The sequence below is a fragment of the Pseudomonas sp. NFPP28 genome (genome assembly GCF_900115535.1).
In the GTDB taxonomy this organism is placed as follows: domain Bacteria; phylum Pseudomonadota; class Gammaproteobacteria; order Pseudomonadales; family Pseudomonadaceae; genus Aquipseudomonas; species Aquipseudomonas extremorientalis.
Genome location: NZ_FOWT01000007.1, coordinates 229,330 through 286,653 on the forward strand (window position 1 = coordinate 229,330; position 57,324 = coordinate 286,653).

Genomic DNA, 57,324 nt, shown 5'->3' on the forward strand with positions numbered 1-57,324 from the left:
CCCGGGCATTCTGGCTCTGGCGTTCCTGCTTCCACAGGCTGTCGATCACGCGCAGGGTGGCCAGCAACGTGGTCGGGCTGACGATCACGATATGGCGGTCGAAGGCTTCCTGGAACAGGTTCGGCTCGGCCTGCAACGCAGCGGAAAACGCTGCTTCAATAGGTACGAACAGCAACACGAAATCCAGGCTGTGCAGGCCCTCCAGGCGCTTGTAATCCTTGCTCGCCAGCCCCTTGACGTGATTACGCAGCGACAGTACGTGCTGTTTCAGGGCCGCCTGGCCGATGACCTCATCATCCGCCGCCACGTATTGTTGATACGCGGTGAGGCTGACCTTGGAATCCACCACCACCTGCTTGTCACCAGGCAACATGATCAGCACGTCCGGCTGGAAGCGCTCGCCATCCGGGCCCTTGAGGCTGACTTGGGTCTGGTACTCACGGCCTTTTTCCAGGCCCGCGTGCTCCAATACCCGTTCGAGGATCAGCTCCCCCCAGTTGCCTTGGGTTTTCTGGCCCTTCAACGCACGAGTCAGGTTGGTGGCTTCATCCGACAGACGCAGGTTCAGTTGCTGTAGGCGCTCCAGCTCTTTAGCCAGGGAAAAACGCTCGCGCGCCTCGTTCTGATAGCTTTCTTCCACGCGCTTTTCGAAAGATTGAATGCGCTCCTTCAGCGGGTCGAGCAATTGGCCCAGGCGCTCCTGGCTGGTTTCGGCAAAGCGCTGTTCGCGCTCATCGAAGATCTTGCCGGCCAGCTCGGCGAACTGCGCGCGCAGCTCATCCCGCGAGCCTTGCAGGTCGGTTAGGCGTTGTTGATGGCTGTCCTGTTGTTCGCGCAGTTCGGCGCGCAAGGCAGCTGAAAGAGCGTCGAGGCGGCGCAGCTCAGTCTCCTTGGCGCTGCGGTCGAGGTTCCAGGCGTGGGCGGCGTCGCGGGCATTGTCACGGTCGATCTGCAGCAGCTCGACTTCGCGGCGTAAGGCAGCCAGGTCGGCCTGCTTGGCGGCGTTGGCCTGGCTCAGATCGCTGATCTCGTCGCGGCTGGCATCCAACTGCGCGGCGAGGCCCTCCTGGGCCAGTTGTGCGGTGGCCAGGCGCTCTTCGAGCAGTTCCCAGCCGGTCATGCGTGCGGTCAGTCGCCGCTGAAGCTGCCAGCACACCGCCAATAAAGGCACGGCAGCGCCTGCGAGGCCCAGGGCGATACTGGTCCAGTCAAAAACCATAGACATGTCTGCCATCACCGAAAAAAAGCAAGGTTAGCGGAGCCCAGGGCCTGAGGACAGCTCAGTCTTCGACCTGGCCCAGTTCACGCTGGGCGCGACGGTCGCCGGCACGGGCCGCCAGGCGCAACAGGTCGTGGCCGATGCGGCGGTCGCGGGCATTCCCACATTCACGGCACATCAGTTGGCCCAGGCGACTTTGGGCAGCGACCACGCCTTCACGGGCGGGCTGCTTGAGCAAGCGCCCGGCGAAGTGTTTGACGTTGGTGTTATGACCCAGGCGCGGACTGTCGAGCAGCCACAAGGCAACTTTCAAGGAGAAGCGCTTGGGGGCGGTAACAGTTTGAGGGGCATCGGTAACAGAAGGTGATACTGAGCGAAACTTCATAAAGCACTGTGGGACAGATCGGAAGGCGCGCCACTCTACTCTTTTTTTCGTACAGGTAAAGCTGAAAAAACTCTGCACGCCCGTTCTAGAGCAAGCGCTTGGGACAATCCACAGAAGCTGTGGATAACTCAGTGGACAACCCCCCTTTAACTCGCGCAAAGCCCCATGGAATGGGGGCCGCAGTCAAACTGACGATTTTTTCACCAATAAAAAAAAGCCAGATTTTTCATTGACTTAAATTTCCATTGCAGGCAAATGGGAGCCCCTCAGAGCAGTTGACAGCGTGGTTACACCCCCCGCAACTAATGTGCACAACTACCCATCCGACGGTTATATCACCGGCGTTTTTTGAAGCAACTTGCTGCAAAGATGTTACCGCCAAGGCCAACCAGGGACTTTTCAAATCTTGCCGGGCTCGCCACACTCCCCGACCTACAGCGCAACGGTGGAGGGGTCGATGAAGGGAATTCTGTTGTTCGCGGTGCTGCTCCTGGCCATCTGTGCCATTTCCTTGGGAATCAATGCGGCGCTGCCCTCTCCGGACGGGGCACTGTTCGCCATCGCCATTCTGCTGTCGGCGGCGTTCACGGCCGTGAGCTTGTGCATCGAGCTCGGCGAAGGCCGGATCAACGATATGAGGGATGTTATGAAAGTGGTCGAGACCGGCCAATCCCTGCGCTTGACCCTTGCCGCTTACGGGCTGGGTTGTTCGCTGGCAGCGGCAGCCACGGTACTGGTTTATCGGGGCCTGCTGGGCGGCTGATTGAAGTTTTTTGGCTAACACACTTCCCTTACCCGTTTCAATCCGTTACTATCCGCGGCGTTAGTACCAAGCTGAAAGTCAATTCTGGTCGAACAACTCCCTTGTACAACACGGGATCGACCACCTCGATGGTTTCCAGGTATCACTTGCGACGACACTGCCTTTGAACAAGCAAAGGGTGCCGCGAAGTTTCCATACTCTGACCGAACCAACCTGCAAATTGATCAGGATCTTCACCCTGGGCCCAGAACCTTTGCCCCTGTTGTGTCGCCTGCCCTCCTAAGTACCTACCTGCCAGCCCAAGCGCGCCTAACTTAATAGCGCTTCAAACTGGCTGCTTTGTTCCAGTCGGGTTCTTCGTTCGATCAATGGTGATCAACGTCACTGGAACGTTTTAATACGGCACGGTTCTTATCTGTGTCATTTGTAGGAACACCAATAATTATGAACGCTCAAATCCACACTCAGGATGCCATTCGCACCCTCACCAACGCTTTTGCTCCAATGAACTGCCTGATCATGGCCGCTCGCAAAGGCTGCTTCAGCTTCACCCTGGTCAACGAACACGGCATCGCTCGTCACAGCGAACGCCTGTACCCCGATCAATACTCCAGCGCAGAACCGCTGCAGGCCGTGATCGAGCGTACCCGTCAGGCACTGACTGCCTGATCGACCCGAGTCGCTGAAACACAAAAACCCTGTTTAAAAAGCAGGGTTTTTTATTGCCCGGAATTTGCCCACCGAGCTTTTGCACTAAGTTCAAATAGATATAAACGTTATAACTAAATGAAGAAGATGTTTTAAAAACAGTCCTTTACATCGCAAATATGACACTACACTTCAACTCAAGCGGCATGATCCGCTTCCGGCGAGCCTGAGATCCGATCCACTGCTGCCAAGCCCCCACCTTCTCAGGCCTCGTCGACCACTTTCACGGATTGAGGCTTGTATGGGTATCGCTGCCAGCGAATTGTGTCGTTATGTGATCAGGCCGACGTTGATGTACCTTGGCCGACATAACCCGACGGCCGAGTCACTGCTGCTGGGCATTGCCGCCAGCCAGTCGGAACTCGGTTCCGCCTTGCACGACCGGCGTGGACACGGCCTGTACAGCATCACCGAACCGCGCCACCGCGCGTTGTGGGACAGCTACCTGGCACTGGACCCCGAGCGCGCCAGCCTGGTACGCGGCCTCGCCAGCCAGCACGCGTTCCTCAGCGCACCGCAACTTGAGCTGACGGTCAACCTGCGTTATGCCACGGCCATCGCCTGGCTTTTGGTGGAACAACACACCCCTGCACTGCCCCCGCCCGGTGATGTGCTGGGCATGGCACGTATCTGGAAAGAAATTTTTCATCCACAAGGAAGGCTGCGCGATTTCACTCAAGCCTGGCAAACCTGTGTTTCACCCATGAATCAGGTGGTTTGCTGACCGGGCAATTTGCAAGATTCGCCAAAAAATCAGAATTTTGGTCGGATTGTCCTACAAAACCGCTCTATCTCCTGCATTACAGCCTATAGCGCGATGTTAAATTTATTGTTACTTTCCGCAGCGGTGATCACCACGGAGTTCTAATAATGAAAAAAGTAATGCTCAAGACCACACTTAGCCTCGCCGTTGCCATGGCCTCTTCCCACGTGTTCGCAAGCGGTTTCGCACTGAACGAACAGAGCGTCAGCGGAATGGGTACGGGTTTCGCAGGTCGCTCTTCTTCTGCCGATGATGCAAGCACGGTTTACGGTAACCCTGCCGGTATGTCCCGCTTGAATGGCCAGCAAATCACGGGCGGTGTTGCTGCCATTGATGCGTCGACCGATATCAGCAACACAGGTGGTAATTCTCGCGGCTCCAACAAAGGTGACATGGTTCCGTTCACCGCAGTGCCATTTGGTTTCTATACCAACAAACTCAATGATCAGTGGGCCGTTGGCTTCGGTGTATACGCACCGTTCGGCCTGGTGACTGACTACGAAAGCGGCTTTCAGGGCCGTGGTTTCGGCAGCAAGAGCGAAGTGAAGGTCATCACCTTCCAGCCAACTGTCAGCTATGCATTCAACGACCGCGTATCGGTCGGCTTTGGCCCGACCATCAACCGGATCTCCGGTGTGCTGGAATCGGACAAGACCCTTAACCCTGCCGTCAGCGATACCAACGTCAAAATCAAGGGCGATGATACGGCACTGGGCTTCAATGTCGGTGTATTGGTTCAAGCGACTGATACCACACGTGTTGGCCTGACCTACCACTCCAAGGTCAAGTACAAGCTGGACGGCCACACCACCGTGAGTGGTCCCGCCGCGACTCAACCGTTCCTGCGTAACAACCGTTATGACGCGTCGCTGAAAATCGATACTCCAGAGTCCTACGACCTGTCGGTTACACAAGACCTGACTGACGCCTGGAAACTGTATGGCGGTGCTACCTGGACGCGCTGGAGTCGCCTGAAAGAGATCACCGTCAACAACAAAGGTGTAACGGGGGCAGGTGGTTTATTGGCACCGAGCCAACTCAGCGCGATCACCGAAGAACAGAACTGGCACGATACCTGGGCCTACGCAGTGGGTACTTCTTACCAGTTGACCAACCAAGTGGTGTTGCGCACCGGTTTGACCTTCGACCAGTCACCCACCAACAACACCAATCGTTCTCCGCGGATTCCTACAGGCGACCGCACGATCTTCAGTGTGGGCCTTGGTTACAAAGTCATGGATAACATGACGATCGACCTGGCTTACTCGTACCTGAAGGAAGAGGACGTCAAGGTCAACCAGACCGCTGCCGCTCCTTCAACCGCCAGCTACCGCGCCAAGTATGAAAACAGCGCCAACGGTTTCGGCCTGGGCATGACCTACACCTTCTGATCCAGACGGGTGTATAAAAGCCCCGCTCTCCTGCAAAGGAAGCGGGGCTTTTTAATGGCTGGCCCTCAAGGTTTGGAGGCGATCGCCTGTTCCACCGCCTTGATCAGATCCGGATTGTCCGGCTTGGTGAGGCTGGAAAAATTGGCAATCACCTTGCCCTGCCGATCCACCACGTACTTGTAGAAATTCCACTTCGGCGGCGCGTCGGTCTGCTGCGCCAACACCTTGAATAGATGCACCGCATCCGGTCCCTTGACCTTCTGTGGCTCGGTCATGGTGAAGGTCACGCCGTAATTCACGTAGCAGACCTTGGCAGTCTCTTCGCCAGTCTTGGCTTCCTGCTTGAAGTCATCGGACGGCACGCCGATCACTTCCAGCCCTTGGCCCTTGTAGCGTTGGTACAACGCCTCAAGGCCTTTGAACTGCGGGGCGAACCCGCAGAAGCTGGCAGTGTTGACGATAACCAGCGGCTTGCCGGCAAAACGCTGGCACAGGTCGATGGATTCCTTGGCGCGCAGCTTGGGCAACTGGCCCTCCAGCAGCGGCGGACAACTGGCGGCCAGGGCGACACTGCCAATGGCCATCAGGACGGGTACAGCGAGCCAACGCATCTGCATGTCGTGTGTCCTTAAAAGTATTCAGACCACGAACTTAACAGATCGCCATACCCAGTTGCATCAACGCCAGCCCGCCATGCTGCCAGCCCCACCAGGCCAGCAGCACCAGGAGCAGCCCCGCGACGAGGATCAGACCGCGTAACGCTACACTCATGCCGCCTCCATCTGCGCCTGCAAGCGCGCCACCGGCCGCTCACGCACCGGCCAGTTCAGGGCGGCGGCGAGCAGGCTCAACAGAATCGCCACCTGCCAGATCAAATCGTAGTTGCCGGTTCGATCATAGACCACCCCGCCCAACCAGCCACCCAGGAACGAACCCAACTGGTGGAACAGGAATACGATCCCACCCAGCATGGAAAGGTTTCGCACACCAAACAGCGTCGCCACGGTGCCGTTGGTCAACGGTACCGTGGATAGCCACAGGAAGCCCATCGCCATGCCAAACAGGTAGGCCGTGATCTCGGTGACCGGCGCCCACAGAAACAGCACGATCACCACCGCACGGAGCAGGTACAAGCCCGTCAGCAAGCGCGGTTTGGACATGCGCCCGCCGAGCCAGCCGGCGGTGTAGGTCCCGAAGATATTGAACAGGCCAATCAGGGCCAGCACCGTGGTGCCAACCGTGGCCGGCAAGTGCTGGTCTACGAGGTAAGCCGGCAGGTGCACGCCGATAAACACTACTTGAAAACCGCAGACAAAAAAGCCGAACGCCAGCAGCCAGAAGCCGGAATGGGAACAGGCTTCCTTCAAGGCTTCACGCAGGGTCTGCTGGCCGGCCAGCGCCGGTAGCGGCCGGTCCTTGAGCATGGCGACCAGCGGCAGGATCAGCGCCACCATCAAGCCCAGTGCGAGCAATGCCACCGACCAGCCCAGCCAACTGATCAAACCCAGCGTGCCCGGTACCATCGCAAACTGGCCGAACGAACCGGCAGCACTGGCGATCCCCATCGCCATGCTGCGTTTTTCCGGCGCCACCGCGCGGCCGACCACACCCAGAATCACTGAGAACGAGGTGCCGGACAGGCCGATACCAATCAACAAGCCCGCACTGAGGGACAATGACCACGCCGAATCGGACATGCCCATCAACACCAGGCCAACGGCGTACAGAACACCGCCGACAAATACCGCTTTGGTGGCACCAAAACGGTCGGCCAGGGCGCCGGTGAACGGCTGCGCCAGACCCCAGATCAGGTTCTGCAGGGCGATGGCGAAGGCGAAGGTCTCGCGGCCCCAGCCAAACTCGCTGCTCATCGGCGCCAGGAACAGGCCGAAACCGTGGCGCACGCCCAACGACAACGCCAGGATCAGCGCACTCCCCACAAGAATCCAGCCACTGGTGCGCCACATCGAGGTCATTTCTTATTCTCCGCTCGCGGGTATATACCCGCTTGTATTCGAACAAACTCCCTTTCAGGCGAGTTCGTCCAGCAAGGCCAACAAGGTTTCGCGTTTTTCCGCGCCGAGTTGATCGATCAATTTCTGCTGCGCCGCCTCCCAGGCGGGTAATGCGGCGGCGAGTCGCGCCTCACCCTCCCGGGTCAACATCACCAGGCGATTGCGCAGGTCGTCGCCTTCCACCAGTTGCACCAGGCCCTCGCCTTCCAGCACCCGCAGGTTGCGGCCCAAGGTGCTGCGATCCAGGCCCATGGCTTCCGCCAGGCTGGAAATGCTCGGCTGGTCGAGTCGTTGCAGGTTGCACAGCAAAGAATACTGGGCGACGTTGATCCCGAAGCCGTCGAGAGCGCCGTCGTAATGCCTGCTGACGCCACGGGCGGCACGTCGCAGGTTGGTACATAAACATTGGGAGGCAAGCATGGAACGTGTATATACCCGCGATTAAGGAAATGCAAGAAAGTGTTACAGCGCCAGGCCGACCAGAACCGCGACTTCCAGCAGCTCCAGCAAGGCGCCTGCGGTATCGCCCGTGGTGCCACCCAGCCGATTGACCATAAGTTGGCGCAGCCCCAGAAAGCAGACCGCCGCGAGCAATACCGCAACCCCGCCGCTGAAGCCGCCAATCAGGATGCAGGCAAGACCACTGAGGATCAGTACCTGTTGACCGACAATCCTCGGTAAATGATCCGACAGTGCCTGGCCCAGTCCCCCTGCACGCACATAGCGCGTGGTGAGAAACAGCGCCAGCATCGAGGCGCGGCCGATCAGCGGCGCCAGGATCAGCGCGACGCCATTGTGTTGCTCGATCAAAGCTACCAGCGCAGTGAACTTGAGCAACAGCACCAACCCCAGCGTCACCACGGCAATCGGCCCGCTGCGCGGGTCCTTCATGATCGTGAGCGTGCGCTCGCGGTCACCGAAGCCGCCCAGCCAGGCATCGGCGCTGTCCGCCAGGCCATCCAGGTGCAAGCCGCCACTGAGCAATACCCAGGCAGTCAGTAACAGTGCGGCATGCAGCAGCAATGGCGCGCCCATCAATACGCTGTTCAGCGCCCACAACAGCACGCCGAACAACAGGCCTACCACCGGATAAAACAGCAGCGAACGCCCCAGTTCCTGAGGCTGTGGCATGCCCGGCAGGCGAATCGGCAGGCTGCTGAGAAATTGCAGGGCGATCCAGAATGGCAGCACGTCTACTCCCCTTCCTTCAGAGTTCCGTCAGCCGCAACCTGCAGGCTGAACAGCCCACCATGACCGACCTCGACGTTCAACAACTGCTCCCGGGGCAAGCCACGCGCCTGCGCCAGTAACAGGCGCATCACACCGCCGTGACTGATCAACAACACCCGTTCACCGGCATATGCCTGATGCAAACGTGAGACAGCACCCAGAACCCGTTCGGAAAAGGCGCTGACCGGCTCCCCGTCCGGCGGTGTAAAGCTATAAGGGTCGGCCCAGAACAGCCCCAGCCCTCCGGCGTCGGTCTCCATCAAGGTCGCCGCACTCTGCCCTTCCCACGCACCGAAGTGCAGCTCTTGCAGGTCCTTCTCCAGCGTCACCGGCAGCTTGAGCCGGGCGCCCAATTCTTCGGCAAATCGCGCACAGCGTTGCAACGGCGAACTGATCAGGCGGTCCCACGGCCCCCGCGCCACCACGGCCTCGCGCATCTGCACCCAGCCATTGGCGGTGAGTGCATCGTCCAGGCTGCCGCGCAGGCCGCCACCCAGCTCGGTTTCGCCGTGGCGCAGCAGGTCGAGGTGCAAGATCATGCCGGGCGGTCCGCCACGGCGGCTTCGGCGAAGGTCGCCATCTGCGCGTGCAATGCACAGGCAAGGCGCAACAACGGCACTGCCAGCGCCGCACCACTGCCTTCGCCCAGGCGCAGGCCCAGTTCCAGCAACGGCTGCGCGTCGAGGTGTTGCAGCACATGACGATGGCCAGGCTCGGCGCCGCGATGGCCGAACACCAGCCACTCGCGGCATGCCGGGTTCAGGCGCGTGGCGACCAGTGCCGCGACGGTGCAGATGAACCCATCCACCAACACCACGATGCCTTCCTGGGCACACGCCAGGTATGCACCGACCAGCGCGGCGATCTCGAAGCCGCCGAGATTGAACAGGGTCTGCAAGACATCGCCGCGTTGGGCGGCATGCACCGCCAGTGCGCGCTCGATCACGGCCACCTTGTGGCTCACGCCCTGGGCATTCAAGCCGGTGCCCGGCCCCGTCAGGTCACTGACACGGCAGTCGAGCAAGGCACACGCCAGGGCACTGGCGGCGGTGGTGTTGCCGATACCCATCTCGCCGCCGATAAACAGCTGTGCACCGCTAGCCAACGCACGCCGCGCACTGTCGCGACCGGCTTGCAGGGCACGCTGCCCCTGGGCCTCGGTCATGGCCGGGCCGTTGACAAAATTGGCGGTGCCCGCGCCGATGTTCAGGTGACGCACACCGGGCAGGTCCAGGGACGGGGTCACCGTGCCCAGGTCGACCACTTCCAACTGTGCTTCCAGCTGCCGCGCCAAGACGCTGATAGCCGCACCACCGCTGACGAAGTTGTGCAGCATCTGCCCGGTGACCTCCTGGGGAAACGCCGACACACCTTCCGCGACCACGCCATGGTCACCGGCGAAGATGGCGATCCACAGCGCGTCCACCGACGGTTTGACCTGGCCCTGCAAGCCGGCCAATTGCACCGCCAACGCTTCCAACTGGCCAAGGGAGCCGGCCGGTTTGGTCAGTTGCTGTTGGCGTGCCAGGGCATGTTCGTAGGCTTGAGTGTCAATCGCCTTACACGGGTTGAGCCACCAGGTGTCAGTCATAACGCAGTACCTTTCAAAGTCAGGGGCAGGCCGGCGACGGTCAGGACAACACGCTGACATCGCTCGGCCAAGGCTTGATGCAGCCAACCGGCTTCATCCACATAGCGGCGAGTCAATTCGCCCAGCGGCACGACACCCAGACCGGTCTCGTTGCTGACAAAAATGATTTCACCCGGCAGCGCGACCAGGGTTGCCAGCAGTTGATCGCGCTCGGCGGCCAGACGATGCGAATCCTCAAGCATCAGCAGATTGGTGAGCCACAGGGTCAGGCAATCCACCAGCAGGCAGCGCTCGGTTGCCGCGTTGTCACGCAGTACCCGCGCCAGTTCAACGGGTTCTTCGATCAGCCCCCAATGGTCGGGGCGACGCTGGCGATGCAGCGCGACACGCGCGCTCATCTCGCCATCCAGCGGTTGGCTGGTGGCGATGTACGTGACGGGCAAGCCACTGTCGCTGGCAAGCTTTTCGGCGAGGCGGCTTTTGCCGGACCGGGCACCACCGAGGATCAGCTGGAGCATGGGGTGACTCCACACAAACTGCGCAACAAATCGGTATCCAGGTGGTTCTCTACCAAGTCTGCCAGGCGCTCGATATCGCGCTCGCGCAGGGCGTGGTAATCCACTTCCTGCACGTCCTGCAAACCGGCCCAGCGCAACAAGGCGCTGCACGCGGCCGGGCTTTCGAACAAGCCATGCAAGTAGGTGCCAAGGATCTGCCCATCGGCACTTTGTGCGCCATCGCTGCGGCCATCCTCCAGCAGCACGGCGGCATTCGACAAAGCATCACCGCAGGTCACGCCCGCATGGATCTCATAACCGCTGACCTCGGCATTCTCCAACAACAAACGCCCACGCACGTTGCGCAACTGCTTCTCTTCTTCTAGCGTGGTACTGAACGCCAGCAGCCCCAGGCCATCGCTGGAACCGGCAGGCCCTTCCAGGCCCAACGGGTCGTGCACTTGCTCGCCGAGCATCTGCAAGCCGCCGCAAATGCCGAGCACCTTGCCGCCATAACGCAAGTGACGCGCCACGGCGGCGTCCCAACCGTTGGCACGCAGATAGGCCAGGTCGCTGCGCACACTTTTCGAGCCGGGCAGGATGATCAGGTCGGCGGCCGGGATCGGCTGGCCTGGCCCGATGAATTGCAAATCCACCTGGGGGTGCAGGCGCAGCGGGTCGAAATCCGTATGGTTGCTGATGCGCGGCAACACCGGGACCACCACCTTGAGCACCTGGGCCGCCTTGTCGATCTGGCGTTGGTCGATGCCGTCCTCGGCTTCCAGGTGCAGGTCCATCACGTAAGGCAGAACGCCCACCACCGGTTTGCCGGTGCGTGTTTCCAGCCAGTCCAGGCCGGGTTGCAACAGCGCGATGTCACCGCGAAAACGGTTGATGATGAAGCCTTTGACCCGCGCCTGTTCCGTGGGTGACAGCAGCTCCAGGGTGCCGACCAGGTGGGCGAATACCCCGCCGCGATTGATATCGGCAATCAGCAACACCGGGCAATCCACCGCCTCGGCGAAGCCCATGTTGGCGATGTCGTTGGCGCGCAGGTTGATTTCCGCCGGGGAGCCAGCGCCTTCCACCATGACCACGGGATAGGCCTGGCTCAACCGGGCGTGGGAGGCCAGCACCGCCTGCATCGCAATGGCTTTGTAGTCGTGATAGGCCACGGCGTTCATGGTGGTCACGGCACGGCCGTGGATGATCACTTGGGAGCCGGTGTCGCTGTTGGGTTTGAGCAGCACCGGGTTCATGTCGGTATGAGGCGCCAGGTTGGCGGCCTGGGCCTGCACCGCCTGGGCGCGGCCGATTTCACCACCTTCGGCGGTCACGGCGCTGTTGAGTGCCATGTTCTGCGGCTTGAACGGCGCCACGGCCACACCCTGGCGCACCAGCCAGCGGCACAACGCGGTCACTAACGTACTTTTGCCGGCATCGGAGGTGGTGCCCTGCACCATCAGCGTACTCATGCTGCGTCCTTATAGGCGGCCAGGGCGTCGTCGAGGCGCTGCCAGTCGGCCTCAGTGTCGGGCAGGCCGAAACGCAGGCTGCTGTCGTGGACGAACAGGCGCAGCAGAATGCCGCGCTGGGCCATGAATTCGTGCACACGCTCGGCATGGGGCGTGATCAGCCATTGGAACAAGGCACAGCCGCCCTGGGGTGGAAAGCCGTGGCGCTCCAGCAACGCGAACAAGCGCTGGCCCGCCTCGATGCAACGCGTGCGTTGCCGCACATGCCCGGCGGTGTCGCGCAGGCACACCTCGCCCAGCACCCGCGTCGGCCCGCTGACCGCCCAGGGGCCGACCTGCTCGGCGAGCAACTTGAGCAACTTGCGCTCGGCCAACACAAAGCCCAGTCGCACGCCGGCCAGGCCGAAGAACTTGCCGAACGAACGCAGCACGATCAAACCGACCTGATGCGCCTGGCCGGCCAGGCTCACTTGCGGGGTGACGTCCATGAAGGCCTCATCCACCACCAGCCAGCCGCCGCGCTGGGCCAGCCGCGAGTGCCAATCCAGCAGGCGTTGCGGGCTCAGGCTCAGGCCGGTGGGGTTATTGGGGTTGACCACCACCAGCACGTCGAGGCCATCAAGAAAGAAGTCAACTTCCTGTTCCTGCACTTCGCGCACCACGTAACCGGCGCGGCGCCACGCTTCGGCGTGTTCGGCATAGCACGGCGACAACACGCCGACCTTGCCGGCGCGACGCAGGCGCGGCAACAACTGGATCGCCGCCTGGGAACCCGGTACCGGCAATAGATGCGCAGCGCCGTAGTATTCGCTGGCGGCCTGCTCCAGGCCGTCGTCGGTTTCCGGCAGGCGCGCCCAGGCACGCAGGGGAATTTCGGGGATCGGCCAGGGCCAGGGCGCGAGCCCGCTGGACAGGTCGAGCCAGTCGGCTTCGGCTATCCCGTACTGAATCGCTGCCTTGCGCAGCCGGCCACCATGCTCAAGCATAGAATTGCGCCCCCGCGCACAGGATCAGCAGCCACAACCATACGCCGCGCTGCACCAGTTGCCAGCCCCGATCGATGGAATCGGCATCCGCCGCCGGGCCTTCGCCCAGTTGTGGACGATGGTGCACTTCGCCGTGATAGATCGCGGCACCGCCCAGCTCCACGCCCAGGGCGCCCGCACCAGCGGCCATGACCGGGCCGGCGTTGGGGCTGTCCCAGGTCGGGCCCTGGGTGCGCCAGCATTTGAGCGCCAGCCGGGTCTTGCCCAGCAACGCGTAGGTCAACGCCACCAGGCGCGCGGGAATGTAGTTCAGCACATCGTCGATTTTTGCTGCTGCCCAACCGAAGCGCTCAAAACGCTCGTTGCGATAACCCCACATGGCATCGAGGGTGTTGCTCAGGCGGTAAAGCACCACGCCCGGCACACCGGCCACCACAAACCAGAAAATCGCAGCGAACACCGCATCGCTGCCGTTCTCCAGCACCGATTCGGTGGCGGCACGGGCGACTTCGGTGCGGTCCAGCTCGCTGGTCTGGCGGCTGACCAGGTAGCTCACGCGTTTGCGCGCCGCCTCCAAGTCATCACTGCGCAGGGCCTGGGCCACCGGGATCACATGCTCGCCAAGGCTGCGCATGCCAAGGGCGCAGTACAACGCCAGGATCTCCAGTACCCAGCCTATGTAAGGCGCCCACGACAAGGCCGTGGCCAGCAGCGTCAGCGGCACCACGGCGATAAACCACGCGGTCACGCCATGGCTGCGCCAGCCACGGCCACCGGTATTGAAACGTTGCTCGATGCGCCCGGCAAAATTGCCGAACGCCACCAGCGGATGCCAGCGCCTGGGTTCGCCCAGCAGCGCATCCAGCGCGACTGCAGCGACACACAGCAAGGCCACACTCATTGACTCACTCCCCACGCATTTTCATACAACATGTCACTCAACGGTCGAGGCTCGGTCCAGCCTTCGAGCTGCAACATCGGTGCCGGGTAGAACTCGGCCACCGGCCCCAGGCACAACACGGCCAGGGGTTTCGCACCGGGCGGCAAACCCAGCAGATCGGCCAGCGCCTGGGGTTCGAACAACGAGACCCAGCCCATGCCCAGGCCTTCGACCCGCGCCGCCAGCCACAAATTCTGGATAGCACAGGACAACGACGCCATGTCCATTTCCGGCAGGGTGCGACGCCCGAAGATGTGCCGCTCGCGATCATCCATCAACGCCGCTACCAGCACTTCGGCACAGTCGTGAATGCCTTCGACCTTGAGCTTCATGAACTCATCGGAACGCTCGCCCAGGGCTTCGGCGGTGCGTACGCGTTCTTCTTCCACCACCTGTTGAATCTGCCCACGCAACTGGCGATCGCTGATGCGAATAAAGCGCCAGGGCTGCATCAGGCCGACGCTGGGCGCCTGGTGTGCGGCCTGGAGCAAGCGGTGGAGCAGCTGGGGGGCGACAGTGCCGCCGCTGAAGTGGCGCATGTCGCGGCGTTCGGCGATGGCGCGGTAGACGGCGTCGCGGTCGGCCTGGGGAAAAGCGTTGTCGCTCATAGTGCTGGATCGGGCGCGAACAATGCGGCCACCGCCTGGGGATTGGATGGGAAATAGAAGTGTACGTAGGACGCCGTCATCCGCCCCTGCCGATACACCGCCTCGGCACCGCGCCCGCCATTGGGGCTCAGGCCACGGGCAATCGGTTGCCATTCAGTGGTGGTCAGGGAGTGGTGATAGGTATGGCCACGCAGCGTGCCTTCCGGCAATTCGACGCTTTGCAGGGCCAGGGCCGCCAGTTTCTTTTGCATCACCGCGTCGCCCTGCAACAGGCCGAGCAGTTCAGCGCGGATGCCGTCGACATCGGTCAGCGAGTCCAGCAGGTAGAGCATGCCGCCGCATTCGGCAAGCAAGGGTTTGCCGACCGCGTGGTGAGCGCGAATGGCGTCGAGCATCGGGATGTTTTCCGACAGCGCCTGGTGGTGCAATTCAGGATAACCGCCGGGCAGGTAGAGGCTGTCGGCATCAGGCAATTGGCGATCGTGAATCGGCGAGAAAAACGTCAGCTCAGCGCCCATTGCGCGCAGCAGGTCGAGACTCGCGCCGTAGGTAAAGGCGAAGGCCTCATCGCGGGCCACGGCAATGCGCACGCCCTTGAGCAACGGCTCAGCCTCGATCACTTGGGGCGCAGCGAACGTCACCGGCGGCGGCAAGGCGACTTCGCAACTGCTGCCCAACGCTTGGGCGGCGGCGTCCAGGCGTACATCGAGGTCATTCAGTTCGCTCGCTTGCACCAGGCCGAGGTGGCGACTGGGCAGTTCGATACCGGTCTCGCGTGACAATGCGCCATACCAGCGCAGGCCCTCGGTGAGGCTGCCTTCGAGCAGTTGCGCATGACGCAGGGTGCCGACACGGTTGGCCAATACACCGGCGAATGGCAGATCCGGCTGATAGCGCGCCAGGCCCAATGCCAACGCGCCGAAGGTCTGCGCCATGGCCGTGCCGTCGATCACCCCCAGCACCGGCACGCCGAAGTGCCGCGCCAGGTCGGCGCTGGAGGGTGTGCCGTCGAACAGGCCCATCACGCCTTCGATCAGGATCAGGTCTGCCTCCCCCGCCGCTTCCCACAGCAAACGACGAGTTTCTTGCTCGCCCACCATCCACATATCCAACTGATACACCGGCGCACCGCTGGCGCGTTCGTGGATCATCGGGTCGAGAAAGTCCGGGCCGCATTTGAACACGCGCACCTTGCGCCCCAGGTTGCGGTGCAAACGGGCGAGCGCGGCGGTGACGGTGGTTTTGCCCTGGCCGGACGCCGGAGCGGCGATCAAAACGGCAGGGCAATGACGGGGCTGATTCAAAGTTCGACGCCCTTCTGTGCCTTGATACCGGCCTGGAACGCGTGCTTGAGCATGCCCATTTCGGTGACGGTGTCGCCCATTTCGATCAACTCGGGCTTGGCGCCACGGCCGGTGACCACCACGTGTTGCATCGGTGGACGGGCTTGCAGGTCGCTGAGGACCTGGTCCAGGTCGAGGTAGCCGTGCTTGAGCGCGATGTTCAGTTCGTCCAGCACCACCAGGCCGATGGAGGGGTCTTGCAGCAATTCGCGGGAGACCGCCCAGGCGGCCTCGGCGGCGGCGATGTCGCGCTGGCGGTCCTGGGTTTCCCAGGTGAAGCCTTCGCCCATTACATGGAAGCGCACTTGCTCGGGGAAGCGACGGAAGAACAATTCTTCTCCAGTGCTGTTGCGCCCCTTGATGAACTGCACCACGCCGCACTGCATGCCGTGGCCCATGGCACGGGCCAACATGCCGAACGCGGAGCTGCTTTTACCTTTGCCGTTACCGGTCAGCACCAGCAGCAGACCGCATTCGTTGGGGGAGTTGGCGATGCGCTCGTCGATCACGGCTTTTTTGCGCAGCATGCGCGCCAGGTGGCGTTCGTCGCGGTCGGGGGAATCGGTCATGGCAGCTCTCCGTTGGGGCTGGACAAAAACGGCGGGCAGGAAAAAAGAAAAGCAGACAGCCAAGCATCGCCCACCGTGATGCTGTTGGATGTTGCAGGCCGGTCTCCGGGCTCATGAGTGGCGTGCTGGCTGAAGGCAGGCCAACGCTGCGCCTTCCCATATCGCAGGCGATACAGTGGCAAAAGGCAGCGTCTTGACTCATTTACCGTTGCGGGGGCAGCGCCGGAATCGCGGCGGCACTGTGTAGAAGTGCGCTCACTCACCGGCTTCCCTGTTTCACTCTGTCGACCCGTGGGTCACAGAGCACCTGGAACAAGCGGCGAAGGGTAGTAGGTTGGGGGTGGAGCGTCAATTAAAGCAACTTGAAGTCGACACAAAACAACTGTGGGAGGGGGCTTGCCCCGATGGCGGTGGATCAGCCCAGTTATCTTTAGCTGACACACCGCTATCGGGGGCAAGCCCCCTCCCACATTTCGATTCGAGTCTGGCGCTAAGGATTGCGTGCCAGGTTGCCCGGCAACACGCGCTTGGCGCTCAAATAGGCATTCTGCCAATAGGCTTTGGACAATGTGTCCAGCTTCACCGTACCGCCGGTTTGTGGCGCATGCACAAAGCGCCCTTCACCCACGTAGATCCCGGCGTGGCTGACCTGGGAACCGCCACCGGTGGCGAAGAACAGCAGGTCACCGGTCTGCAGGTTCTGCTCGCTGACGTCCTGCGCGCGCATTACGATCAGCTCGCGGGTGGTACGCGGCAGGGAAATCCCGGCGGCATCGCGGAAGACAAACCCGATCAGGCCGCTGCAATCAAACCCGGAGTCCGGCGTGTTGCCGCCCCAACGGTAAGGCGTGCCGACCAGGCCCAGCGCGCGGAAGAGTACGTCTTCGGCTGCGGGCGAGAAATTCTGGGTGGAATAGTTGAACACCGGCTTGGGCTTCACCGCTACAGGAGCGGGCGGCGGTGTGCGGCTTGCGCAGGCGCTGAGGAGCGCGGCGCAAACAATGAGAATCAGGCGGGCCGAGGTCGACATGTGCAGAACAATCCTGGTCTGGATGCGGCTTTCGCTGCCGAACGCTGAAAACCAGAACGCGCAAGCAAAGCTCGCGCGAACGGATTACAACAATGTCCAGGGATTCTAGCGCTTACACGTCAAACTTCAAGTATCACTTTAAGTTTACTTGCTAGCGGTAACCGTCGTCGGGGCCATGGCGAGTGCGCGCTTGGCTTCGATGAAGGTTTTGCTCCAGTAGCTGTCACCCAGGTTATCGACCCGGACACCGCCACTGCGACGGCTGCTGGAGTGGATAAACTGGTTATCGCCCAGGTAGATACCGGCGTGGCTCACACGACCACGGCCTGCCGTACTGAAGAAAAGCAGATCGCCAGGCTTGAGGTTGTTGCGTGCGACCAACGGTGCATTCACGTTGATCATTTCGCGGGTGGAGCGCGGCAGATTCATGCCGGCCTCTTCACGAAACAGATAGCCGATGAAACCACTGCAGTCGAAACCGGCTTCAGAGGTACCACCGAAACGGTAACGGGTACCGATCAGGGACATGCCGCGTTCGAGAATGCTGTCGGCCAGGACTGGAAGCTGATAAGGCTTGTTGCCGGCGAAATCGGCCAGTTCCTTTTCCGTTGCGACTTCTTCCTCATAAACAGAGGCAGATTGTGCAGCAACGAATTTTGCCTGATTTTGAACCTGTGGTTTCTGCTGATCGACCACCTGCTGAGGGTGGGAGGCGCAACCAAACAACAGGGTAACGAGTGCGAGGGGCACGAGGGGTGCGAAGCGATTTAGCATGGGCACGACCGTGGCTGATATGTAAAGAAGTCGAGACTATGCCTTCTATCACATCGATTTGCAAATTCAATCGTGCTCTATGTGACTTCGCGATTGGACTATGACATCTAAGCCGTAATTCCATTTATCGGTTCGAATGCGAAGCCCAGCCGGCAGAAACGCAGGTTTTCTGGCGCCCGTAAAATGGCGAACCGCGTAAATTCAATGAGTTACCAGCCCAACGTTTCCTTGAGAAAAGGGATCGTCAATTTTCTTTGAGCCTGCAAGGACGCCTGATCGAGCTGCTCGAGCAAATCGAACAGCGCACTCATGCTGCGGGTGCCTCGAGTAAGGATAAAGTGCCCGACTTCGTCGGTGAGGTGCAGGCCGCGACGGGAGGCCCGCAGTTGCAGGGCACGCAATTTGTCTTCGTCGGACAGCGGGCGCATCTGGAAGATCAGCGCCAGGGTCATGCGCGACTTGAGGTCGGCCAGCTTGATCGGCAACTCGCGTGGCGAAGTCGACGCGGCAATCAGCAGGCGCCGACCGCTGTCACGCAAGCGATTGAACAGGTGAAACAGCGCTTCTTCCCAATCCGCCTTGCCGGCGATCGCCTGCAAGTCATCCAGACACACCAGTTCGTATTGCTCAAGGTGATCGAAGATGCCGATACCGCGATCCATCAACTCGGCCAGCGGCAGGTACACCGCCGGTTCGCCCATCTGCTCGAACCGCAGGCACGCAGCCTGCAACAGGTGGGTACGCCCTACGCCGTGCTTGCCCCACAGATAGATCAGGCTTTCAGTCCACCCGGCGTCGGCTTCGCAGAGCCGCTCGACATAGCCGAGTGCAGCGGCATTGGCGCCTGGGTAGTAGTTGATGAAGGTGGCGTCGTCACGCAGACGCACACCCAAGGGCAGCTGAATCGGTTTCATGCTGACTGAACGGCTCCGAACGAACCGTTAGTGGCCTCTGTGTAAAGTTTGCAAAGTTTATACCCGTGACGCCGGGCGCACAATGCAACAGACCCCAAGCAAAATCAAAGGTTTGCGTTAACTCGTTGGATTTATGCAGATTGTTTGACGGACCGCCCCCAGAAAAGACAAACCCGGCCTTGGCCGGGTTTGTGAAGATAGAGTTACAGGTCGGGATCTTCAACCCCCGTATAAGCATCCGAATCCTTGTACAGATCGTGCACATGGCGCACCAGCACCATGATCACCGCCGCCACCGGCAACGCCAGCAGGATGCCCGTGAAGCCAAACAGCTCACCACCCGCCAGGATCGCAAAGATCACCGCCACCGGATGCAGACCAATCCGATCCCCGACCAACAACGGCGTGAGCACCATGCCTTCCAACGCCTGGCCGACCATGAATACGGCCACGATCCCCAGCATCGGGTACAAGTCCCCGCCAAACTGGAACAAGCCCGCGACCAGCGCCGCGCCGATCCCAATCACAAACCCCATATAAGGCACGATCGCGGCCAGGCCGGCGATCAGGCCGATCAACAGACCCAGCTCCAGGCCGATAGCCATCAAGCCGGCCGCGTAGATGATCCCCAGGGCGAGCATCACCAGCAACTGCCCGCGCACGAAGGCGCCGAGCACCTCATGGCATTCCTCAGCCAGCGAAACAATGCGCTCCTCACGGTTGCGCGGCAGCAGGCTGCGGATCTTGGCCATCATGATGTCCCAGTCGCGCAGCAGGTAGAACGCCACCACCGGGATCAGCACCAGGTTGGTCAGCCAGCCGATCAACGCCAGGCTGGACGCCGTCGCCTGGCTGAGGATGACCCCGACAATATCAGTGGTCTGGCCCATATGTTCGCTGATGGCCGCCTTGACCTTGTCGAACTTCCAGAAACCATCCGCCAGCCCCAACTTGGCCTGGGCCCACGGCATCGCCGTGTGCTGCAGCCAATCGAGCATCTGCGGCGCCAGCTCATACAAGCGGAACAACTGCTTGGCCAGCATCGGCACCAGCACCAGCACCAACGCCGTGATGATCAAGGTAAACAGGGCGAACACCGCCACCACGCCCCAGGTCCGCGATAACCCGGCTTTTTCCAGGCGATCCACCACCGGATCGAACAGGTAAGCCAGCAGCAACGCGACCAGGAATGGTGTCAGGATCGAATGCAGCAGGAACACAAAAACGCACAGCAGGACAAACCCGCCAAGCCACACCCAACGACGCGTATCCGCCATAAACCACTCCATCTATATAAAGAAGAAAACTGCTACCAGCGAAAACGCAGTTGCGCCTGAGGTTCTGGTGCAGCAGCCGGCTGCGCACCCTCCGCCGCCGGTTGCGGGACCGGTGCTTCACCCGCAGGAATCTCCTGCAACTTGGCCAGGCTCAACTGGGTACGCAACTGATCGGCACTGCCATTGACGCGGTACACGATGCGATTGCCATCCACTAACTGCGGCTGACCACCGAAAGGCTCCAGCAGGTGACCCAGCGCGGCATAACGCTCCAGGGTCATGCCCTGCACTTCCAGCAATTGTTCGGTGCTCACGCCGGGTTTGACCGCAAAGCGTGGCGCGAGCTTTTGGCTGATCGCCAGCATCACCGCGTCGGCTACAGCGCCGGTGTCGGCCCCTTGCGCGGCGCCCTGCTCGCTCTTGTCGCCCAGCCACAGGCGCCATTTGGCTTGCCATTGGTTGCCTTCCTGACGCGCATGCACGGCCAGCAAAGCGTCGGCGCCGTAACGTTCGGAAGCGGCGCGCAACGGTGTGGCGTCAGCACTTTCCAGGTTCGGTGCGGTGGCGACCACCTGCTCATCCAGGTCGCCCAGCGGCAGGCGCAGCGGCAAACCACGGTGTTGCGCGGCACGGCGCAGCGCCTGGGCGACGGTCTGGCCATCACCCACCAGGCTGCTGCCTTCGGTGGAGTCGTTCAGCCACCAGCCAAGGATCGACGGCCGATTGCTGCCCCAGATCGACAGACCCGCTTCACGCAGCACGCGATCGGTGCTCACCGGGTCGAAATCCACTTGCAGGCTTTCCGGCGGGCCGGCGTCGTAGCCGTACTGGCTGATGATTTGTTGCGGATCCTTGCGAACGGCCGCCAGACCCGGCCCCTCGGCGGCCTTGGCGTCGCCGGTCAGGCGGATCACCAGGGTCTGCACGGCGCGCTGGGTCGCCTGGTCACGCTCCTGCGGCGACTGACTGCTGACGGGTTCGAGTACTTGATAAAGGCCGTTGAGGGTTTCGGCATGACTCGCCAGGCTGACCAACGACAAGCAGCCTACAAAGAAGAATTTACACAGACGCATGGAAGATTCCCGAACGACAAATTTAGCGGCTGGAACAGACCGCGTGAACTCGGTTTGCCAAGGCTGTGACCACGGCGACCGATAAAACATTCACAGGGTCTTGGTAAGTTTTCGTACTGTCACAACGCTAGCGCAGTAAAGGCTATACCTTAATACGCACCAAAGCAGACCCGATTAGCATTTTTTTAACGCCATATGCCCCTGCCCGTCGGCCCGAGGATGGCCGCTGCCCCTCAAGCCTGATAAAATCGCGCGCCTTCGCAGACCGTCAACGGCGTGGCCTTTATAAAAGCCCCCGCTCGCTCGGTCGTTACCCAGAAATCCCCCCTAAAGGCCTGGATCATGAGCAAGCAACCCTCCCTGAGCTACAAGGACGCCGGTGTAGACATCGACGCCGGTGAAGCATTGGTCGAACGCATCAAGAGCGTCGCCAAGCGCACTGCGCGCCCCGAAGTCATGGGCGGGCTGGGCGGTTTTGGCGCCCTCTGCGAGATCCCGGCCGGCTACAAGCAGCCTGTACTGGTGTCCGGCACCGACGGCGTGGGCACCAAGCTGCGCCTGGCGCTGAACCTGAACAAGCACGACACCATCGGCATCGACCTGGTCGCCATGTGCGTCAATGACCTGGTGGTGTGCGGCGCCGAGCCGTTGTTCTTCCTCGACTACTACGCCACCGGCAAGCTGAACGTGGACACCGCGGCCCAAGTGGTCACCGGCATCGGCGCCGGCTGCGAACTGTCGGGTTGCTCCCTGGTCGGCGGCGAAACCGCTGAAATGCCAGGCATGTACGAAGGTGAAGACTACGACCTGGCCGGCTTCTGCGTCGGCGTCGTGGAAAAAGCCGAGATCATCGACGGCTCCAAGGTTGCGGCCGGCGATGCCCTGCTCGCCCTGCCATCCTCCGGCCCGCACTCCAACGGTTACTCGCTGATCCGCAAGATCATCGAAGTGTCCGGCGCCGAGATCGAGAACACCCAGCTCGACGGCAAGCCGCTGACGGACCTGCTGATGGCCCCGACCCGCATCTACGTCAAGCCGTTGCTCAAGCTGATCAAGGACACCGGCGCCGTCAAGGCCATGGCCCACATCACCGGCGGGGGCCTGCTGGACAACATCCCGCGCGTGCTGCCAAAAGGCGCCCAGGCCATCGTTGACGTGGCCAGCTGGCAGCGTCCGGCAGTATTCGACTGGCTGCAAGAGAAAGGCAACGTCGACGAAACCGAGATGCACCGCGTGCTGAACTGCGGCGTCGGCATGGTCATCTGCGTGGCTCAGGAGCACGTTGAAACCGCGCTGAACGTACTGCGCGAAGCCGGCGAACAGCCTTGGGTCATCGGCCAGATCGCCACCGCTGCCGAAGGCGCGGCTCAGGTTGAGCTGAAGAACCTCAAGGCTCATTAATGTCTCAGACCTGTGATGTCGTGGTGCTGCTCTCCGGCACCGGCAGTAACTTGCAGGCCCTGATCGACAGCACGCGCACCGGCGACAACCCGGTGCGCATTGCTGCGGTGATCTCCAACCGCAGCGACGCCTACGGCCTGCAACGCGCCAGGGAAGCGGGTATCGACACCCGCTCGTTGGATCACAAGGCGTTCGACGGTCGCGAGGCCTTCGACCGCGCCTTGATCGAACTGATCGACGCCTTCAACCCCAAGCTCGTAGTACTCGCCGGCTTCATGCGCATCCTCAGCGCTGACTTCGTGCGGCATTACGCCGGGCGCCTGTTGAATATCCACCCTTCCCTGCTGCCCAAGTACAAAGGCATGCACACGCACCAGCGTGCGCTCGAGGCCGGCGACAGCGAGCATGGCTGCAGCGTGCACTTTGTCACCGAGGAACTCGATGGCGGGCCTCTGGTCGTACAGGCAGTGGTTCCGGTAGAGTCTGACGACTCGGCGCAGACGCTTGCGCAACGGGTTCACGCCCAGGAACACAGGATTTACCCGCTGGCCGTTCGCTGGTTTGCCGAGGGGCGGTTGATTCTTGGTGACCAGGGTGCATTATTGGACGGTCAGTTACTCGCGGCCAGCGGCCACTTGATTCGAACCTAGGAGATTTTATGCGTCGCGCCTTGCTCTTCGCTTTTGCGCTGTTCGCCTTGCCAGCCGTGCAAGCAGCAGACCTTCACCCCTTCTCCGTCAGCTACACCGCCGACTGGAAACAGTTGCCCATGAGTGGTTCGGCCGAACGCAGCCTGGCCAAGAACGGCGACGGCTCCTGGACCTTGAATTTCAAGGCTTCCATGATGATCGCCAGCCTCACCGAAACCAGCGTGATCCTGTTTGACAAGGACACCCTGCAACCGAAGAGCTACACCTTCGAACGCGGCGGCCTGGGCAAGGCGAAGAAAATCAATCTGGATTTCGACCAGACCGCCAAGAAAGTCACCGGCTTTGAAAACAAAGACCCGGTCAACGTGCCCCTGCAAAGCGGCATGCTCGACAAGTCGACCTACCAGTTGGCCTTGCAACGCGATGTGGCCGCCGGCAAGAAAAGCATGAGCTACAACGTGGTCGAAGGCACCGACGTCGACACCTACGACTTCCGCGTGATCGGCCCGGAAAAAGTCCAGACCAAGGTCGGCTCCATCGACGCGATCAAGGTCGAGCGCGTGCGTGACCCGACGCAAAGCAAGCGCATTACCCAGATGTGGTTTGCCAAGGACCAGGGCGGCATTCTGGTTGCCCTGCGCCAGGTAGAAACCGATGGCAAGGAATACAACATCATGCTGCAGGACGGCACTGTTGACGGCAAGGCTGTCAAAGGTAGCTGATCGGTAGCTGGAACAACGAGCCTCGCGAATGCGGGGCTTTTTTTCGCCTATGGATTTGGTGTTCAAACCTCTACCGCTATCGGGGGCAAGCCCCCTCCCACACTTGGTTGTGTTCACCGATCAAAATGTGGGAGGGGGCTTGCCCCCGATGGCGATAGCCGGGCCAACAAAGGGTTCAATGCCTGACTTGAACATGAAACTTTCGTCATAAAACTCAGCACCCTGCGACGCAATGTCGCTGTTTACGCGGCCTGCAGCACTGTTGCGTTTGCTGCAATGATTTGTTGCGCGAAAAGTCGGTTTACTTAGCAAGCTAACAAAACATATAACAAAGGCCTGCGACGACTTGCCGCAGATCCACCAGAGATTGGAGCAAGCAGATGACTGTAAAAGTAACTGAACGCGACGACGAACATATGTCCCACGAAGCACTGGGCCATGGGATTCACATCTGGGATGTACACCAGCAAGACCTGTTGGTCGGCATGTTTCACAACGAGAGCGACGCTCATAATTATAAAAACGAGCTCGAAGCCCTTGAGATGAGACGCCAGACACAAAGCTCCTGAACACCTGAAATCTCGTAGGCCCCAGCCCCACGCAGCTGTAGGGCCTACCCCCGACGACCCCGCCATCGAGCGGGGTTTTTCGTTTTGGCAAACTGCACGGCGGGCATAAACGATTCAGTAAAATTGTATCAGCAAATAGACAATTGGAAATGATTCTCGATAATATCCACCACCTTTCAGCACGCCCATGAAAACGGAATTCATCATGACGAACGGATGCAGCAATACGCCGGACCAACAATTGCTCAAACGCTGGGGTGAAGCACTGGTTACGCCCCAGTTCCAGACTCACAACGTCACCCTCGACGCCCTGATCGACACCCTCGCACCCGCCGCCGAACGCAGCTTTCAACGCCTGATCCAGGCCCTGTTCCGTGAAGGCCTGCTGGCCCCCGATACACTCACCCAGGACGAGCAAGGCCGCCACCACCTGCCGCTGTCCGATCACGCCTGCCTGCGTTTCGACCATCTGCGTGCCGGGCGCATGGCCAGCTGGGACCTGCGTGGCGCGGTGACGCTTGTGCAAACTGGACAGGCCGCACGGAAGATCCAATTCCCATCGCAATTGCTGACGCTGCTCAACGACACCCTCGAAACACCTGCCGCCCCGCAGGTCTTGAGCCGCCTGAACAGCGAGATCGACGACAGTTTTGTCAACGATACGCTCTGCCTGGCCTTCCACGAGCAATGGAGCCTGAGGCTGCACGCCTCGATGGGCCCGTCCCATCAGGACAACCTGCTGAGTCATCTCAAGGATGAGCCAAGCGTTACCAACCCGACTTCCGTGCTTGAGCAGTGGGGCACGCTGGGCCACCCCTGGCACCCCAACTACAAAACCAAACTGGGTTTGGACACCCACCAGGTCATCGACTTCTCACCGGAGTTCGAAGCGCGCTTCCCGGTGTTGCTGTGCGCGCTGCACCACCAGTACGCCCACGTGGAAACGCTGGCCGATACCGCTGATTACTGGCAATGGTGGCAAGCCCACTTTCCACGTGCTGCGCAGCAATTGACCGCAGCGCTGACGGCCCAGGGCCTGGAAGCCAGCGAGTATTTGCCGCTGCCTGCGCACCCTTGGCAAGCCCAACAGGAACTGCCCCGGTTGTTCGCCAACGAAATCGGCGACCGACTGCTGGTGCTGACCGACATCGTCGCGTTTACCGCCCACCCCACCATGTCCTTCCGGACCGTATTGCCTGATGGCCAGGGCGGCGCGCCCATGGTCAAGCTCCCGGTCTCACTGCGCCTGACCAGCGTACAGCGCACGGTATCGCCACGCTCGGCGCGCATGGGGCCGCGGATCAGTCACTTGCTGCAAACGATCCTCGCGCGCGAACCCGCGATCCAGAACATCCTGAACATCGTTCCCGAGCGGATCGGCGTGCATTTCAACCCCCAACCGGTGAATGACGAACACGCCCGCCACCTGGCCGTGCTCTACCGCGACAACCCCCAGAGCCTGCTACAACCGGGTGAAATGGCTGTTCCGGTAGGTAGCCTGTTTGCCATCGACCAACACGGGCAGCCCTTGCTGAGACAGTGGGTACGTTTGAGCAAAGGCCAGGACAATGCACCGGCCATGCTCGCGTTCTTTCGAGACTATGCAGCGATCACTGTGCCGGCCCTGCTGGGGATGTACCTGCGCTACGGTGTGGCGTTCGAGGCCCATCAGCAGAACGCCTTCATGGTCATGGCCGCAGACGGGCAGTTGAGCCGTCTGCTGTTGCGTGATTTTGGCGATATTCGCATCGACCGCCAGACCTTGCATGCCCACGGCCTGGACATCGAACTGCATGATCCCGGGATGACCCTTTACGACGATGCCGGTTTTGTCCGTGACAAGCTGCTGCACACGGTATTCATGTGCCACCTGGGCGAGCTGGTGCTGCTCAGTGCCCGCTACTTCGATATTCCCCAGGCACAACTGTGGAACGAACTCGCGGCCCAAGTCAGCCAGTGCTTTGATCGCATGCGCAACGAAGTCGCTCCCCAACGCTGGGAAACCGAACGTGCAGCGCTGCTGGAGCAGCCGTGGCCAGCCAAGTCGTTCATGCGGATGCGGCTGCTGGACAGTCACGCCGATATCGTCGGGCGCCTGCCGAACCCGCTGAGCGGCGCCGCACATGCCGGCTAACAGCACTGCACTGCGGTTGTTGGTGGTCATCCAGCTGGTGTCGATGGGTGCCATGGAAATGAGCGGCCCCTTCTGGCCTTTGCAGATCCAGAGGCTGCTTGGCGATGCCGGCGCCCATTACACCGGCCTGCTGTCGTCGCTGGTATACGCCGGACCGATGATGGCAGCAATGATCCTGACGCCCCTGTGGGGTCGCCTGGGCGACAGAACCGGGCACAAGCCGATGATCATTCGGGCGCTGCTGGCGCTGGCGGCCTGTCAGGCGCTGGCCGCCCTGACCTTCGATCCCTGGCTGCTGGTCGCGATCCGCGTGGCACAAGGTGCACTGGCGGGTTTTATCGCGGCCGCCCAAGCCTATGCGCTGGCGTGCTGCGGCGACAGTGGGCGCGGACACATAATGGCTCGCCTGCAATCCGCCACCGCCGTGGGTTCGCTGGCCGGTCCGGTGTTAGGTGGCTGGCTGATGGATATCTCCGGATTCGCCCTGCTGTGCTACAGCGCTACCGCCGTCTGCCTGGTATGCGCGCTGGTCAGCCTGTTCTTGCCCAGCGACACCCAGCGCCTGCGAAAGACTCATGCCACCACGCCCACCGCCCTGCCCAAAGGCTGGCTCGGCGCAATGTTGGGGATCATCGTACTGATCCAGGCTGCCAAAATGATGCCTCAGCCGTTTTACGCCCTATACGTCGCGGACGTCCTGCATGCGCCAGGCTGGTTGATCGGTGCCAGCTATGCCGCCAGCGCACTGACCCTGGCCCTGTCCGCACCGCTCTGGGGTCGCCTGTTTGACCGACACCCACCCGCACACACGCTGCGCATCATCGAATGGGTCACCTGGGCCTGCGCCTTGACCCTGGCGTGCACGGCGCTGGCCAGCGAATGGCTGGGCTTCATCGCCAGCCGGCTGTTGTGGGGCATGTGGCAAGGCGCCTTGCTGCCGGTCGCCTATACGTTGATCGCCAATACCGTTGCGCCCGCCCAACAGGGGTTTGCCCTGGGCATCGGCAACAGCGCCGCCAAGGCGGGAGCGCTAGGCGGTGCCTTGCTGGGTGGTATCGGCATGGGGATGGTAGGCCTGGCACACAGCTTCTGGCTGGTTGCACTCACGTACGCCTTGGCCGCCCTGGGTATCCGCATCATCCGCTCGTTCACCCGAACACCCGCTATGCCTGTTTTTTCTGTCAATACGTCTAATAATTGAAAGGCAAGATCATGAGAAAGTCGCAATGGGCAGCGCTGCTGCCACTGATGGGATCGATAAGCGCACCGGCCTGGGCCGATCAGTCCGAGGCCGAGCCCACCAACCTGCAATTGCAGGCCACCGTCGTCTCGGCCACGCGCAGTGAAACCAGCATTGCCGCGATTCCAGGCTCCGTACAGGTCATCGACGAAACCCAGATCCGCCAGCAAACAGCCGCGGGGCGCCGGGTTGCGGATATTCTCGGGCAATTGGTGCCAGGCATTGCCCCTTCCAGCGGTGGCATGAGCAACTTCGGCCAGACCCTGCGCGGACGCAATACGCTGATCCTGATCGACGGCGTGTCCCAGAACGCAACACGCGACAACTTCCGCCAGCTCAACAGCGTTGCGCCGGAAAGCATCGAGCGCATCGAAGTGATCTCCGGAGCGAGCAGCGTTTATGGCGCGGGCGCCTCAGGCGGCATCATCAATATCATCACCAAGCGTAACCAAGGTGAAGACCTCGCTTTTAGCAGCAAGATCGGCATGACCAGCGGCAATAACTTCAGTCACAAGGGCTTTGCCTACGAGGCGTTCCAAAGCGCTACTGGGCGCAAGGGCCCGCTGGACTGGTACGTATCGGCGAACGGCGTGCAGCGCAACGACCAGTTCGACGGCAACGGCAAGCGCATTCCCCAGGACACGTCCCAGGGCAGCAACATGGATACCCAGACCTACGACCTGCAAGGTCGCTTCGGCTACACGCTGGATGACGACAAGAAGATCAGCCTGTCCCTGCAAGATTACAAAGACGAACAGGACACCCGTTACACCAAGAACCCACGCATCACCAACACCGCCGTTGCGGTCAAAGGCCTGGACCTGGACGATCAACCGTTCACACACAACCAGGCGGTCAACCTCAACTACTCCGACAAAGCGTTCTTCGGACAGGGCTTGCAGGTCGAAAGCTACTGGCGCCGGGCCGACGCGCTGTTTTTCCCCGACCTGTCCCGCGGCCGCGCAGGGGTTTCCGACAACAACAGCGTGCAGGACGTCTATGGCGTGCGCGCAGCCATCGACACGCAAATGCCGGATATCGGCCCGGCGACCGGCAATCTGGTCTGGGGCGCTGACTATGATCACGAAACCTCACGCCAGCGCGGCGACCAGTACCGAGTCAATGGCCTGACCTACACCAAGACCGGCACCACGTTCGAGATGGGGCCGGACATCACCACTACCACCAAGGCGATTTTTGGCCAACTGTCCTACGACATCGACGACTGGACCTTGCGTGGCGGTGTGCGCCGCGAGTGGATCGAGAGCCGGATCGACGACAGCATTGCCTATGGCGAAATCGTTCAGACCGGTAACCGCGCTACCCTGCCGGGTGGCACCCTCAAATATGACGACACCCTCTATAACCTCGGGGCGGTGTATCACCTGAGCGAAAACCAGGATGTATTCGTCAACTACAGCCAGGGCTTTTCCCTGCCGGACATCCAACGTTTCCTGCGGGACGTCAACAGCCAGTACGACATTCAGAAGCTCAATGCCCAAGCCCTCAAGGTCGACAGCTATGAGCTGGGCTGGCGTGGCAACTGGGACAAATGGCTGGCCAACGTCACGGCGTATGAAAACACTTCGGATGTCACCCAGTTCTATGACGCCAATGATCGCGTGCTGCGCCTGGTCAACCAGAAAGAACGCGTGCGCGGCATTGAAACCAGCCTGACGTACAACGTCACTGACCAGTGGTCGGTCGGCGGTACTTACGCGTATGCCAAAGGCGAGACCCGCCAAAACGGCAAATGGATCGACTTGCCGGCCACGCGCATCTCCCCCGCCAAGACCACCGCCTTTGTCGGCTATGACCACGACGACTACAGCCTGCGCCTGCAAGCCATGCGCCTGGCCGACTATGACGCCGCGTTCAAGGATAACAATGGCCGCGATATCCAGGGCTACACCCTGGTCGACCTGCTGGGTTCGGTACGCTTGCCTGTGGGTCGCCTGGAGGGGGCGATCTACAACCTCAGCAACCGCAATTACCAGAACATGTTTGCCCAGGCCAACGCGCGAGCACCGTACCCGAATGCCGAAGGTCGGACCTTCAGCGTGAGTTATGCCGTGGACTGGTAACACGCGGCGTTGAAAGCACAAACCCCGCCTTTTGAGCGGGGTTTGTGTTTTGGGGCCGCTTCGCGGCCCAACGCGGGGCAAGCCCGCTCACCACAGGCAAGCCCGCTCAAGGCTTACAGACTTACCACATCAGATCATCCGGGATCTGGTAAGCGGCGTAGGGATCATCTTCATCCGGCACCTGGCTTTCGGTAAGGATATTGAGCTGCACGATACGCTCCGGTGCGCGCTCCTGAATCTTCAGCGCCGCTTCACGCGGGATCACCTCATAACCGCCACCGTGGTGCACGATCGCCAGGGAGCCGTTGCTCAGCTTGTTGCGCATCAGCGTGTTGACCGACAGGCGCTTGACCTTCTTGTCGTCCACGAAGTTGTAGTAGTCCTCGGTGGTCAGCTTGGGCAGGCGCGAGGTCTCGATCAGTTGCTTGACCTGGGCCGTGCGGGCCTTGGCCTCGGCTTTTTCCTGCTGCTGGCGGTTCAGTTCCTGGTCGCGCTTGACCTTCTCGGCGTGCGCCTCGGCCGCCAGACGGGCCTGGGTGTCGTCGGCCTCGATCTGGCCTTTATGGACCAGGCGCTGCTGTTTCTGTTTCTCTTTGCCGACCTGCTTGGCCTGCTTTTGATTGACCAGACCTGCTTTGAGCAACTGGTCGCGAAGGGAAAGGCTCATGGTGCTTACTCACTTAGGCAACTGCTCAACCGCAGCTGGACACATTCTTTTCCTGACGTTTGGCTTCGCCCCACAGGGCGTCCAACTCTTCGAGGGTGCAATCTTCTATGGGACGGCGGGTATCGCGCAATGCCTGTTCGATAAATCGGAAGCGTCGTTCGAACTTGGCATTGGCGCCCCGTAGCGCAGTTTCCGGGTCGACCTTGAGGTGACGGGCCAGGTTGACCGCCGCAAACAGCAGGTCGCCAACCTCATCGGCAATCGCCGCCGGGTCGTTATCGGCCATGGCTTCGAGCACTTCATCCAGCTCTTCGCGCACGTTATCCACCACCGGCAAGGCGCAGGGCCAGTCGAACCCGACCTGGCTGGCGCGCTTTTGCAATTTGGCGGCACGGGAAAGGGACGGCAACGCGGTGGGTACATCGTCCAGCAGGGAAAGCTGCTCCGGCGCGTCGGACTTCTGCGCACGTTCCTCGGCCTTGATCTGCTCCCAGCGTTCCTTGACCTGTTCTTCGCTCAACTGCGGGATATCCAGCGGCGCATACAGGTCGCCGGTGGGGAACACATGGGGATGGCGACGGATCAGCTTGCGCGTGATGCTGTCGATCACCCCGGCAAATTCGAAGCGCCCTTCTTCCCGCGCCAACTGGCTGTAGTACACCACCTGGAACAACAGGTCACCCAACTCACCTTGCAGATGATCGAAGTCGCCGCGCTCGATGGCGTCGGCGACTTCATAGGCCTCCTCCAACGTGTGCGGGACGATGGTGGCGTAGGTTTGCCTGATGTCCCACGGGCACCCGTATTGCGGGTCCCGCAGGCGATTCATCAGGTGCAGCAGGTCTTCGAGCGTATACATCATGGGGTACGGTTACGCCGCGTCTCGATGATATTCGGCAACTGGGAAATCCTCCCCAGCAACCGTCCCAGTGCGTCCAGTCCCGGAATCTCGATGGTCAGGGACATCAGCGCGGTGTTGTCCTCTTTGTTCGAGCGCGTGTTGACCGCCAGCACGTTGATCCGCTCATTGAGCAGCACCTGCGACACGTCACGCAGCAACCCGGAACGGTCGTAGGCACGGATGACGATGTCCACCGGGTAAGTGAGCACCGGCACCGGCCCCCAGCTGACCTGGATGATCCGCTCCGGCTCACGCCCGCCCAGTTGCAGCACCGAGGCGCAATCCTGGCGGTGAATGCTTACACCGCGGCCCTGGGTGATATAGCCGACGATGGCATCCCCCGGCAGCGGCTGGCAGCAGCCGGCGATTTGAGTCATCAGGTTGCCCACGCCCTGGATCTGGATATCGCCACGCTTGCCAGGCTTGTAGCCGGTGGCCTTGCGCGGGATCAGTTCCAGCTGTTCGCTGCCGCGTTCCGGCTCGACCAGTTGCTGGGCCAGGTTGACCAGTTGGGCCAGGCGCAGATCGCCGGCACCGAGGGCGGCGAACATGTCTTCGGCGATCTTCATGTTGGCCTTTTCGGCCAGCTTGTCGAAGTCCACCTGAGGCAGGCCCAGCCGTGCCAGTTCGCGCTCGAGCAAGGTTTTACCGGCAGCGACGTTCTGGTCGCGCGCCTGCAGTTTGAACCAGTGGACGATCTTCGCCCGCGCCCGCGACGTGGTGATGTAGCCCAGGTTCGGGTTCAGCCAGTCGCGGCTCGGCGTACCGTGCTTGCTGGTGATGATCTCGACCTGTTCACCGGTCTGCAGGCTGTAGTTGAGCGGCACAATGCGCCCGTTGATCTTGGCGCCCCGGCAGTTGTGGCCGATCTCGGTGTGCACGCGGTAGGCGAAGTCCAGCGGCGTGGCACCCTTGGGCAGGTCGATGGCGTGGCCGTCGGGGGTGAAGATGTAGACCCGGTCCGGCTCGATATCCACGCGCAGCTGTTCGGCCAGGCCGCCGATGTCGCCGAGTTCTTCGTGCCATTCCAACACCTGGCGCAGCCAGGAGATTTTCTCTTCGTACTGGTTGGACCCGGCCTTGACGTCGGTGCCCTTGTAGCGCCAGTGCGCGCATACCCCAAGTTCCGCCTCTTCGTGCATGGCGTGGGTGCGGATCTGCACTTCCAGCACCTTGCCCTCGGGGCCGATCACCGCCGTGTGCAACGAACGATAGCCGTTTTCCTTGGGGTTGGCGATGTAGTCGTCGAACTCCTTGGGAATGTGCCGCCACAGGGTGTGGACGATCCCCAGCGCGGTATAGCAGTCGCGCATTTCCGGCACCAGCACGCGCACCGCACGCACGTCGTAGATCTGGCTGAAGGCCAGGCCCTTGCGCTGCATTTTGCGCCAGATGGAATAGATGTGTTTGGCGCGGCCGCTGATGTCGGCTTCGACGCCAGTGGCCTGCAACTCGGAGCGCAGCTGGTTCATCACATCGGTAATGAAGCGCTCACGGTCCAGCCGCCGCTCATGCAGCAACGTGGCAATCTGTTTGTATTGATCGGGTTCGAGGTAGCGGAAGGACAAGTCCTCCAGCTCCCACTTGATATGGCCGATGCCCAGGCGATGCGCCAACGGCGCATAGATGTCGAAGACTTCGCGGGCAACACGGTTGCGTTTTTCGTCGTCGGCGGTCTTCACCGCACGGATCGCGCAGGTACGCTCGGCCAGCTTGATCAGGGCGACGCGCACGTCATCGACCATCGCCACCAGCATCTTGCGCAGGTTCTCGACCTGGCCCTGGGTGCCCAGCACCATGGACTGGCGCGGGCTCAGGCTGGCACTGATCGCCGCCATGCGCAGCACGCCGTCGATCAGCTTGGCCACCACGGTGCCGAAACGCTGGCTGACGGTGGGCAACGGGATATGCCCTTCACGCACGCCGCGATAGAGCACGGCGGCGATCAACGAATCCTGGTCCAGCTTGAGATCGGCGAGGATCTCAGCGATTTCCAACCCGGTGCGAAAGCTGGAAGTGCCTTCGGCCCATAGGTTCTTGGCCGCATTGTCTTGCTGCTCAGACTCACGAGCGAACTCGCAGGCTGCTTTCAAGGCTTCACGGTCCAGTGCCGGATCGACACTGATGGCATGGTCCAGCCATGCCTCGAGATTGATACTGCCGTCGGTGTTGATCGGCTGGTGTGCTCTCACCTGTACCATCTTGCTTACCTTCCCTACGACGCACCTTCGATGCGCCAAAATCATCGCCGACGTTTACTGCGGACTCCCTGGCAGATCAAAGGCCCTGGAGAACGCAGGCCAGTCGGATTAAACAGGCATCCTAGCCCGCTTCAAATAACGCCATGGCCTCGACATGCGCGGTTTGCGGAAACATGTCGAGGATCCCGGCACGTTTTAGCCGGTAGCCTTGCCTGACCAACTCAACCGTGTCCCGCGCCAGCGTGGCCGGGTTGCAGGACACATACACCAGACGCTTGGCGCCCAAGGTCGCAAGCTTGCGCACAACCTCCAGGGCACCGTCACGGGGTGGGTCCAAGAGTACCGCAGAAAAGCCCTGTTTGGCCCATTCTGCGTCAATCAAAGGCTGGGACAAATCGGCTTGAAAAAACTGCGCATTGTGCAAATCGTTGCTGACGGCATTCACGGCCGCCCGGTCCACCATGGTCTGCACACCTTCCACCGCCACCACTTCGCGTACCTGGCGCGCCAGTGGCAAGGCAAAATTGCCCAGGCCACAAAACAGGTCCAACACCCGTTCGTCGGGTTGTGGCGCCAGCCATTCCAGGGCCTGGGCAACCATCGCGGCATTGACGCCGGCGTTGACCTGCACAAAGTCGCCTGGCCGGTAAGCCAGTTCCAGATTCCACTGTTCCAGTGGAAAGCCCAACACAGCATCGGTGTCAACCGGCGCCGGCTGGCCCTCGCCCTGCAGCCACAACTGCGCCTCATGGAAAGCGCAGAATTCGTTCAATACCTGCAGGTCCGCTTCGGACAGCGGCGCCATATGCCGCAGCAACACCGCAATGGACGTACCGCTGAACAATTCCACATGCCCCAGGGCCTGCGGTTTGCTCAGGCGGCGCAGCATGTTCGGCAGGCGCTGCATGATCGGTTGCAAGGCCTGTACCAGCACCGGGCAGTCATCGATGGCGACGATGTCCTGGCTGGCCACGGCGCGAAAACCGACGTCCAGGTGTTTCGCCTTGGCATCCCAACGCACGGCCACGCGGGCGCGGCGACGGTAGCCGAATTCCGGCCCGCTCAACGGTGCGGCCCACTCTTGCGGTTCCACGCCCGCCACGCGGGACAGTTGCTCGGCGAGCATGCGCTGTTTCAGGGCAAGCTGTTCGGCATGGGGCAAATGCTGCACGCTGCAACCGCCGCAACGGCCAACGTGCGCGCACGGCGCCGGGCGGCGCAGCTCGCTGGCCTTGAAGACGCGCTCGGTGCGCGCCTCGACGATTTTGCCGTGGGCACCCAGCACCCGCGCTTCGACTTCTTCGCCGGCCAGCGCGCCGTTCACAAACCAGGTGCGCCCTTCGAAGAACACGATGCCACGGCCGTCATTGGCCAGGCGCTCGATGGTCAGGCGTTGTTTCTTGCCCACCGGAATCTGCGGGGCCCGGCTGCCGCCCGTCGGTTGGAAGCGCAGGCCTCTCTCGTGCCTGGCCATCAGTTGGGTTCGTCGAAGATGCCGGTCGACAGGTAGCGGTCGCCTCGGTCACAGATGATCGCGACGATCACCGCGTTTTCCACCTCCTTGGACAGGCGCAACATACCGGCCACGGCGCCGCCGGAGGATACGCCGCAGAAGATGCCTTCTTCACGGGCCAGGCGGCGGGTGGTGTCTTCGGCCTCGCGCTGGGCCATGTCGATGATGCGGTCCACGCGCGTGGCGTTGTAGATCTTCGGCAGATACTCTTCGGGCCAGCGGCGGATACCCGGGATGGCCGCGCCTTCCATCGGTTGCAGGCCAACGATCTGGATCGCCGGGTTCTGCTCCTTGAGGTAGCGCGAGTTGCCCATGATGGTGCCGGTGGTGCCCATGGAGCTGACGAAATGGGTGATGGTGCCCTGGGTCTGGCGCCAGATTTCCGGGCCGGTGCTGGTGTAGTGCGCCTCGGGGTTGTCGCCATTGGCGAACTGGTCAAGCACCAGGCCACGGCCTTCGGCGGCCATGCGCTCGGCGAGGTCGCGCGCGCCCTCCATGCCTTCTTCCTGGGTGACCAGCACCAACTGCGCGCCATAGGCAGTCATCGCCGCCTTGCGCTCGGCACTGCCGTTGTCGGGCATGATCAGGATCATCTTGTAGCCCTTGATCGCAGCGGCCATGGCCAGGGCAATCCCGGTGTTACCCGACGTCGCTTCGATCAGGGTGTCGCCAGGCTTGATCTGCCCGCGCAACTCGGCGCGGGTGATCATCGACAGCGCCGGCCGGTCCTTCACGGAACCGGCCGGGTTGTTCCCTTCGAGCTTGAGCAGCAGGGTATTGCTGGTTTCACCCGCCATGCGTTGCAAGCGGACCAGGGGCGTGTTGCCGACGCAATCGGCGATTGTAGGGTACTGCAAGGTCATGGCGTATTCGCAATCCAGACTGCGGGGCGCACATCATACCGGGAAAGCCTGGCGGGCCATATCACGCAAAGTGCGGTGCTTATTGCGTTAGGGTATAAGCATGAAGAATCATCCGATCACGAACGCTGTCCATTCCTGGTGGGTAAAGTCCCGAATCCGCTTGTTTTCGGCTGATGCCCTCGCGTCCCGCACGCCATTGAGACGATTCACGTACTGCCCTTCACTGATCAAGCCGCTCGCCAGTTGTTGATCAGCAACCTCCAATAGTTTCTGGAAACGGCGGAGCTTGAATTCGAGATCTGCGGCATATTTATGTTGAATAAAATGCACCCAGAAAGGCTCTTTCTGTAACAACTCAGGCCAGTTCGTTCCCGTCTCATTATTCAGTACCGCCGTGCGCACGGTATTGACTGAACGGGCATCCGGCACAGCCGCCTCAAAACGCTGGGGGAGTACTTGCGGCAAATTCAGGCTCGATGCCAGGGCGATGCGATAACTCAGGACCCGCGTGCAAGCGAATGCCATGCCCTGGGGCTCAAAGTGCCTAGAAAGATACTGATCTATGTATTCAAGGCGACGCAGTGCACGGTAGTAATGCAACAGATTTGGCCCGGCCGTTTGGACGCCGGCATCGAGTATCCGTAAGGGAGCTATTTGCAACTCAAGTTGATGCAAGCACAACAGGCAACCATCAATCCCTCCGCGAAGGGTGCGATAACACGGTAAGTAAGCAATTCGCTCCATGCCCTCATGGGACATCGCATCGTCAATCACCCCCCAGACTCGGTGAGAAATGATCTCCCTCATCATACGGTGGTGAGGGTCAATGAACTGCGGGTATTCGGCAATGCTTGCCAGCAACTCAAAGAAATAATCCGCCATTGGCTGGTTTTGCAAGTACGCCCAATCGAGTTGGCGCGCTTGTACTTCTCCAGGAGGGAGCAGCGCCAACCAGCGGTCGGGACGCCGATCAAAAGGAACCGTCGGCTCCCATAGTCCGAAATCAACACCGGGAGGTCCCCGACGCTCGCCCACTCGGCGTAACAACTGTCGCGCCTCGGCGGAAAGCGGATTACCTCTCAAGTTCATTCCCTGATGGACTTCGGGATAAATGAACAGGTCCGTCTCGGCCAGGTCCTGTATTTGATTGTCACGCAGGTCAAAGCTGCCCAACGTGGAGAGACTCACGGCACCGCGCGGCAATTGGTTCAACGCGCAATTGCGCAGGTTCAGCTCCCGCAGGTTCGTCAACCTATACACGTTCAAGCGTCGTCCTTGCCCAAGTGGGTTTCCCGACAAATCAAGGCTTCTGAGTTCCGTCAGCTCAGCCAGTCGTTCCTCGTCCACATAGTTGAACCGCAGGTGGTTGTTCGACAGATTGAGCACTGCCAGGCGTGCGTGGAGGTCCAGATTGGGAAGATGCGTGAGTTGGTTACCATTGAGATAAAGAACACGCAGCGCCGGAAAGTTGAAAAGAAAGCGCTCCGGCAACTCCGTCAATCGGTTGTTTCTCACACTCAGCATAGTCACATGACCAAAGTGCGCGCGCAGGGTCGGCAAGCTTGCCAAATCCAGATCGTCCAGGTTGAGCTTCTCGGCCACTCCCGGCGTGACAGCTTCCTTGGCCCAGCAACGCTGAATTCGCTCAACCGCCAACGCCCGTGATCGGGCCGATGCGCTGTCCGGCTGGGCTGTCGACGCCTGATCCCGCCACGCTTGCAAATCCCTGTACAGCTGATCTCGCTCTTTGACTTGCTTGGTGATCATCTCTTCACGCATAGCGACCGTGTCACCCGCCTCCGCTAGCATCGCCCACACCTCGGCGTCCGTTTTAGAAGGGTACAACTCACGCATACGTGAGATCTGTTCACGCTCTGTCGGCCCGAATTCGGTTCCACCACTGAGTGGATAGCCTTTGCGACCATTGATCAGGCGGGGTGGCGCGAGCCTCGATGGCATTGGCCGCATGTTGAGTGTCGCTTGGATTCCCGACCAATCCTGCCCCAGGCGGGCGCCCATCTCTGCGCGCAACTCCTCCAGCGCGCCGGGGTGGGTGTAGCCCAACGCCTGCCGCTCGGCCAGAGGCAGTGCGTTGAGCAAGGCCTCCAGGAAGGGCGCGCGCGCGCCCATTGCCTGCAAGCTGCCATCCGCCCGTTGGACGTAGGCCAGGTACTGCCCGACGCTCGGTTTCAAGACCCGCCGAAGGTCAGCATCATCGGGACCGACGCTGTCGATCACGCGGCGGGCGTCCCAGAGTTCAACCCGCAGCGATGCTGGCCACCCCTTCAGACCAGCCAGCTCATGGAGGATCAACCGAGAACTGTCGTCATTCGCCAACGGCGACAGGTGCACGCCTTCCAGGGCGCCACAGACCCGCAACCAACGGGACCACCACCGCGCCTCTTGCGCCAAGGTGTGCGGTACGCGCCCCTCCCGGAGGCGCTCCAACTCAGACGCAGAAGCATGTTGCACCCAGTCCTGCGCAATCCCCACGGTCAATCCAGGGAACTGACGCACTATCACCTGTACCGAAGGGTCATCGGACCGCTGGTTCTTGCGGCGCAGCACATCGAAAAACTGCGCATGCATCTGCAGTTTGTCCATGTGCACCTTGCTCTCCAGGGTCGTGACCTGATCTTCACGCGCAACACCCGCCCGACCGACCAGCGCATCAGCCGCGTCAGGGGTTATTTCGTCAAGCACCTGGACGATAAACTCCGCACCTTGTTCCAGCCCGTCCTTGACCCGTTCAAAGATATTCAAGCGCTCGAATGCCTCCACCAGCAGCACCGGCGGCGGTTCGCTGCGCACATGCACCTTGCGCAGTATGTCCGGGGTCACGCCGCTGATCTGCTGAACCTTGTCGATGGCATCCGGGGCCAATGCGCGAAACCTGGGCCCCAGGCGGTAAAAAGGTTGTTGCCCGTCCCAGGTCAGCGGGTTCTCCCATTCATGGCGCCAGGCGCCCGCGCCGTTATGGCTCAATACCGGCGCATACGCGTCGTCCAGGGCAGGATGGCGGATACGCCAGGGTTGGGTCTGATCCGCTTGGGTCACTTTGAAATATTGACTGTCGATGAACAAATAGCGGTCCGACGCCAAACGGTACAAACCCATCGCATCAGGCTCGGAGGCCATACGCGTGGCGTCGACGTCGCTCGCGTACTGTGTGATCTCGCGCAGCACCGGGTAAAACGTGCCTTGCGGTGCACGATTGCGCAGCATGGCCTGGGCCACTTGATGACGAAACCCGGTGATGGCTGCCGGCATATCGGCGCCGAACCTGGCACGATCATGATCGGAGAGTTGGCTCAGCATTACCCGGAAAAACGCATCCGCGCCGCCCTGCTGCACACCGGCACTCTGTCTACACGGATCGTAGGGCGAAAATTCTCCCTCGCCATGGTCGAGGACCAACACGGCATATCTGTCACGGTCCAGGGGCACATAGGTTGGAGGGCCGACAATCAGGCGTTTGCCAAGAGTGCCCAAGGCACTGCGGGCGAACGCCTGGACCCACGCCTGAGTTTGCGGGTCAAACCGGCGGCGGTGGTAGATCCGGTCAATGAGTGCCTCGGCGCGCGCCATCTGCGCGGCGGCCTTGAGCCCATCGTACAGTCCCTCGGGTTGTTGTCCGACCTCAAGCAGACGGGCTTGCTGATCGGGCGACAGCGGATGCTGATCCAGCACCTCCAGCAATCTCGGCAGGCTGACGTCGGGATGCAAAGCGCGCAGCACCTCGATCACCTCGGGCACCGGGTAGTCATGCCCAACGCTGTCGGGCAACCACTTGCGCACGGACACCGACGCGCGTGTAGCGGCCGAACGATGGATATCGGCAAACCGGGTCAGGGCTTCGAACAGATCGAACCGCGACGCCTGGGCCTGGGCTGCCAGTTGCCGACGAACGGCCTGTTCGCCGGCGGAAAAACTTGACGGTAAAAGCTGTACCACCGCGTGGGACAGGTGCGCGGTGATGCGCTGCGGTGTCGAATAGCCAAACCGGTGGTTCTCCAGGGCGGTGACCGTGATCACGACCGTCGTGGGCCGGGCCGTATCCCTGCTGTAGCGTCGCAACTCCTGGCCTTGCGCATTCACGATTCTCAACGCTGTATCCAGCGGCCACGCCGGCAGCTGGGTCAGCAAAGGGCCCAGGACTTCGAACGCCCCCATGGGCACTGGCCGGTTGGAATCGACCAAGCCGGCCACCCAGTCAATCATCCGATCGGCGTTGAACCGATGCGCCGCTTCCACCAGAGAGGCTGATGGGCGCTCGCCTGCCCAGACACGCTCCAGTTGCTCTCGTGATGTGCCGCTGGTTTCCAGCACGGCCTGCAGCTCATGCGCAGGCGCCTGGGAGGGCAGCAGCATGCGCTCAAGCAACTGGGGGCTACTCAGCCCCGTACTGTCCTTGATGCTGGCGGCGGGTATTTGCGAGAGGCGTTGATACAAGGCTTGATGGCGCCGCCTTACACTGAACGCCAGGCGGCTATGCAGCCGCCCGCTGATCAACAGGTCGGCCAAGTCGGAAAAAGCCAGGACCAGTTCGCCAGCATGCCCCTCGAGCACGCTGGAAATACCGTTGAGCACCCCCTCACCGAGCGCCGCGAACAACGCGACTGCCCGCACACGCGCCAAACCCTTGAGCGGCCCGGGTACCGGCATCAGCAATAGCTCCAGCACCTCACTGATAACGGTGCGAGCGATACCGGCAAGGGTCGTCAGAAATCCCGGTTTTTCGTTGGCCAGGCCCTTCAGGTTGGCGCCAATGCGCGCCAGATGGAGATCACCCAAACTGACCGGCGGTGCTTTGGTCACGACCTTGCGGGTATAGCCGGTCCGGTCCTCCAGACGAGACTCGAACACCTTAAGAAACAAATCCTGTAATGCCTCGGCAAAAGGACTGAGTCCGGTTTCGCGCGTGGCGCCTCGTCTGAGTCTGGTCAAGCGCTCGCTGTCGGGCTGTGACATGACCCCGTACAACCACGCCACCCTGCCCTGCCGGTAGAAAGCACTGAAGGCCACATAAAACTCCTGGCAGGCTTCCCGGTGGTTGTCGAAATGGCGCAGATCGCCCCCGCCCGGCCGACGGGGAAAGTAACTGAAGGCGCCTTTGCAACCGTTAACGGAAAACACCAGGTGGGGGATGTTCAGGCTGTCCCCCGGCGGCCTGCTGAGTATTTGCCCGGTGTTACCGATGAATTGAGGCACCCAACCGATGTTGTCCTTGCCATCGGGGATGAACAGCTGCATTTCCTCGCAGCGCCCCCACTCCTCGTCCTGATCCAGTGCTTGTTTGATATGCCGGTATTTTTCCCGGTCGATTCGGGTGGTGTTCGAGTCTCTCAGGGCTTCAATCAGGGCGAACTCAAACTCCAGCCGCCCCAGGCTCACAATCGCCTGGCCCAACGGCTTGGCCTTGTCCAGGCTGTCGTCGAGCAGGGTTCTGAGTTGGCCACCGAGATTGAGTTCGCGCACCAATGCGATGAAACTCTCGGGGCTGAGGTCGATACTGAGCCCGCTGGACGTTGCCACGCCGTCATGGCCGGGGTAATCCCAACCCGTCAGGCCGTCATAGTTCATGCAGGCGGCGTCCCACAGCGAAAGCCGGACGACCTTGGGCTCATTGAAGCGGTCGTAGGAATAGGTGGTGGTGATGTGCTGGGCCTTGGGATCAACGACATGGCCGGTGAGGTCTTTGAGGCCCGTTCGCAAACGCTCCAGACTCTGGTGTTCAAAGTTTGTGACGAATTGACGAATGTTTCGTTCGACCTGCGCCTGGGCCTCGATCAAGGCCCGTTGCAGGCGTACATATTCTTGCTGGCCATCGTCATCCAGCCCGGCCATGAACGCGGCGAATTTCTCCTGCAAGGCGTCCACGGTTTGCAGGGTCGCCCACTCGTCGCCTGAGACCAGGGGCAGCCTCGCTCGCTGCTGCGTCATGAACGTGGCCAACGGGTCTTCCTGCTGTTGTGTCGCTAACGGCTCAATCATTTCACACTCCTTGAAATGATCAGCCTATCCACTACTTGTCGACGGCTCCGGTAGCTATGTAGCGCGTTGATTCAGCCATGGTTCTTCTCGAAGACCGCTGCGCCCATCGCTGCAATCTGCCGCTCGATCAGTGCGTCGAACGGGCGCAGCAATGGCTCGAAGGAGGCGGGGGCTTCCAATACTTGCAGGGCCTGCGCAATCGCTTCGACGGTGGACAATGCACCGGGCCCGGGCGCCTTGCGCAATCGATAGCGTGATACGGCATCGCCCATCAAGGTCACTCGCGGCAACGCCGCCAGCAAAGGGTTGAGGTACAGCAATTTGCGCGCCTTGCGCCAGGTGCCGTCGGGAACCACCAGCAACATCGGCTGTTCGTCCGGCGCATAGCGTTGCAAGGGTTGCGCATCGTCCGACGGAAACAACAGCCGCGCCTGATAACCGGGTGGGTTCAACAATGTCGCCAGATCGTCGAACACCTCCCCCACCACCAATTGCGCATTGTTCAAGCCCAGCGCGGCCAGCCTTGCGGTATTCAGCGCGTGGTTGACCTCACTCGGGTGCTGCAACAGCAACACGCGGGTGCGGCTTTCCAGGCTGGGGATCAACGGGCACAGGCAGTGGGTGGCAGGCCTGAGACAACGGGAGCATTGGGATCTGGACATGATTTTCAGGCCTGGTTGAGCTGGGCTTTGAGGAGGTCGCGAAAGGTCTGGATCAGCGGTTCACGGCTGCGACCACGGCGCATGATCATCGAAAACGGCGCCTGGTAGCCGAAGGTCGCCGGCAGCAACACACGTAAATCACCCTTGTCGGCCCAGGCCTGGGCATAGTGTTCGGGCAAGTACCCGATATAGGCACCGGACAACACCAGGATCAGTTGCGCCTCCATACTTTCCACTGTCGCCGCGCTGTGCTTGAAGCCATGGCGCGCCAGTTCGGCCTGGCTCCAGTAGCCGCGTCCGACCATGCGTTGCTGGGTAATCACTTGTTCCGGGATACGTCGTTCATTGAATAAAGGATGCCGGGTGCTGCAATACAGCCAGTGCTGTTCGCGGTACAGCGGCATGTAGATCAGCCCGCTCATGCGGTTGGAGAAGGCACCGATGGCCAGGTCCAGGCGGTTGTCCTGCACGCCCAGTTGCAGCTCGTAGGGGCTCATCACCGATAAGTGCAAATGCACCGCCGGGTGCTCCAGGCTGTAGGCGCCTATCACCTCGGCGAACGGCAGCGCCTTGTCGCTGACGGTGGAATCGAGCACGCCGAGCTTGAGGGTGCCGCGCAACTCGCCCTTCAACGCGGCAGCATATTGCTCGAAGCCTTCCAGCTCACCGAGCAGGCGCAGGGTTTCCTGATGGAACAGCTCGCCCTTGCTGGTGAGGCTGAACCCGCCGCGGCCGCGATGGCACAGCACCAGGCCCAATGCCGATTCCAGCTGGCTCATGTAGGTGCTGATGGCCGAGGTGGACAGGTTGAGTTCGTGCTGGGCATTGGCGAACCCCTGGTGACGCACGACGCTGACGAAGATGCGCAGGAGTTTCAGGTCGGGCAAGGCGTTGGCCATGGGCGGCTCCAGAGGCACACAAAATCCTGTGGGAGGGGGCTTGCCCCCTCCCACATTTAAACGCAGTTTACCCCAGGCATTAGTTTAGAAAAATCTGAACTAAGTATTTGCCCCTGCCGATTCTTTCGTTTCCCTGTATTTCGCAGAATCGACCCCTAATAAACAAAACAACGATGAGGCACTCCCGTGGACAAGATTTTCCACCAACCACTGGGCGGCAACGAAATGCCGCGCTTTGCCGGCATCGCCACCATGATGCGACTTCCCCACCTGCAAACCGCCAAGGGCCTGGACGCTGCCTTCATCGGCGTGCCCCTGGACATCGGCACCTCGCTGCGCGCCGGCACCCGCTTCGGGCCGCGTGAAATCCGTGCCGAATCGGTGATGATCCGCCCGTACAACATGGCCACCGGCGCCGCACCGTTCGACTCGCTGTCGGTGGCGGACATCGGCGACGTGGCGATCAACACCTTCAACCTGCTCGACGCCGTGCGCATCATCGAAGAAGCCTACGACGAGATCCTCGAACACGACGTGATCCCGATGACCCTGGGTGGCGACCACACCATCACCCTGCCGATCCTGCGGGCGATCCACAAGAAACACGGCAAGGTCGGGCTGGTGCATATCGATGCCCACGCCGATGTGAACGACCATATGTTCGGCGAGAAAATCGCCCACGGCACCACCTTCCGCCGCGCCGTGGAAGAAGGCTTGCTGGACTGCGACCGTGTGGTGCAGATCGGCCTGCGCGCCCAGGGCTACACCGCCGAAGACTTCAACTGGAGCCGCAAACAGGGTTTCCGCGTGGTCCAGGCCGAAGAATGCTGGCACCACTCCCTCGCACCGCTGATGGCCGAAGTGCGTGAAAAGGTCGGCGGCGGCCCGGTGTACCTGAGCTTCGACATCGACGGCATCGACCCGGCCTGGGCTCCGGGCACCGGCACCCCGGAAATCGGCGGGCTGACCACCATCCAGGCCATCGAGATCATCCGTGGCTGCCAGGGCCTCGACCTGATTGGTTGTGATCTGGTAGAAGTTTCGCCGCCCTACGACACCACCGGCAACACCTCGTTGCTGGGTGCCAACCTGCTGTACGAAATGCTCTGCGTATTGCCGGGCGTGGCGTACCGCTGATGAGCACGCACGAGGTGCTGCAAGCCGCCGCCGAGCTGGTGGCGGCCTTCGCCCGCAATGATCGCGCCGCCTACTTCGGCGCGTTCACGGCGGATGCCAGCTTTGTGTTCTACACCCTCCCCCAGCCGCTGCTCAGCCGCGATGCCTACCAGGCGTTGTGGGACAGCTGGCGTCGGGACGAGGGGTTCGAAGTGCTGTCGTGCACGTCGAGCAACGCCGTGGTCAGCCTGCAGGGCGACGTGGCGATATTTATCCATGACGTGGCCACCGAGCTGCGCATGAACGGGGAGCAATTCAAAAGCCAGGAACGCGAGACCATTGTCTTCACACGGCAAGGATCTGGCGCACAACAAAAACAAGGCCTGTGGCTGGCCTGTCACGAACATTTGTCCGCTATGCCGGAAGGGCTGCCGCCCCCTTAGCCAATGTGATCGGAGCTGATCATGAATAATAAAAACAACGATAAAAGTATTCGAAAAATAGAAACCAACGGGGTCGAGCAGATCCCGGACCACGAACGTACCGCCGGCCCCAAGGATCTGTTCCGACTGATCTTCGGCGGTGCCAATACCTTTGCCACCGCCGTGCTGGGCTCCTTTCCCGTGCTGTTTGGCCTGTCATTCCAGGCCGGCGTCTGGGCGATTGTGCTGGGCGTGCTGGTGGGTGCGCTGATCCTGGCGCCCATGGGCCTGTTCGGGCCGATCAATGGCACCAACAACGCCGTGTCTTCCGGTGCGCATTTTGGTGTGCACGGGCGGATCGTCGGCTCGTTTCTGTCGCTGCTGACGGCGATTGCCTTCTTCTCACTGTCGGTGTGGAGTTCGGGTGATGCGCTGGTGGGCGGTGCGAAACGTCTGATCGGCCTACCGGAAACCGACCTGACCCTGGGGCTGGCCTACGGGGTGTTCGCCATTCTGGTGCTGACGGTGTGCATCTACGGCTTTCGCTTCATGCTGTGGGTCAACCGCATTGCGGTGTGGGCGGCGAGCCTGTTGTTCCTGCTGGGTATCTTCGCCTTCGCGCCGGCTTTCGACAGCCACTTCGCAGGCTCCGTCGCGCTGGGGCAGACCGGCTTCTGGGCCGCCTTCATCGGCGCCGCGCTGGTCGCCATGAGCAACCCGATTTCCTTCGGCGCGTTCCTCGGCGACTGGTCGCGCTACATCCCGCGTGAAACGCCGAAAATGCACATCATGCTGGCGGTGGTCCTGGCACAAATCGCGACGTTGATCCCGTTCCTGTTCGGCCTGGCCACCGCGACCATCGTGGCGATCAAGGCACCGGACTACATCGCGGCGAATAACTACGTCGGCGGTTTGCTTGCAGTGGCACCGACCTGGTTCTTCCTGCCGGTGTGCCTGATTGCGGTGATCGGCGGCATGTCCACCGGCACCACCTCGCTGTATGGCACCGGGTTGGACATGTCCAGTGTGTTCCCGCGCCTGCTGTCACGGGTCAAGGCCACCTTGCTGATTGGGGTGATGTCGATTGCCTTCATCTTTATCGGACGTTTCGCCGCCAACCTGGTGCAGAGCGTGTCGACCTTCGCCGTGCTGATCATTACCTGCACCACGCCGTGGATGGTGATGATGATCATCGGCCTGATCGTGCGTCGCGGCTTTTACTGCCCGGATGACTTGCAGGTGTTCACCCGTGGAGAAACCGGCGGTCGCTACTGGTTCAGCCATGGCTGGAACTGGCGCGGGCTGGGGGCGTGGATTCCGAGTGCGCTGGTGGGTCTGTGCTTCGTCAACCTGCCGGGGCAGTTTGTCGGGCCGCTGGGCAACCTGGCCGACGGCATCGATATCAGCCTGCCGGTGACGCTGGGACTGGCCTCGGTGGTGTACCTGACCTTGCTGCGTGTGTTCCCGGAACCGGCGGCCGTCTACGGGCCCGCCGACCCTCGCAGCAAGCGCACGGATGCGCGCGTTAAACCGGCGCTGCAACCCGCCGCCTGATCGCCCATAAAAAAGATAATCGGAGAACCGCCGTCATGGCTTTGGATTTATTCGTCGTACTCATCTACGCCGCCGGCATGCTCGTGCTCGGCTACTACGGCATGCGCCGCGCCAAGACCCACGAAGACTACCTGGTGGCCGGGCGCAACCTGGGCCCGTCGCTGTACATGGGCACCATGGCCGCCACGGTATTGGGCGGTGCGTCCACCGTCGGCACCGTGCGCCTGGGTTATGTGCATGGCATTTCCGGCTTCTGGCTGTGTGCCGCGCTGGGCATGGGCATCATTGCGCTGAACCTGTTCCTGGCCAAGCCGCTGTTGAAGCTGAAGATCTTCACCGTGACCCAGGTCCTGGAAAAACGCTACAACCCCATGGCCCGCCAGGCCAGCGCTGTGATTATGCTGGCTTATGCACTGATGATCGGCGTGACGTCGATCCTGGCCATCGGCACTGTGTTGCAGGTGTTGTTCGGCTTGCCGTTCTGGATCTCGGTGCTGCTCGGCGGTGGCGTGGTGGTGGTGTACTCGACCATCGGCGGCATGTGGTCGCTGACCCTGACCGACATCGTGCAGTTCGTGATCAAGACCGTCGGCCTGATGTTTATCCTGCTGCCGATCTGCCTGTACCGCGTCGGCGGCTGGGATGAGTTGGTCGCGAAGCTGCCGGCGTCGAGCTTCAGCTTCACCGCCATCGGCTGGGACACGATCATCACCTACTTCATGATCTACTTCTTCGGCATCCTGATCGGCCAGGACATCTGGCAGCGGGTGTTCACCGCCCGTGATGAAAAGGTCGCCCAGTACGCCGGCACCTTCGCCGGTTTCTACTGCATCCTCTACGGCCTGGCCTGTGCGCTGATCGGTATGGCCGCGCACGTGCTGATCCCGGACCTGGACAACGTCAACAATGCGTTTGCCGCTATCGTGAAAGCCTCGCTGCCAGATGGCATCCGTGGCCTGGTGATTGCCGCGGCACTGGCGGCGATGATGTCCACCGCCAGCGCCGGCCTGCTCGCTGCCTCCACCGTACTGACCGAAGACCTGCTGCCGCGCCTGCGTGGCGGCAAACAGTCGAGCCTGGCCGTCAACCGCCTGTTCACGATGCTGACAGGTGTTGCCGTGCTGGGCATCGCACTGGTAGTCAGCGATGTGATCAGCGCCCTGACCCTGGCCTATAACCTGCTGGTGGGCGGCATGTTGATCCCGCTGATCGGCGCGATCTTCTGGAAGCGCGCCACCACCTCCGGGGCAATTACTTCCATGACGCTGGGCTTTGTGACCGCGCTGGTATTCATGATCAAGGATGGGCTGGATGCGAACACGCCGATCTATTACAGCCTGGCGGTGGGGCTGGTGAGCTTTGTGGTGGTGAGTGTGTTGTCGCGTCGGCCAGAGGGCGTGGCGGCCAGCGCGGTTTGAGAGACAGCGGGGTTTAGAGGGGTTTCTTCAGCGGGCGCGACGTCGGATGTCGCGCCCGTTTTTTTCATTCAACCGCCAGGTTCTGGTTTGCCTGGATGATCTCCTGGACCAGGGAGGCCCATAACAGTCCTTGCGTTGTGCCGGCGGCGTAGGTTCCTCCGGCTGCGATGTGGTGGTGGGCGCAACAGTAAACTATCGACACGCCTTCCTCCTCACAGGCTATAACGATGAAGTGCTCCCTGCTCTGCGCGGCGATCTGGACCGGACTTAAAGGCTGTGATGGAAACCGAACCCCGGAGCTTCCCAAAAGCGCTTTGATCTCCTTCTTCAGATGGATAAGTTCCAGGCCGTAGCTCGAAACCTCAACATCCCGAGCCTGCGCGAATTTCGCCAGCGTTGGGTTGTCAGCCAGAAACTTGTCAAACAGCTCGATACCTGCACGATTGCACTCAACGGCCAAGTACGGATCGGCATAACTGACACCATCGCTCTTCTGATCTCCCCCATACACCGTGACCTGATAATTCGCCAACCGGAGCATCACGGCCTGGAACAGGCCATTAATGCCTCTGCCGATGATTGAAACACGCGGCGCACTGGCCGCTGCGGGCAGAGAAGGGAGCGTCAATGACTGTGCAAGTTTACGCCTCACCAGACCGCGCAAGGCCATCAAACTCAGCTGTATTGAAACGGCATAGTCAAGGTCGCGGTGGCAGGCCTCGGTAGTTGACGCCTGGGTAGTCAGCGTCGCAGGCCGGTACCAAGTGGAGACCTCACAGCCGAGCCTCTGTGTGCGTTGTCGGAACTCATCCAGTGTCGCAGGCCCATAGTCCAATACCAGCTGGATATGTTCAGCCTCGGCCAGGGCGTACAACGCACCGTCGCTGAAGACGTCCGGCTTGGCGACACAGATCAGGCGGGCTTGGCGGTGCAGGCACTGAATGAGGGCCCGATCGAGGCGATGAACGGACTCGTCATTGAGGGATACGCATACTGCGACAGCGGCGGCGCCCTCCAAGGCCTCGAACCAGTCCACGACAAATGACACTCGACTGTCGGAGGCGGGATTGCCGAGAGTATCCGACGCTCGACCTGGCCGGACCAGCACTCTGATCCGAACATTGGGATCTCGATCAAGCAACAGGTTGACCAGTTCTTTCCCCACATTGCCGTATCCCAGTACACGCACGTCACGGGGGATGGAACCATCCGCCAGTCTCAGCCAACGCAGGATATAGGCGGCCACATGCGGCGCATTCACCCCTGGGGTGTTGAGTACTTGAATGGCGTGGGATTCACACAGGTCCAGTCGTATCTTGTCCAAACTCGTGCCCCTGCGGATCAAACAGAGGTTTCCAAAGGGGTGGGAGGTACGCCATTGCTCCAGGACATCTGCATCGATGGGTTGGTCTCCAACAATGATGGTTGTTGGACGCAGGAGCGCGATCTGTATCAGCAGCGCCTGCCTGGTCAATGCCGGCGAAAGAAACACGACGTTTCTGGGCGCGTCGGCCCTCCAGCCTTTCGACACAGGCGCAGCCTGTAAAACACAGTCGGTTGTGGTGATGAGTGACGCGGCGACCGGAGGAACCGAAGAGAGCAACATAGCTTTGTCTCCAACAACTCTGACTGACACCTCGAAAAGAGGCACTCAATAAAACGTTGGGGCGCTATGAATAGGCGCTTGAGTTTCAAGCTATGGGTATTTCTAGAATTAGATAAGCCAGCTGATTCCGACTGACAGGTAGTCCGATTCTGACCATTAGTCAAAACGCTTGAAGAGAGGCGGATGCTCACCCTAAAACGGGGCGACGTTAGCTGTCGCACATTTCTTTGGCCTGGTGCAAAACGACTGTGGGAGCGGGCTTGCTCGCGAAGGCGGTGTGTCAGTACATAAAATGTTGACTGACACACGCCTTCGCGAGCAAGCCCGCTCCCACATGGATTCTGAGGCGATTTACAGGTCGCGTTTTATCGCCGACGTGGACGACGCTGCTCGTCATCTGTGCGAATCGGCACCGGCTGCAGCGGAGGCTCGATCAAGCCCAGTGCAACACCCAGGTCATGGAGCCAGTTTTGAATTTTCTCTTTCATGGTTGCCCCCTTTGAGGGTAATGCGAGTAGGCGCAAGTTCTGTCGCCCTTTCCTACAGTGATAGTAGCCCTAAGTCCTACGTATTGCTTGAACGAAAACACAACGAACTATTACTGAATTCATCAAAATCCTGACGGATCGCTCAAGCGATGGCGCGGGTGTCTTGCACAACCGCAGCGTTGCCGGCTTGCTGCAGGTCGATCCATGCGTTGAGGTTAGCGCCGAGCATACCCTTTCGCCACATCAGCCAGGTGGTCGCAGTGGCAAAAGGCCCTGTCAGCGGATGAACGGACACGCTGTCCTTGCCAGGCAGGCTGTCGAGCATCGATTCGGACATTAGCGCCACGCCCGACCCGGCGATCACACAGGCGAGCATGCCTTGGTAGGACTCGATCTCAATCGCCCGGCCCATGGCCACGCGCTCATGGGAGAACCAGGTCTCCAGGCGGGTGCGGTAGGCGCAACTGCGACGGAAGGTGAACACCGAGCGCCCCGCTACATCCTGAGGCCCACGCACGGGGGGATGATCGGCTTCGCAAATCAGCACCAGACGTTCTTCGCACAGGGCGATGCCGTCCAGAGAGGCGATGGTGATGGGGCCGTCCACAAAGGCCGCATCCAGGCGACCGGTGATCAACCCTTCGAGCAACTCCCCGCTGGGCGCCGATTGCACCTGAAGGTTCACCATCGGATAAGCCTTGTGATAGCCCGCCAACAGCTTCGGCAAATGCACCGCGGCCGTGCTGTACATGCTGCCCAATACGAAATCGCCAGCCGGTTGCCCACCTTGCACGGCGCCATGGGCTTCATCATGCAGGGCCAGTAGACGAGTGCTGTAGTCCAGCAGCACCTTGCCCGCAGGAGAAAGCTGCAAGCGCTGGCGTTCACGCACGAACAGCTCTACACCGAGCTGCTCCTCCATTTGCTTGAGGCGCGTCGACAGGTTCGACGGCACCCGGTGCAAGCGGTCAGCCGCACGGGTAATGGAGCCCTCTTCCGCCACGGCCTGGAAAATGCGCAATTGACTGAACTCCATGATTTTCTCCAAAACTGAACAAGTTGCTCACTATTATTCAATTTTACAGAAAGTCAATCCACCTTAGCCTGAACGTATTCGCTTAGCCGCAGGAAATCTGACCATGTCTCCCTTGATTCGCTTAACTGCCAGCTTTGTCGCCTTGATGATGGCGATGGGGATTGGCCGCTTCGCCCTCACCCCGCAAATGCCGCACCTGCTCAGCGAGGGGCAGATCGACTTGACCGGTGCGGGCCTGATCGCCGCCGCCAATTACCTGGGCTACTTCGTCGGCGCGGTGGATTCGATCTTCGCGCGCAGCCATCACCACGTCCGTGGCCGGTTGTATGGCGGGTTATGGCTGTGCGTGCTGCTGACCCTGGCGTCCTACTGGGCTCATGGCTTTTGGCCACACCTGTTGCTGCGCTTTGGCACCGGCGTCGCCAGTGCCTGGGCATTGGTGATGATCACCAGCCTGAGCCAGCCGCTGGCGATTGCCGCCGGACGTCCGCGCCTGGGTGCCTTGGTGTTTGCCGGTCCGGGACTGGGGATTTTGCTGACGGGCTTGCTGGCGCTGGGCTCCAATCTGCTGGGGCAAAGCTCCGCAACGTTGTGGCTGGTGTATGGCGCAGTGGCGCTGGTGATGTTGCTGGCGATTCTGCCTTTCCTGCCCAAGCCGTCTGCCGCCGCCCCCCTTAGCGGCCACTCCGACGCGGGCACTAATGGCAGCATCGCGCATTTGTGCTGGATCTACGTACTGTTCGGCCTGGGCTACATCATCCCGGCGACGTTCCTGTCGCAGATGGCCAACGCGCAGTTCAAGGGGGCCTGGCAGGCCGACCTGTTCTGGCCGTGCTTCGGCCTGGCCGCCGCGATCGGTGTGGTGGTGGCGACCCTGCGCCGCAAGGACCCGAACACCACGCGCCGCTGGCTGATGACCACGCTATGGCTGCAAGCGGCCGGGGTGTTTGCCTGCTTGCTGGGCAATGGCTGGGGCCTGGCACTGGGGGTCTTGCTGTGTGGCGGGCCGTTCCTGGCCTGCATGCAGTTGGTGATGGCCCGGCTGCGGGACGTCGCGCCCCATGGCTACCAGCGCAGCACCGGGCTGTTGACCGCCAGCTTTGCCATCGGCCAATTGAGCGGGCCGTTGCTGGCGTCGGTCAGCAGCCACCTGAGCGGTGGCCTGCAACCGGCGCTGGTGGTCGCCGGGGCAGGCTTGTTGGTGGCGGGCTCGGTGTTGATCAGCCGACAACCAGCGGCGCAGGCACACGCACCTGTTCACGTCGCGCCAGTACCAGGAAAAACAGCCCACCCAGGAAGCACCCGGTAAACCAGGCAAAGTTGGCCATGCCCTGCAAGGCAGGGGTGAAGGTGATCGCGACGCCCACCAGCGTCGCGGGCACCAATGCCTTGATCGCCGTCCAGTTCACGCCACCGTCAAAGTAGTAGCGCCCGCTGGGGCTGTCATCGAACAGTGCATCCACGTCGATCTGCTGTTTTTTGATCAAATAGAAATCCACCAGCAGGATCCCGAACAGCGGCCCGATAAACGCCGCGAGGATGTCCAGGGTGTAGTGGATCATCAGCGGGTTATTGAACAGGTTCCACGGGGTGATGAAGATCGACGCCACGGCAGCGATCATCCCACCGGCGCGCCAGCTGATCTTGCTCGGTGCGACGTTGGCGAAGTCAAACGCCGGGGACACGAAGTTGGCGACGATATTGATGCCGATGGTCGCGGTGACGAAGGCAAAGGCCCCGAGCAATACAGCCATGCTGTTGTCGATGCGCGACACGGTGGCGATCGGGTCATGCAGCATTTCACCAAACACCGGCAAGGTGCCCGAGACAATCACCACGGTCACCAGGGAAAACGCCAGGAAATTCACCGGCAGCCCCCAGAAGTTGCCGCGTCGTACGTCCTGCATGCTGCGGCAGTAACGGCTGAAGTCACCGAAGTTCAATGTTGGCCCGGAGAAGTACGACACCACCAGCGCCGTCGCCACAACGACCTGGCCAAACGCCTGCCAGCCCGACAGGGATTTTTCCGCCAGGGTAAAACTGATGTTCGACCAACCGGCCTTCCACACGATCCAACCGGCCAGGGCAAACATCACCGCGTACACCACCGGCCCGGCCCAATCGATGAAACGGCGGATCGACTCCATGCCCGCCCAGAACACCGCTGCTTGCAACACCCACAGGCTGAGGAAACCAAACCATCCAAGGTAGGACAGGCCTGCAAAATGCGGCTCTGCATACACCGCCATCTGTGGAAAGAAGCGCAGCACCACGATGATCAAGGCACTCGAGGCCAGGTACGTCTGAATCCCGTACCAGGCCACGGCGATCAGGCCGCGAATCACCGCCGGAATATTCGCGCCAAACACACCAAACGCCAGCCGGCAGATCACCGGATAAGGCACCGCAGCCTGCTGGCTTGGCTTGGCCACCAGGTTAGCGATCAACTGCACAATGCAGATCCCCACGAGCAAGGCGATCAACACCTGCCAACTGGCCAGCCCCAGGGCGAACAAGCTGGCGGCGAACACGTAGCCGCCGACGCTGTGCACGTCGCTCATCCAGAAGGCGAAGATGTTGTACCAGTTCCACTTTTGCGGCAGCGGGCCCAAGTCCTGGTTGTACAGGCGTGGGCTGTAGCCTTTGGGCAATTGTTCGGTCATCGCTGGGCTCCTCGAAATACCGGCCTGCGCTTCCGTCACGGGGTGCATACGGGAGGCGGCATGGTTTGTATACGAGATAGTCAGCAGAATGCGTGCCAATTGAACGCAATCCCTTTGGCACGGCGCTCCAAAGGGACTGATAACGGGCTATAGGGCGGCGCCACGCTCAGCAACGGTGCACAGATATCCTGTACACAATCAGCGTTGCACTCGTTGTGCACACAGGTAGCCCACCGTACAGCATGCGGCGGTCAGGAACGTCCCCCAGGCCATGTCCATGATCGCCAATCGAGCGGACCAACCTTGCAGCGTGGCCCAGTTGCTCAGGTCATAGGTGCCGTAGGCGACCAGGCCGAGCAAGGCGCCCAGGCGGGCGGCGCGTTGCCAGCTTGCGCTGGGCAAGACCACGAACACGACGCAACCGAGCACATAAAGGAGATAGAACAGCGTTGCGGGCAACAGCCGAGGTTGATCCAGCATCAGTGGACCCAACAGGGACTTATAGGTGGGGCCCATGATGACGCCGAGCCAGAGGCCGTCCAGTATCAGGAAGGCGAGCAACGTGCCGAGGTAGGCGAACAGCGTTTTCTTATTCATTGAGGCGGCCTCTGTAGACGCCAATGGGCGCCTACAGAAGAGCAGAACGCACTCAGCTTAGTTCAATGCGATCGGCATGAATCACAATCTGGCCCTGCTTATACAGCGCACCGATGGCCTTCTTGAAGTTGCCCTTGCTCACGCCGAACAAGTTGCTGATCACCGCCGGGTCGCTCTTGTCGCTGACCGGCAACGTGCCGTTGTTTTCACGCAACTTGGCGAGGATCTTCGAGTTCAGGCTGGAGGCCGCTTCCTGGCCAACCGGTTGCAGGCTCAGGCTGATGTTACCGTCGGCACGGATCTCTTTGATAAAGCCTTTTTCTTCCTTGCCCGGGCGCAGGAACTTGAACACTTCGTTCTTGTGGATCAGGCCCCAGTGCTTGTTGTTGATGATCGCCTTGAAACCCATGTCCGTGGCTTCGGCCACCAGCAGATCGACTTCCTGGCCCACCTGGTAGTTGGCCGGTGTCTTGTCCAGGTAGCGATCCAGGCGTGCAGTGGCGGTGATGCGCTTGGTGTGCTTATCGAGATAGACATGCACCACGCAGTATTCACCGGCCGTCAACTGGCGCTTTTCTTCCGAATACGGCAGCAGTAGATCCTTGGGCAACCCCCAGTCGAGGAACACGCCAATACTGTTGACTTCCACCACTTTCAAACTGGCGAATTCACCGACTTGAACTTTGGGTTTTTCAGTCGTGGCGATAAGTTTGTCATCGCTGTCCAGATAAATGAAAACGTTGAGCCAGTCTTCATCTTCACTGGGAATATCTTTGGGGATATACCGATTGGGCAAGAGGATTTCGCCATCTTGCGCACCGTCCAGGTACAAACCGAAGTTAGTATGTTTAACCACTTGCAAGCTGTTGTAGCGCCCGACTAAAGCCATGTCCAAACCCCTCATTACGTCGGCGGCATTCTACCCGAGTTGCGCTCGCCACGCGCGGGCGCCTGAAAAATCGCGGGCTGGCGTGGCCTTCCAATGGCATAGCCCCGCTCGTCCGATTACTGGACTGAATTTTCCAGCGCTGCCGAACGCCCTCCATCCCCGTGGTTTCGAGTTAAAACAGTAAGTTAGAGGCTTATTTCAAAGATGAACTTTGGCTATTTCCACACCCGACACTTATTCCAGGAGGATATTTACCAAGCAATTGTCAAGTCATTCCTGTACGATGCCTGGCCAAGTTAATTTTCTACAGGTTAGTGGCCGCCATGCGCGTAAAAGCATCCAACAGCAAAGCAAAGCCAGCTCCCGCCGTTGAAACCAGCGAGTCGATCAACAGCCAGATTGCGGCGTTCCTCAAGTCCGGCGGCGAAATCCAGCAAATTGCCAAGGGCGTAAGCGGCCAGACTTTCGGCCCGTCCAAGCAGATCAGCCTGGGTAAAAAGTAATACCGCGCAATCCCCCTGGTCCCTAAGCGTCTTGACTTTCAAGGCGCTAGGACTAGAGCCTCAAGTCCCCCCCGCTATACCTCTAATCGACGAACGGGCCTCACCGCCTGCCATTCGCCGGTATGCTTGCACACGTCTAGCACGGGCATCTGCCCGATTTCATCCGTCACTGCTCCTCGCTTTTCATGGAGTGAAGCATGTTCAAATCCTGCATCTTCCTGGTCTTTGCCCTGGTTGCCAGCCCCCTCGCCGAAGCGCAGGTCTTCCAGCGTGAATTGGGCGATTTCGACCTGAAATTGGGCACCACACCCAGCCGAAGCATGGCCCAGGGCCTGGTCAAGCCCACCTCCCCCGGCAGCGACTCGTTCCATGGCGGGCTGGACCTGAGCCACGACAGTGGCCTGTATTTCGGTCAGTTTTCACCCAACATGGGCTTGTCTTCGTCCAGCAACCTCGAAATCGATTCCTACATGGGTTTCAAACACCCCTTCGACCAGACCCTGGGTTACGAAGTAGGCCTGATCCACTACAGCTACCCCAAGCTCAGCCCCCTCGACAGCCAGGAGTTCTACGGCGGCCTGAACCTGTTGGGCAACCGCTTCGGGGCGTCCTTCAGCAACGACCCGGACCGCCAGGACAGCACCCTGTTCGCCGACCTCGGTGGCACGCAGCCATTTGGCATCGGCGTCAGTATGAAATACACCACCCATCAGTTGGGCACTCCGGTTTCGGTGGACGGCGGCTCCATTCGCAGCTTCAGCGACTGGTCGGTGCAATTCTCCCGGGAGTGGATGGGCGTTGATTTGAATCTGATCTACAGCGACTCCAGCCTCAGCGGCGGGGATTGCTCGGCCTACTCCGGACACAATTCGCAATGCGATGGCCTGTTGACGCTGAAGGCTGCGCGGTCGTTTTATTGATGGGCTGAACTGTTACAACCGCTGCGGGTTCACATGTGATAACCCACTCTGCGAAGGACCC

At 60.9% G+C, this 57,324-nt stretch carries 51 protein-coding genes, 1 pseudogene and 1 riboswitch (1 of these 53 only partly in view); of the genes and pseudogenes, 18 read left to right on the forward strand and 34 right to left on the reverse strand.

Translation table 11 applies throughout. The annotated features are described in order from the left end of the window. Together rmuC and BM110_RS19460 are read right to left on the reverse strand one after the other, a co-directional pair. Window positions 1–1,105, reverse strand: the 5' portion of a protein-coding gene (rmuC, locus tag BM110_RS19455; protein ID WP_170856059.1) for a DNA recombination protein RmuC. The gene continues 260 nt to the left of window position 1, outside the view; 1,105 of the gene's 1,365 nt are visible here — the first part of the coding sequence; its start codon is at window positions 1,103–1,105; the stop codon falls past the left edge of the window. A gap of 175 nt (window positions 1,106–1,280) precedes the next feature. Further along, window positions 1,281–1,604 carry an SEL1-like repeat protein gene (locus BM110_RS19460; RefSeq protein WP_078049644.1) on the reverse strand — a complete coding sequence of 108 codons (324 nt, stop codon included), beginning with the start codon at window positions 1,602–1,604 and terminating at the stop codon, window positions 1,281–1,283. A gap of 457 nt (window positions 1,605–2,061) precedes the next feature. On the opposite strand from BM110_RS19460, the gene BM110_RS19465 reads away from it, so the two are divergent. The 4 genes from BM110_RS19465 to BM110_RS19485 all read left to right on the forward strand — a co-directional run bounded on the left by BM110_RS19465 (window position 2,062) and on the right by BM110_RS19485 (window position 5,229). Continuing rightward, entirely contained in the window at window positions 2,062–2,367 is a 306-nt protein-coding gene (locus BM110_RS19465; protein ID WP_093514011.1) for a hypothetical protein, read from the forward strand. A 444-nt stretch (window positions 2,368–2,811) separates the two neighbouring features. After that, the gene (locus BM110_RS19475) at window positions 2,812–3,036 is read left to right on the forward strand and encodes a hypothetical protein (protein WP_005790139.1); all 225 of its coding nucleotides are present in this window, start codon (window positions 2,812–2,814) and stop codon (window positions 3,034–3,036) included. 280 nt (window positions 3,037–3,316) lie between these two features. After that, the gene (locus BM110_RS19480) at window positions 3,317–3,799 is read left to right on the forward strand and encodes a hypothetical protein (RefSeq protein WP_093514012.1); all 483 of its coding nucleotides are present in this window, start codon (window positions 3,317–3,319) and stop codon (window positions 3,797–3,799) included. A 146-nt stretch (window positions 3,800–3,945) separates the two neighbouring features. After that, window positions 3,946–5,229, forward strand: coding sequence for an OmpP1/FadL family transporter (locus BM110_RS19485; RefSeq protein ID WP_093514013.1), 1,284 nt, complete (start codon window positions 3,946–3,948; stop codon window positions 5,227–5,229). Window positions 5,230–5,294: 65 nt separating this feature from the next. On the opposite strand, the gene BM110_RS19490 is transcribed toward BM110_RS19485, so the two are convergent. The 18 genes and pseudogenes from BM110_RS19490 to BM110_RS19575 all read right to left on the reverse strand — a co-directional run bounded on the left by BM110_RS19490 (window position 5,295) and on the right by BM110_RS19575 (window position 21,551). After that, entirely contained in the window at window positions 5,295–5,846 is a 552-nt protein-coding gene (locus BM110_RS19490) for a glutathione peroxidase (RefSeq protein WP_093122251.1), read from the reverse strand. A gap of 150 nt (window positions 5,847–5,996) precedes the next feature. Then, complete coding sequence (locus BM110_RS19495; protein ID WP_175538857.1) at window positions 5,997–7,196, reverse strand: MFS transporter; 1,200 nt, start codon at window positions 7,194–7,196, stop codon at window positions 5,997–5,999. A 63-nt stretch (window positions 7,197–7,259) separates the two neighbouring features. After that, window positions 7,260–7,664 (reverse strand): MarR family winged helix-turn-helix transcriptional regulator, encoded by a 405-nt coding sequence (locus tag BM110_RS19500; protein ID WP_058424943.1) that lies wholly within the window; start codon window positions 7,662–7,664, stop codon window positions 7,260–7,262. A 42-nt stretch (window positions 7,665–7,706) separates the two neighbouring features. Beyond that, window positions 7,707–8,435, reverse strand: coding sequence for an adenosylcobinamide-GDP ribazoletransferase (locus BM110_RS19505; protein WP_093514015.1), 729 nt, complete (start codon window positions 8,433–8,435; stop codon window positions 7,707–7,709). Window positions 8,436–8,437: 2 nt separating this feature from the next. Continuing rightward, window positions 8,438–9,013, reverse strand: a complete 576-nt coding sequence (gene cobC, locus BM110_RS19510; protein ID WP_092242967.1) for an alpha-ribazole phosphatase family protein — start codon at window positions 9,011–9,013, stop codon at window positions 8,438–8,440. Beyond that, window positions 9,010–10,065 carry a nicotinate-nucleotide--dimethylbenzimidazole phosphoribosyltransferase gene (gene cobT / locus BM110_RS19515; protein ID WP_093514016.1) on the reverse strand — a complete coding sequence of 352 codons (1,056 nt, stop codon included), beginning with the start codon at window positions 10,063–10,065 and terminating at the stop codon, window positions 9,010–9,012. Before cobT ends, cobC begins: the two co-directional genes overlap by 4 nt. Then, window positions 10,062–10,583, reverse strand: coding sequence for a bifunctional adenosylcobinamide kinase/adenosylcobinamide-phosphate guanylyltransferase (cobU, locus tag BM110_RS19520; RefSeq protein WP_093514017.1), 522 nt, complete (start codon window positions 10,581–10,583; stop codon window positions 10,062–10,064). Before cobU ends, cobT begins: the two co-directional genes overlap by 4 nt. Next, window positions 10,579–12,037 (reverse strand): annotated as a pseudogene (locus BM110_RS19525) (cobyric acid synthase); the annotation flags it as partial. The gene cobU and the pseudogene BM110_RS19525, both read right to left, overlap by 5 nt. After that, entirely contained in the window at window positions 12,034–13,023 is a 990-nt protein-coding gene (gene cobD / locus BM110_RS19530) for a threonine-phosphate decarboxylase CobD (RefSeq protein ID WP_093514019.1), read from the reverse strand. The pseudogene BM110_RS19525 and the gene cobD, both read right to left, overlap by 4 nt. Next, window positions 13,016–13,924: an adenosylcobinamide-phosphate synthase CbiB gene (gene cbiB / locus BM110_RS19535; RefSeq protein ID WP_092242953.1), complete on the reverse strand. Its 909-nt coding sequence runs from the start codon at window positions 13,922–13,924 to the stop codon at window positions 13,016–13,018. Before cbiB ends, cobD begins: the two co-directional genes overlap by 8 nt. Further along, window positions 13,921–14,571: a 5,6-dimethylbenzimidazole synthase gene (gene bluB / locus BM110_RS19540; protein ID WP_093514020.1), complete on the reverse strand. Its 651-nt coding sequence runs from the start codon at window positions 14,569–14,571 to the stop codon at window positions 13,921–13,923. Before bluB ends, cbiB begins: the two co-directional genes overlap by 4 nt. Then, entirely contained in the window at window positions 14,568–15,875 is a 1,308-nt protein-coding gene (locus BM110_RS19545; RefSeq protein ID WP_093514021.1) for a cobyrinic acid a,c-diamide synthase CobB, read from the reverse strand. The genes bluB and BM110_RS19545 overlap by 4 nt, the downstream gene beginning before the upstream one ends. Next, a complete protein-coding gene (gene cobO / locus BM110_RS19550) occupies window positions 15,872–16,483 on the reverse strand; it encodes a cob(I)yrinic acid a,c-diamide adenosyltransferase (RefSeq protein ID WP_010208674.1) in 612 nt (203 codons plus the stop codon). The genes BM110_RS19545 and cobO overlap by 4 nt, the downstream gene beginning before the upstream one ends. Before the next feature lie 78 nt (window positions 16,484–16,561). Further along, a riboswitch (cobalamin riboswitch) is annotated at window positions 16,562–16,809 on the reverse strand. A 164-nt stretch (window positions 16,810–16,973) separates the two neighbouring features. Further along, window positions 16,974–17,513, reverse strand: coding sequence for a C40 family peptidase (locus tag BM110_RS19555; RefSeq protein WP_071491318.1), 540 nt, complete (start codon window positions 17,511–17,513; stop codon window positions 16,974–16,976). 144 nt (window positions 17,514–17,657) lie between these two features. Continuing rightward, window positions 17,658–18,287, reverse strand: a complete 630-nt coding sequence (locus BM110_RS19560) for a C40 family peptidase (RefSeq protein ID WP_092242943.1) — start codon at window positions 18,285–18,287, stop codon at window positions 17,658–17,660. A 209-nt stretch (window positions 18,288–18,496) separates the two neighbouring features. Continuing rightward, complete coding sequence (gene hda / locus BM110_RS19565) at window positions 18,497–19,201, reverse strand: DnaA regulatory inactivator Hda (RefSeq protein WP_058424954.1); 705 nt, start codon at window positions 19,199–19,201, stop codon at window positions 18,497–18,499. 203 nt (window positions 19,202–19,404) lie between these two features. Then, window positions 19,405–20,478, reverse strand: coding sequence for an AI-2E family transporter (locus tag BM110_RS19570; protein WP_058424955.1), 1,074 nt, complete (start codon window positions 20,476–20,478; stop codon window positions 19,405–19,407). Window positions 20,479–20,510: 32 nt separating this feature from the next. Further along, entirely contained in the window at window positions 20,511–21,551 is a 1,041-nt protein-coding gene (locus tag BM110_RS19575) for a DUF2066 domain-containing protein (RefSeq protein WP_093122209.1), read from the reverse strand. Between the two features lie 342 nt (window positions 21,552–21,893). Here BM110_RS19575 and purM point away from each other — a divergent pair, with 342 nt between their 5' ends. The 7 genes from purM (at window position 21,894) to BM110_RS19610 (ending at window position 30,351) form a co-directional block, all read left to right on the forward strand. After that, window positions 21,894–22,952 (forward strand): phosphoribosylformylglycinamidine cyclo-ligase, encoded by a 1,059-nt coding sequence (gene purM, locus BM110_RS19580; protein WP_016976515.1) that lies wholly within the window; start codon window positions 21,894–21,896, stop codon window positions 22,950–22,952. Then, the gene (gene purN / locus BM110_RS19585; protein ID WP_093122205.1) at window positions 22,952–23,602 is read left to right on the forward strand and encodes a phosphoribosylglycinamide formyltransferase; all 651 of its coding nucleotides are present in this window, start codon (window positions 22,952–22,954) and stop codon (window positions 23,600–23,602) included. Before purM ends, purN begins: the two co-directional genes overlap by 1 nt. Before the next feature lie 8 nt (window positions 23,603–23,610). After that, window positions 23,611–24,324, forward strand: coding sequence for a DUF3108 domain-containing protein (locus tag BM110_RS19590; protein WP_058424959.1), 714 nt, complete (start codon window positions 23,611–23,613; stop codon window positions 24,322–24,324). Window positions 24,325–24,704: 380 nt separating this feature from the next. Then, window positions 24,705–24,893 carry a hypothetical protein gene (locus BM110_RS19595; protein WP_071491322.1) on the forward strand — a complete coding sequence of 63 codons (189 nt, stop codon included), beginning with the start codon at window positions 24,705–24,707 and terminating at the stop codon, window positions 24,891–24,893. A gap of 205 nt (window positions 24,894–25,098) precedes the next feature. Further along, window positions 25,099–27,027, forward strand: a complete 1,929-nt coding sequence (locus BM110_RS19600; RefSeq protein ID WP_093514082.1) for an IucA/IucC family protein — start codon at window positions 25,099–25,101, stop codon at window positions 27,025–27,027. Next, a complete protein-coding gene (locus tag BM110_RS19605) occupies window positions 27,017–28,228 on the forward strand; it encodes an MFS transporter (protein ID WP_092242935.1) in 1,212 nt (403 codons plus the stop codon). The genes BM110_RS19600 and BM110_RS19605 overlap by 11 nt, the downstream gene beginning before the upstream one ends. Before the next feature lie 11 nt (window positions 28,229–28,239). After that, entirely contained in the window at window positions 28,240–30,351 is a 2,112-nt protein-coding gene (locus BM110_RS19610) for a TonB-dependent receptor (RefSeq protein ID WP_093514022.1), read from the forward strand. Between the two features lie 121 nt (window positions 30,352–30,472). On the opposite strand, the gene BM110_RS19615 is transcribed toward BM110_RS19610, so the two are convergent. The 8 genes from BM110_RS19615 to BM110_RS19650 form a co-directional block, all read right to left on the reverse strand. Next, window positions 30,473–31,018 (reverse strand): DUF2058 domain-containing protein, encoded by a 546-nt coding sequence (locus BM110_RS19615; protein ID WP_028617375.1) that lies wholly within the window; start codon window positions 31,016–31,018, stop codon window positions 30,473–30,475. Window positions 31,019–31,043: 25 nt separating this feature from the next. Beyond that, window positions 31,044–31,877, reverse strand: a complete 834-nt coding sequence (gene mazG / locus BM110_RS19620) for a nucleoside triphosphate pyrophosphohydrolase (protein WP_092242930.1) — start codon at window positions 31,875–31,877, stop codon at window positions 31,044–31,046. Continuing rightward, window positions 31,877–34,120, reverse strand: coding sequence for a GTP diphosphokinase (relA, locus tag BM110_RS19625; protein ID WP_071491326.1), 2,244 nt, complete (start codon window positions 34,118–34,120; stop codon window positions 31,877–31,879). The genes mazG and relA overlap by 1 nt, the downstream gene beginning before the upstream one ends. Before the next feature lie 121 nt (window positions 34,121–34,241). After that, window positions 34,242–35,594, reverse strand: coding sequence for a 23S rRNA (uracil(1939)-C(5))-methyltransferase RlmD (gene rlmD, locus BM110_RS19630; protein WP_071491327.1), 1,353 nt, complete (start codon window positions 35,592–35,594; stop codon window positions 34,242–34,244). Beyond that, window positions 35,594–36,496, reverse strand: a complete 903-nt coding sequence (gene cysM / locus BM110_RS19635; protein WP_058425337.1) for a cysteine synthase CysM — start codon at window positions 36,494–36,496, stop codon at window positions 35,594–35,596. The genes rlmD and cysM overlap by 1 nt, the downstream gene beginning before the upstream one ends. A gap of 108 nt (window positions 36,497–36,604) precedes the next feature. Next, a complete protein-coding gene (locus BM110_RS19640) occupies window positions 36,605–42,490 on the reverse strand; it encodes an NEL-type E3 ubiquitin ligase domain-containing protein (RefSeq protein WP_093514023.1) in 5,886 nt (1,961 codons plus the stop codon). A 71-nt stretch (window positions 42,491–42,561) separates the two neighbouring features. Then, window positions 42,562–43,152, reverse strand: coding sequence for a tRNA-uridine aminocarboxypropyltransferase (locus tag BM110_RS19645; protein ID WP_092242918.1), 591 nt, complete (start codon window positions 43,150–43,152; stop codon window positions 42,562–42,564). A gap of 5 nt (window positions 43,153–43,157) precedes the next feature. Then, the gene (locus tag BM110_RS19650; protein WP_017134867.1) at window positions 43,158–44,051 is read right to left on the reverse strand and encodes a LysR family transcriptional regulator; all 894 of its coding nucleotides are present in this window, start codon (window positions 44,049–44,051) and stop codon (window positions 43,158–43,160) included. Window positions 44,052–44,237: 186 nt separating this feature from the next. Between BM110_RS19650 and speB the strand changes: the two genes are divergently transcribed. From speB to BM110_RS19670, 4 genes are read left to right on the forward strand one after another with little or no spacing between them, the layout of a single operon-like run. Further along, the gene (gene speB, locus BM110_RS19655) at window positions 44,238–45,188 is read left to right on the forward strand and encodes an agmatinase (RefSeq protein ID WP_093514024.1); all 951 of its coding nucleotides are present in this window, start codon (window positions 44,238–44,240) and stop codon (window positions 45,186–45,188) included. Then, window positions 45,188–45,610: a YybH family protein gene (locus tag BM110_RS19660; protein WP_092242915.1), complete on the forward strand. Its 423-nt coding sequence runs from the start codon at window positions 45,188–45,190 to the stop codon at window positions 45,608–45,610. Before speB ends, BM110_RS19660 begins: the two co-directional genes overlap by 1 nt. Before the next feature lie 21 nt (window positions 45,611–45,631). Then, window positions 45,632–47,143, forward strand: coding sequence for a purine-cytosine permease family protein (locus tag BM110_RS19665; RefSeq protein WP_092242912.1), 1,512 nt, complete (start codon window positions 45,632–45,634; stop codon window positions 47,141–47,143). A 35-nt stretch (window positions 47,144–47,178) separates the two neighbouring features. Continuing rightward, window positions 47,179–48,561, forward strand: a complete 1,383-nt coding sequence (locus BM110_RS19670; protein ID WP_092242910.1) for a sodium:solute symporter family protein — start codon at window positions 47,179–47,181, stop codon at window positions 48,559–48,561. A gap of 64 nt (window positions 48,562–48,625) precedes the next feature. On the opposite strand, the gene BM110_RS19675 is transcribed toward BM110_RS19670, so the two are convergent. The 3 genes from BM110_RS19675 to BM110_RS19680 all read right to left on the reverse strand — a co-directional run bounded on the left by BM110_RS19675 (window position 48,626) and on the right by BM110_RS19680 (window position 51,691). Next, entirely contained in the window at window positions 48,626–50,167 is a 1,542-nt protein-coding gene (locus BM110_RS19675) for a Rossmann-fold NAD(P)-binding domain-containing protein (protein ID WP_093514025.1), read from the reverse strand. A gap of 365 nt (window positions 50,168–50,532) precedes the next feature. Next, window positions 50,533–50,655 carry a PA1414 family protein gene (locus BM110_RS29910; RefSeq protein WP_003193089.1) on the reverse strand — a complete coding sequence of 41 codons (123 nt, stop codon included), beginning with the start codon at window positions 50,653–50,655 and terminating at the stop codon, window positions 50,533–50,535. A 142-nt stretch (window positions 50,656–50,797) separates the two neighbouring features. Continuing rightward, window positions 50,798–51,691 carry a putrescine utilization regulator PtrR gene (locus BM110_RS19680; RefSeq protein ID WP_093514026.1) on the reverse strand — a complete coding sequence of 298 codons (894 nt, stop codon included), beginning with the start codon at window positions 51,689–51,691 and terminating at the stop codon, window positions 50,798–50,800. 103 nt (window positions 51,692–51,794) lie between these two features. On the opposite strand from BM110_RS19680, the gene BM110_RS19685 reads away from it, so the two are divergent. After that, a complete protein-coding gene (locus tag BM110_RS19685; RefSeq protein ID WP_093514027.1) occupies window positions 51,795–53,000 on the forward strand; it encodes an MFS transporter in 1,206 nt (401 codons plus the stop codon). Here BM110_RS19685 and BM110_RS19690 read toward each other — a convergent pair. The 3 genes from BM110_RS19690 to BM110_RS19700 form a co-directional block, all read right to left on the reverse strand. Beyond that, a complete protein-coding gene (locus BM110_RS19690; RefSeq protein ID WP_092242900.1) occupies window positions 52,912–54,354 on the reverse strand; it encodes an NCS1 family nucleobase:cation symporter-1 in 1,443 nt (480 codons plus the stop codon). The two genes, BM110_RS19685 and BM110_RS19690, sit on opposite strands and share 89 nt — an antisense overlap. Before the next feature lie 198 nt (window positions 54,355–54,552). Continuing rightward, complete coding sequence (locus BM110_RS19695; protein ID WP_092242896.1) at window positions 54,553–54,951, reverse strand: DUF2177 family protein; 399 nt, start codon at window positions 54,949–54,951, stop codon at window positions 54,553–54,555. 52 nt (window positions 54,952–55,003) lie between these two features. Then, window positions 55,004–55,840, reverse strand: coding sequence for a CvfB family protein (locus BM110_RS19700; RefSeq protein ID WP_017134857.1), 837 nt, complete (start codon window positions 55,838–55,840; stop codon window positions 55,004–55,006). A gap of 323 nt (window positions 55,841–56,163) precedes the next feature. Between BM110_RS19700 and BM110_RS19705 the strand changes: the two genes are divergently transcribed. Together BM110_RS19705 and BM110_RS19710 are read left to right on the forward strand one after the other, a co-directional pair. Then, window positions 56,164–56,343, forward strand: coding sequence for a hypothetical protein (locus BM110_RS19705; RefSeq protein WP_003193095.1), 180 nt, complete (start codon window positions 56,164–56,166; stop codon window positions 56,341–56,343). Window positions 56,344–56,540: 197 nt separating this feature from the next. Continuing rightward, window positions 56,541–57,263 (forward strand): TorF family putative porin, encoded by a 723-nt coding sequence (locus tag BM110_RS19710; RefSeq protein WP_092242894.1) that lies wholly within the window; start codon window positions 56,541–56,543, stop codon window positions 57,261–57,263. Window positions 57,264–57,324: the final 61 nt, after the last annotated feature.

Excerpts from the sequence above, each read along its gene's own strand:
- bluB (WP_093514020.1), bottom strand. The coding sequence starts at position 14,571 with ATGAGCGACAACGCTTTTCCCCAGGCCGACCGCGACGCCGTCTACCGC.
- BM110_RS19595 (WP_071491322.1), top strand. The coding sequence starts at position 24,705 with ATGACTGTAAAAGTAACTGAACGCGACGACGAACATATGTCCCACGAA.
- cobC (WP_092242967.1), bottom strand. The coding sequence starts at position 9,013 with ATGATCTTGCACCTCGACCTGCTGCGCCACGGCGAAACCGAGCTGGGT.
- BM110_RS19660 (WP_092242915.1), top strand. The coding sequence starts at position 45,188 with ATGAGCACGCACGAGGTGCTGCAAGCCGCCGCCGAGCTGGTGGCGGCC.
- BM110_RS19690 (WP_092242900.1), bottom strand. The coding sequence starts at position 54,354 with ATGACCGAACAATTGCCCAAAGGCTACAGCCCACGCCTGTACAACCAG.
- BM110_RS29910 (WP_003193089.1), bottom strand. The coding sequence starts at position 50,655 with ATGAAAGAGAAAATTCAAAACTGGCTCCATGACCTGGGTGTTGCACTG.
- BM110_RS19575 (WP_093122209.1), bottom strand. The coding sequence starts at position 21,551 with ATGCGTCTGTGTAAATTCTTCTTTGTAGGCTGCTTGTCGTTGGTCAGC.
- BM110_RS19645 (WP_092242918.1), bottom strand. The coding sequence starts at position 43,152 with ATGTCCAGATCCCAATGCTCCCGTTGTCTCAGGCCTGCCACCCACTGC.
- cysM (WP_058425337.1), bottom strand. The coding sequence starts at position 36,496 with ATGACCTTGCAGTACCCTACAATCGCCGATTGCGTCGGCAACACGCCC.
- BM110_RS19555 (WP_071491318.1), bottom strand. The coding sequence starts at position 17,513 with ATGTCGACCTCGGCCCGCCTGATTCTCATTGTTTGCGCCGCGCTCCTC.
- BM110_RS19705 (WP_003193095.1), top strand. The coding sequence starts at position 56,164 with ATGCGCGTAAAAGCATCCAACAGCAAAGCAAAGCCAGCTCCCGCCGTT.
- BM110_RS19475 (WP_005790139.1), top strand. The coding sequence starts at position 2,812 with ATGAACGCTCAAATCCACACTCAGGATGCCATTCGCACCCTCACCAAC.
- BM110_RS19640 (WP_093514023.1), bottom strand. The coding sequence starts at position 42,490 with ATGATTGAGCCGTTAGCGACACAACAGCAGGAAGACCCGTTGGCCACG.
- mazG (WP_092242930.1), bottom strand. The coding sequence starts at position 31,877 with ATGTATACGCTCGAAGACCTGCTGCACCTGATGAATCGCCTGCGGGAC.
- BM110_RS19610 (WP_093514022.1), top strand. The coding sequence starts at position 28,240 with ATGAGAAAGTCGCAATGGGCAGCGCTGCTGCCACTGATGGGATCGATA.
- BM110_RS19600 (WP_093514082.1), top strand. The coding sequence starts at position 25,099 with ATGACGAACGGATGCAGCAATACGCCGGACCAACAATTGCTCAAACGC.
- BM110_RS19560 (WP_092242943.1), bottom strand. The coding sequence starts at position 18,287 with ATGCTAAATCGCTTCGCACCCCTCGTGCCCCTCGCACTCGTTACCCTG.
- BM110_RS19460 (WP_078049644.1), bottom strand. The coding sequence starts at position 1,604 with ATGAAGTTTCGCTCAGTATCACCTTCTGTTACCGATGCCCCTCAAACT.
- cobT (WP_093514016.1), bottom strand. The coding sequence starts at position 10,065 with ATGACTGACACCTGGTGGCTCAACCCGTGTAAGGCGATTGACACTCAA.
- BM110_RS19650 (WP_017134867.1), bottom strand. The coding sequence starts at position 44,051 with ATGGCCAACGCCTTGCCCGACCTGAAACTCCTGCGCATCTTCGTCAGC.
- BM110_RS19480 (WP_093514012.1), top strand. The coding sequence starts at position 3,317 with ATGGGTATCGCTGCCAGCGAATTGTGTCGTTATGTGATCAGGCCGACG.
- BM110_RS19670 (WP_092242910.1), top strand. The coding sequence starts at position 47,179 with ATGGCTTTGGATTTATTCGTCGTACTCATCTACGCCGCCGGCATGCTC.
- BM110_RS19615 (WP_028617375.1), bottom strand. The coding sequence starts at position 31,018 with ATGAGCCTTTCCCTTCGCGACCAGTTGCTCAAAGCAGGTCTGGTCAAT.
- relA (WP_071491326.1), bottom strand. The coding sequence starts at position 34,120 with ATGGTACAGGTGAGAGCACACCAGCCGATCAACACCGACGGCAGTATC.
- cobO (WP_010208674.1), bottom strand. The coding sequence starts at position 16,483 with ATGACCGATTCCCCCGACCGCGACGAACGCCACCTGGCGCGCATGCTG.
- cobU (WP_093514017.1), bottom strand. The coding sequence starts at position 10,583 with ATGCTCCAGCTGATCCTCGGTGGTGCCCGGTCCGGCAAAAGCCGCCTC.
- BM110_RS19465 (WP_093514011.1), top strand. The coding sequence starts at position 2,062 with ATGAAGGGAATTCTGTTGTTCGCGGTGCTGCTCCTGGCCATCTGTGCC.
- BM110_RS19495 (WP_175538857.1), bottom strand. The coding sequence starts at position 7,196 with ATGTGGCGCACCAGTGGCTGGATTCTTGTGGGGAGTGCGCTGATCCTG.
- BM110_RS19700 (WP_017134857.1), bottom strand. The coding sequence starts at position 55,840 with ATGGCTTTAGTCGGGCGCTACAACAGCTTGCAAGTGGTTAAACATACT.
- BM110_RS19490 (WP_093122251.1), bottom strand. The coding sequence starts at position 5,846 with ATGCAGATGCGTTGGCTCGCTGTACCCGTCCTGATGGCCATTGGCAGT.
- BM110_RS19665 (WP_092242912.1), top strand. The coding sequence starts at position 45,632 with ATGAATAATAAAAACAACGATAAAAGTATTCGAAAAATAGAAACCAAC.
- BM110_RS19590 (WP_058424959.1), top strand. The coding sequence starts at position 23,611 with ATGCGTCGCGCCTTGCTCTTCGCTTTTGCGCTGTTCGCCTTGCCAGCC.
- BM110_RS19695 (WP_092242896.1), bottom strand. The coding sequence starts at position 54,951 with ATGAATAAGAAAACGCTGTTCGCCTACCTCGGCACGTTGCTCGCCTTC.
- BM110_RS19605 (WP_092242935.1), top strand. The coding sequence starts at position 27,017 with ATGCCGGCTAACAGCACTGCACTGCGGTTGTTGGTGGTCATCCAGCTG.
- BM110_RS19710 (WP_092242894.1), top strand. The coding sequence starts at position 56,541 with ATGTTCAAATCCTGCATCTTCCTGGTCTTTGCCCTGGTTGCCAGCCCC.
- purN (WP_093122205.1), top strand. The coding sequence starts at position 22,952 with ATGTCTCAGACCTGTGATGTCGTGGTGCTGCTCTCCGGCACCGGCAGT.
- hda (WP_058424954.1), bottom strand. The coding sequence starts at position 19,201 with ATGAAACCGATTCAGCTGCCCTTGGGTGTGCGTCTGCGTGACGACGCC.
- BM110_RS19685 (WP_093514027.1), top strand. The coding sequence starts at position 51,795 with ATGTCTCCCTTGATTCGCTTAACTGCCAGCTTTGTCGCCTTGATGATG.
- BM110_RS19570 (WP_058424955.1), bottom strand. The coding sequence starts at position 20,478 with ATGGCGGATACGCGTCGTTGGGTGTGGCTTGGCGGGTTTGTCCTGCTG.
- cbiB (WP_092242953.1), bottom strand. The coding sequence starts at position 13,924 with ATGAGTGTGGCCTTGCTGTGTGTCGCTGCAGTCGCGCTGGATGCGCTG.
- purM (WP_016976515.1), top strand. The coding sequence starts at position 21,894 with ATGAGCAAGCAACCCTCCCTGAGCTACAAGGACGCCGGTGTAGACATC.
- cobD (WP_093514019.1), bottom strand. The coding sequence starts at position 13,023 with ATGCTTGAGCATGGTGGCCGGCTGCGCAAGGCAGCGATTCAGTACGGG.
- BM110_RS19680 (WP_093514026.1), bottom strand. The coding sequence starts at position 51,691 with ATGGAGTTCAGTCAATTGCGCATTTTCCAGGCCGTGGCGGAAGAGGGC.
- BM110_RS19675 (WP_093514025.1), bottom strand. The coding sequence starts at position 50,167 with ATGTTGCTCTCTTCGGTTCCTCCGGTCGCCGCGTCACTCATCACCACA.
- rlmD (WP_071491327.1), bottom strand. The coding sequence starts at position 35,594 with ATGGCCAGGCACGAGAGAGGCCTGCGCTTCCAACCGACGGGCGGCAGC.
- BM110_RS19500 (WP_058424943.1), bottom strand. The coding sequence starts at position 7,664 with ATGCTTGCCTCCCAATGTTTATGTACCAACCTGCGACGTGCCGCCCGT.
- BM110_RS19485 (WP_093514013.1), top strand. The coding sequence starts at position 3,946 with ATGAAAAAAGTAATGCTCAAGACCACACTTAGCCTCGCCGTTGCCATG.